Source organism: Colwellia sp. BRX8-5 (assembly GCF_014077325.1).
GTDB lineage: Bacteria > Pseudomonadota > Gammaproteobacteria > Enterobacterales > Alteromonadaceae > Colwellia_A.
Genome location: NZ_JACGVR010000036.1, coordinates 1 through 43,049, shown reverse-complemented (window position 1 = coordinate 43,049; position 43,049 = coordinate 1). Strand labels below are relative to the sequence as shown.

Annotated in this window: 35 protein-coding genes; 15 read left to right on the top strand and 20 right to left on the bottom strand. The window is 37.5% G+C overall.

From position 1 onward, the window contains the following. Nucleotides 1-266: 266 nt before the first annotated feature. Entirely contained in the window at nucleotides 267-1,838 is a 1,572-nt protein-coding gene (gene gshA, locus H4J62_RS17330) for a glutamate--cysteine ligase (protein ID WP_310733511.1), read from the bottom strand. 270 nt (nucleotides 1,839-2,108) lie between these two features. Here gshA and H4J62_RS17325 point away from each other — a divergent pair, with 270 nt between their 5' ends. Continuing rightward, a complete protein-coding gene (locus tag H4J62_RS17325; protein WP_182216726.1) occupies nucleotides 2,109-3,470 on the top strand; it encodes a Na+/H+ antiporter NhaC family protein in 1,362 nt (453 codons plus the stop codon). After that, nucleotides 3,471-4,178 carry a TIGR01621 family pseudouridine synthase gene (locus tag H4J62_RS17320; protein WP_182216724.1) on the top strand — a complete coding sequence of 236 codons (708 nt, stop codon included), beginning with the start codon at nucleotides 3,471-3,473 and terminating at the stop codon, nucleotides 4,176-4,178. A 204-nt stretch (nucleotides 4,179-4,382) separates the two neighbouring features. On the opposite strand, the gene H4J62_RS17315 is transcribed toward H4J62_RS17320, so the two are convergent. After that, complete coding sequence (locus H4J62_RS17315) at nucleotides 4,383-5,738, bottom strand: sodium-dependent transporter (protein WP_182216722.1); 1,356 nt, start codon at nucleotides 5,736-5,738, stop codon at nucleotides 4,383-4,385. Nucleotides 5,739-5,979: 241 nt separating this feature from the next. Then, nucleotides 5,980-6,462 (bottom strand): YajQ family cyclic di-GMP-binding protein, encoded by a 483-nt coding sequence (locus H4J62_RS17310; RefSeq protein ID WP_182216720.1) that lies wholly within the window; start codon nucleotides 6,460-6,462, stop codon nucleotides 5,980-5,982. A gap of 145 nt (nucleotides 6,463-6,607) precedes the next feature. Between H4J62_RS17310 and H4J62_RS17305 the strand changes: the two genes are divergently transcribed. Next, nucleotides 6,608-6,970 carry a VanZ family protein gene (locus H4J62_RS17305; protein ID WP_182216719.1) on the top strand — a complete coding sequence of 121 codons (363 nt, stop codon included), beginning with the start codon at nucleotides 6,608-6,610 and terminating at the stop codon, nucleotides 6,968-6,970. Between the two features lies 1 nt (nucleotide 6,971). Continuing rightward, complete coding sequence (locus H4J62_RS17300) at nucleotides 6,972-7,892, top strand: ketopantoate reductase family protein (RefSeq protein WP_182216717.1); 921 nt, start codon at nucleotides 6,972-6,974, stop codon at nucleotides 7,890-7,892. Nucleotides 7,893-7,911: 19 nt separating this feature from the next. Here H4J62_RS17300 and thiI read toward each other — a convergent pair whose 3' ends face one another. From thiI to pomA, 3 genes are all read right to left on the bottom strand, one after another. Beyond that, complete coding sequence (gene thiI, locus H4J62_RS17295) at nucleotides 7,912-9,366, bottom strand: tRNA uracil 4-sulfurtransferase ThiI (protein WP_182216716.1); 1,455 nt, start codon at nucleotides 9,364-9,366, stop codon at nucleotides 7,912-7,914. 194 nt (nucleotides 9,367-9,560) lie between these two features. Next, nucleotides 9,561-10,499 carry a flagellar motor protein MotB gene (locus H4J62_RS17290; protein WP_070375869.1) on the bottom strand — a complete coding sequence of 313 codons (939 nt, stop codon included), beginning with the start codon at nucleotides 10,497-10,499 and terminating at the stop codon, nucleotides 9,561-9,563. Nucleotides 10,500-10,511: 12 nt separating this feature from the next. Then, nucleotides 10,512-11,279: a flagellar motor protein PomA gene (gene pomA / locus H4J62_RS17285; RefSeq protein WP_182216714.1), complete on the bottom strand. Its 768-nt coding sequence runs from the start codon at nucleotides 11,277-11,279 to the stop codon at nucleotides 10,512-10,514. 513 nt (nucleotides 11,280-11,792) lie between these two features. On the opposite strand from pomA, the gene H4J62_RS17280 reads away from it, so the two are divergent. The 6 genes from H4J62_RS17280 to H4J62_RS17255 all read left to right on the top strand — a co-directional run bounded on the left by H4J62_RS17280 (nucleotide 11,793) and on the right by H4J62_RS17255 (nucleotide 22,108). Next, entirely contained in the window at nucleotides 11,793-12,056 is a 264-nt protein-coding gene (locus H4J62_RS17280) for an exodeoxyribonuclease VII small subunit (protein ID WP_070375867.1), read from the top strand. Continuing rightward, nucleotides 12,056-12,946 carry a (2E,6E)-farnesyl diphosphate synthase gene (gene ispA / locus H4J62_RS17275; RefSeq protein WP_182216712.1) on the top strand — a complete coding sequence of 297 codons (891 nt, stop codon included), beginning with the start codon at nucleotides 12,056-12,058 and terminating at the stop codon, nucleotides 12,944-12,946. The genes H4J62_RS17280 and ispA overlap by 1 nt, the downstream gene beginning before the upstream one ends. Nucleotides 12,947-12,983: 37 nt before the next feature. Next, complete coding sequence (gene dxs, locus H4J62_RS17270; protein WP_182216711.1) at nucleotides 12,984-14,867, top strand: 1-deoxy-D-xylulose-5-phosphate synthase; 1,884 nt, start codon at nucleotides 12,984-12,986, stop codon at nucleotides 14,865-14,867. Nucleotides 14,868-15,062: 195 nt separating this feature from the next. Continuing rightward, nucleotides 15,063-18,698, top strand: a complete 3,636-nt coding sequence (locus tag H4J62_RS17265; RefSeq protein ID WP_182216709.1) for a hypothetical protein — start codon at nucleotides 15,063-15,065, stop codon at nucleotides 18,696-18,698. 156 nt (nucleotides 18,699-18,854) lie between these two features. Next, complete coding sequence (locus H4J62_RS17260) at nucleotides 18,855-19,934, top strand: hypothetical protein (RefSeq protein WP_182216707.1); 1,080 nt, start codon at nucleotides 18,855-18,857, stop codon at nucleotides 19,932-19,934. A gap of 182 nt (nucleotides 19,935-20,116) precedes the next feature. After that, nucleotides 20,117-22,108, top strand: coding sequence for a TonB-dependent siderophore receptor (locus H4J62_RS17255; protein WP_182216705.1), 1,992 nt, complete (start codon nucleotides 20,117-20,119; stop codon nucleotides 22,106-22,108). Between the two features lie 70 nt (nucleotides 22,109-22,178). Here the strand turns inward: H4J62_RS17255 and ribBA are convergent, their stop codons facing one another. The 12 genes from ribBA to H4J62_RS17200 form a co-directional block, all read right to left on the bottom strand. Further along, nucleotides 22,179-23,288 (bottom strand): bifunctional 3,4-dihydroxy-2-butanone-4-phosphate synthase/GTP cyclohydrolase II, encoded by a 1,110-nt coding sequence (gene ribBA, locus H4J62_RS17250; protein WP_070375862.1) that lies wholly within the window; start codon nucleotides 23,286-23,288, stop codon nucleotides 22,179-22,181. An 82-nt stretch (nucleotides 23,289-23,370) separates the two neighbouring features. Then, on the bottom strand, nucleotides 23,371-24,036 hold the full coding sequence (locus H4J62_RS17245) for a riboflavin synthase (RefSeq protein ID WP_182216703.1): 666 nt from the start codon (nucleotides 24,034-24,036) through the stop codon (nucleotides 23,371-23,373). A 55-nt stretch (nucleotides 24,037-24,091) separates the two neighbouring features. Then, the gene (ribD, locus tag H4J62_RS17240; protein ID WP_182216701.1) at nucleotides 24,092-25,228 is read right to left on the bottom strand and encodes a bifunctional diaminohydroxyphosphoribosylaminopyrimidine deaminase/5-amino-6-(5-phosphoribosylamino)uracil reductase RibD; all 1,137 of its coding nucleotides are present in this window, start codon (nucleotides 25,226-25,228) and stop codon (nucleotides 24,092-24,094) included. Beyond that, nucleotides 25,229-25,684 carry a transcriptional regulator NrdR gene (gene nrdR, locus H4J62_RS17235; RefSeq protein WP_070375859.1) on the bottom strand — a complete coding sequence of 152 codons (456 nt, stop codon included), beginning with the start codon at nucleotides 25,682-25,684 and terminating at the stop codon, nucleotides 25,229-25,231. A 229-nt stretch (nucleotides 25,685-25,913) separates the two neighbouring features. Continuing rightward, entirely contained in the window at nucleotides 25,914-27,170 is a 1,257-nt protein-coding gene (gene glyA / locus H4J62_RS17230) for a serine hydroxymethyltransferase (RefSeq protein ID WP_070375858.1), read from the bottom strand. Between the two features lie 306 nt (nucleotides 27,171-27,476). Beyond that, the gene (locus H4J62_RS17225) at nucleotides 27,477-28,166 is read right to left on the bottom strand and encodes a hypothetical protein (protein WP_182216699.1); all 690 of its coding nucleotides are present in this window, start codon (nucleotides 28,164-28,166) and stop codon (nucleotides 27,477-27,479) included. After that, nucleotides 28,163-28,765 carry an RNA polymerase sigma factor gene (locus H4J62_RS17220; RefSeq protein WP_070375856.1) on the bottom strand — a complete coding sequence of 201 codons (603 nt, stop codon included), beginning with the start codon at nucleotides 28,763-28,765 and terminating at the stop codon, nucleotides 28,163-28,165. Before H4J62_RS17220 ends, H4J62_RS17225 begins: the two co-directional genes overlap by 4 nt. Nucleotides 28,766-28,797: 32 nt before the next feature. Then, a complete protein-coding gene (locus H4J62_RS17215) occupies nucleotides 28,798-29,961 on the bottom strand; it encodes an ABC transporter permease (RefSeq protein WP_070375855.1) in 1,164 nt (387 codons plus the stop codon). Further along, nucleotides 29,958-30,704, bottom strand: a complete 747-nt coding sequence (locus H4J62_RS17210; protein ID WP_182216697.1) for an ATP-binding cassette domain-containing protein — start codon at nucleotides 30,702-30,704, stop codon at nucleotides 29,958-29,960. Before H4J62_RS17210 ends, H4J62_RS17215 begins: the two co-directional genes overlap by 4 nt. A 13-nt stretch (nucleotides 30,705-30,717) precedes the next feature. Then, on the bottom strand, nucleotides 30,718-32,184 hold the full coding sequence (locus tag H4J62_RS17205) for an alpha/beta fold hydrolase (protein ID WP_182216696.1): 1,467 nt from the start codon (nucleotides 32,182-32,184) through the stop codon (nucleotides 30,718-30,720). 120 nt (nucleotides 32,185-32,304) lie between these two features. Continuing rightward, entirely contained in the window at nucleotides 32,305-32,439 is a 135-nt protein-coding gene (locus H4J62_RS20530; RefSeq protein WP_259364774.1) for a hypothetical protein, read from the bottom strand. 217 nt (nucleotides 32,440-32,656) lie between these two features. Then, nucleotides 32,657-34,240, bottom strand: coding sequence for an isocitrate lyase (locus H4J62_RS17200; RefSeq protein ID WP_182202968.1), 1,584 nt, complete (start codon nucleotides 34,238-34,240; stop codon nucleotides 32,657-32,659). A 342-nt stretch (nucleotides 34,241-34,582) separates the two neighbouring features. Between H4J62_RS17200 and H4J62_RS17195 the strand changes: the two genes are divergently transcribed. The 5 genes from H4J62_RS17195 (at nucleotide 34,583) to H4J62_RS17175 (ending at nucleotide 39,980) form a co-directional block, all read left to right on the top strand. After that, nucleotides 34,583-35,518 (top strand): LysR family transcriptional regulator, encoded by a 936-nt coding sequence (locus H4J62_RS17195; RefSeq protein WP_146795953.1) that lies wholly within the window; start codon nucleotides 34,583-34,585, stop codon nucleotides 35,516-35,518. 9 nt (nucleotides 35,519-35,527) lie between these two features. After that, nucleotides 35,528-35,905 (top strand): CidA/LrgA family protein, encoded by a 378-nt coding sequence (locus H4J62_RS17190; protein WP_182216694.1) that lies wholly within the window; start codon nucleotides 35,528-35,530, stop codon nucleotides 35,903-35,905. Beyond that, nucleotides 35,902-36,621 carry an LrgB family protein gene (locus H4J62_RS17185; protein ID WP_310733510.1) on the top strand — a complete coding sequence of 240 codons (720 nt, stop codon included), beginning with the start codon at nucleotides 35,902-35,904 and terminating at the stop codon, nucleotides 36,619-36,621. Before H4J62_RS17190 ends, H4J62_RS17185 begins: the two co-directional genes overlap by 4 nt. A gap of 472 nt (nucleotides 36,622-37,093) precedes the next feature. Next, entirely contained in the window at nucleotides 37,094-39,274 is a 2,181-nt protein-coding gene (locus H4J62_RS17180) for a malate synthase G (protein WP_182216692.1), read from the top strand. A 340-nt stretch (nucleotides 39,275-39,614) separates the two neighbouring features. Further along, complete coding sequence (locus H4J62_RS17175; RefSeq protein ID WP_182216691.1) at nucleotides 39,615-39,980, top strand: hypothetical protein; 366 nt, start codon at nucleotides 39,615-39,617, stop codon at nucleotides 39,978-39,980. Nucleotides 39,981-40,079: 99 nt separating this feature from the next. On the opposite strand, the gene H4J62_RS17170 is transcribed toward H4J62_RS17175, so the two are convergent. Together H4J62_RS17170 and H4J62_RS17165 are read right to left on the bottom strand one after the other, a co-directional pair. Next, nucleotides 40,080-41,651 carry an ATP-binding protein gene (locus tag H4J62_RS17170; protein ID WP_182216689.1) on the bottom strand — a complete coding sequence of 524 codons (1,572 nt, stop codon included), beginning with the start codon at nucleotides 41,649-41,651 and terminating at the stop codon, nucleotides 40,080-40,082. Between the two features lie 1,003 nt (nucleotides 41,652-42,654). Continuing rightward, nucleotides 42,655-43,049: hypothetical protein (locus H4J62_RS17165; protein ID WP_182231354.1), on the bottom strand; the 395-nt coding region annotated here is incomplete at its 5' end.

Here is a 43,049-nt window from a genome sequence, read left to right as displayed (position 1 = left end):
AACACTCTTACTTTATAAGTGTTTATGTTTCCCTTAGTAATTATGTTTTTATTGCGCATTCTTTTTTAAGTAATGCGTTTTTTTTTGCCTATTATTTAGCAAAATGTTTGCTTATTATTTAGCAAAATGAAATGAGTAAAGTCAACGCAACAAGGAAGTGAGGTCTTACGAGAACGGTTATACTTGAACAAGAGTTTTATTATCAGGAGTGAAAGATAGAATAGCACGTTAACTAACGCGCTATTCTGGCGAGTAATTATTAAAGACTATTTACCAAAATAGTCAGCTAAAAAAGTATCAAAATCTACTTGGTCAGCGTTTTCAATATCCTTTTGTCCTTGATGTGATTTTGTTGCCGCGTCAATAAAATACTGCTCATTAAACACCTGATAATCTGCCGCTAGTAACTGTTGACGATAGTCTTGTGCTTTTTGTAAAGCGATGCCCGTTAAGCTTTGATTTTGATTTACCACACAATCAAGTAATTGAGCGGAAGGTGTTAAATTAGGATCAAGCAATTTTTGTTGTTCATTGGCCACCGCTTGACTATATTTGTCACTGCCATAAGCACTATCTAATAAGATTGCGACTTTCTCCATTTGTTGGAAAATTTCACTGCCCCAGGCTTTCACTGATTTATCACAACCATTATCATTGAGTAGTAAAAGTGGATCTCTGCCTCGAACAACAACTTCGTCCATATTGGCATCGCAGCTTTCTTGTTGTTGATAAGTAAATAAAGGGCTATCTGCTAAGGCACAATAGGTAATGAAAACATCGAGAAAATAAACTTGCTCAATGCTTATCCCCGTATCAGAGAATGGATTAACATCAAGGGCGCGTACTTCAATGTATTCAACCCCTCTATTTCTTAATGCTTCTGAGGGTTTCTCTCCAGATTTAGCAACTTGCTTAGGCCGAATAGGCGCATAAAGTTCATTCTCAATCTGTAAAATATTACTGTTAAGTTGCTGATATTTTCCGTTAACCTTTACACCAAAGGCAGCAAACTTTTCTGAAGGTAAATTAATCGCATTTTGTACACCATCTAAGTAACCACTTAAATCGTTATAACAAATTTTCAACGATGCTTGCTCGCTGTTGGTGTAACCTAAATCACTCATTCTCAACGATGTAGCGTACTCAAGGTACATATAACCACTCGCTGACTTTTTGAAAGGAAGCGTGGTGGTTTTATTTTTCAAAAATGAACCACAAATAGTTGGCGAGCTACCGTAAAGGTAAGGTATCAACCAGCAATATCGTTTGTAGTTACGTAATAATGAAAAATATTTTTCTGATATAAAATCATTTATCGGTGCCTTATTTTCTGAAATTTTTTGCATACTTTGCCAAAAACCTTGAGAAAATGAGAAATTAAAATGAATACCAGAAATAACCTGCATCATACTACCATAGCGATTTTTTAGCCCTTGACGATAGGCTGTTTTCATTTGACCTACGTTTGATGAACCATAGTTTGCTAGCGGTATAGCATCATCATTATCAACAAAACATGGCATACTCATTGGCCACAGCAGTTCGCCATCAATTTTACTTAAGGTATATTTTTGAATATCTTGTAATTGCGCGATAGTTGTTTCGGGATCAAAACTCACCGGTGTAATAAACTCTAATAACGTTTCTGAGTAGTCCGTAGTGATATTAGGATGTGTTAACGCAGCGCCTAAGCTTTTATGGTGGGGGGCTAATGACAAACGTCCTTCAGGTAAAACGCGTAAGCCTTCTCGTTCTATGCCTCGCCCAATGCCTGTTAAGGAAGATAAATGTTCATCTTGGCTAAATGCCATTACATAGTCATCAAAAGAAAGTTTCAAAAATAATCCCTAATACATTAAGCGTAGCTGCTATTGACTATTTGAGGGTAATAATTAACTTTTCAATACTTTATCGTATTAAAAATCAATCTTAAGTGACATCCTCAAAATAAACATTCATTTTCTAAAAGCACTAGACCGTAATACGCTAGTTTTATTTTCAAAATAAAACTAATCAAATTTGTATGAATCTCTTACAAAGCAGTTTCTAAACATTAGCGCTTACGGTAAAGTGCCTTATAAGATAATAATAAGAAAATAGTTAAAATCATGCAAGACAGTCCTTTATCATTACTTCCTCCACTTGTTGCTATTGTGATTGCCATTTGGCGAAAAAACGCTCTACTAGCTTTATTCTGCGGTTTAATTTTAGCAAGTATAATGTCGACAAACTGGCAAATAATAACGGGCTTAACCGATGGTTTTTTGGCGATTGGTGGTGTATTCACTTCTACCAGTAACCTTTATATCGTTAGTTTTAGTTTATTAATTGGCGCGTTAGTAACCCTAATGAATAAATCAGGCGCGGTTAATGGTTTTATCGAAAAACTGTCCTCATTAAATTTAGTCAAAAACACTCGACAAGCGAGTATGCTGCCGACAATTATTGGTACCAGTATTTTTACCGATACTAATTTAAGTATGTTTACTGCTGGTATGGCTAGTCAGAAACTCTTTGATAAATATAAAATGAGCCGCGCAAAGCTAGCCTACCTAATTGACTCAACTTGCGCGCCAGTAAGCATTTTATTATTAGTAAACGGCTGGGGTGCTTATGTATTAGGGTTACTTGATGATTATCAACTTGCCGACTCAGTGGGTGTTCTAATCGGTACTGTTAGTTATAATTTTTACGCAATAATCGCTATTTCATTGGCTTTTTATACCGCCTACAGCGGAAAAATTTATGGTCCAATGAAAAGAGCAGAGTCTTTGGTAACCGACCAGCAACAAGATACTGTAAAACAAATAGCGCCAGCCTATATCATGTGGTTGCCTTTATTAACATTATTAGCACTGACCCTAATTTTATTATGGATAACAGGTGATGGCGACATACGCCGTGGCTCAGGCTCATTTGCTGTATTTTGGTCAATCATCAGCGCTTTTATTTTATTAGTGCTATTAATTACCTTGAATAAACTCCTTAGTGTTAAAGAAATAACCCTCAGCTCAGCTGCTGGCATTAAACATATGTTTCCTGCTGTTGCCATTTTAGTCTTGTCATTTGCTTTTGGTGACGCAATAAAAGGTTTGGGCACAGGTATTTATGTCAGTGAATTATTTAATGTTGAACTGCCGTTATTTTTAATGGCACCCGTTATTTTTATTGCCGCGGCGTTAATGGCTTTTGCAACAGGAACCTCTTGGGGGACTTTTGCTATATTGGTGCCTATTGCTGTACCTATCGCTCAACAGAGTGGGTTACCCATAGAATTTTTAGTCGCAGCAGTGTTAGGTGGTGGCGTATTTGGCGACCACGCCTCTCCTATTTCTGATACTACCGTGGTTGCATCCATCGCCAGTGGTTGTGATCATTTCGAACATGTTAAGACACAATTACCTTATGCATTATTTGGTGCTGTGCTCACAATTATTCTTTATATCTTGGTAGGATTAGGGCTTTCATAAGTGCAATCGATTAATATAATTTTTGAACACAATAATTTTATTATTGTAGAGAAACCGGCCGATGTTAACTTCCATGATGAAGGCGACCTTGAGCAAGGTTTTTTCAACCAAGTTAAAAAACAGGGAAAAGCGCAAGGTAAATTTGATGATTTATTCCCGGTGCATCGCCTTGATAAAATGACTTCAGGTTTAATGATTTTTGCAAAAAACTTAGCGACTACGCAACAGTTTCAAACGTTATTTGAACAACATAAGGTTGAAAAATATTACCTGGCGATCAGTGATAAAAAACCTAAGAAAAAACAAGGTTTGATTAAAGGCGATATGGAAAAAAGTCGCCGAGGCATGTGGAAATTACTACGAACACAAGTCAACCCCGCGATTACACAGTTCTTGTCGTATTCACTTAGCGATGGTCAGCGTTTGTATTTATTAAAACCGCGAAGTGGTAAAACCCACCAACTACGTGTTGCCTTATCCAGTATTGGCTCTCCAATACTCGGTGATCCACTTTACGCAACGCAAGACGCTTATCAAGAGCAACGTGGTTATTTACATGCATACGCGCTGAGCTTCACTTTAGATGGGGAAAAATATCAATTTGTACTTTGCCCATCTTCTGGAGAGAAATATTTAAGTGAATCTTGCCAACAACAATTAGAGGCCATTAAGACCCCTTGGTCACTTACTTGGCCAAATATAAGCTAGCAACGGCCCCTACTGAACGCGTCATCTAGGCCAAGACTTCGTCATCCTGATACTGAAATAAATTCAGCATGACGACAAAGGTGAAAGAAAAACACCATCCCACTTACTAACGCATAGTCATCCTAACCAATTCACTGAGACTGTGAACATAAAAAAAGCGAGCTAAGCTCGCTTTTTTTATGTTCATTTTTAAACTCTACTGTTTTAAAAAAGATTTAATGAATGAATAAACACGACACCTATCGCTGTTGGACAAACAAACTTGGTATACCAAGGCCAAATTTTCCAAAACACACTATGCTCTGCACTATCATGACCTTGCTTAAGCTCCATAAGCACATCATTTCTATGCCAAATCCAGCCAACAAAAACACAACATAGCATCGCTATAATAGGTTGCCCATATTGCGTAGCAGCAATGGCAACAAAATCGAGCATAGTTTCAATATTTAAAACGATAACCACGCTCAATAAGAAAATACCAATACCAATTAAGGTGGTCGCTTTTTCTCTTGGAAGGTCATGACGCTCAACCACGTAAGATACCGGTCCTTCAAGCATTGAAATAGAAGATGTTAAAGCGGCAATAGACATTAATAAGAAGAAAGCAAAAGCGACAAAACTGCCCACATTACCCATGCTTTCAAATAAACTGGGTAAGACAGTAAAGACCAGACTTGAACCATTGATTAAACTGCCATCTTCAGCAAATATCGCCACGCCTTGCGCTTGAGCAACATACATAGCAGGAATAATTAATAAGCCGGCTAGGAATGCGATAGACACATCAATAAGCGTGACTTGTGCACCTAGGGTAATTAAATTCTCTTTTTTAGAAATATATGAACCATAAATAATCATCACACTGGTGCCTAGTGACAAAGAGAAGAAGGCTTGCCCTAATGCGCTAATTAATAAATCAGCTTCAAATACACGGGAAAAATCAGGGTTCAAATAAGCATTTAATCCCTCAGCTGCACCATCTAAGGTAACAACATAAATAATTAACAGTATTAATAAACCGATCAACATTGGCATTAAACGTTTTGACCATTTTTCAATACCATCTTCAACGCCATGGCGAATAATAAAAACGGTCAAGACCATGAATAAGGCGGTAAAGCCTAAATTACGCCACAAAGATTGTGAAATAACCCATTGCGCTGCATCACTTAAACCAACAAAGGTTAAAACGGGTTCAACGGCATAAGACATCATCCAGCCAGCTAGAATCCCATAGAAACTAAGAATAAGTGCCGCACAAACTATGCCTCCAAAACCAACAAAGAAGGCGAATTTTTTCTGCCAAAGACTGCGTGACATTTTTTCTAACGAGCTAACTGCATTCGCTTGCCCGTATCGGCCTATCAATAATTCGGCCATAAATGCAGGGTAAGCTAAGCAAAAGGCTAAAACTAAATAAACTAAAACAAAAGCAGCACCACCATTACTTGCTGTTTGTGTTGGGAATCCCCAAATATTGCCTAAACCAACAGCGGAACCTGCCGCTGCCATGATAAAACCAATCCGAGAACTAAACCCACCTCTTGAAACACTCATTAAACGTAATCTTTATTATTATTAGAATGCGGTTAATCTACTTAATGTGTCATCAAAACAACAGCGTTAATTGTCTAAAGGTAAGCAATTTGTCACTAAAATCATCGTGTACTTGTAAAGATAAGATTACTTACCGGGTAAAACAAAAAGTAAACGTATAAAAAAACAGCACCGATAGTGCTGTTTTTTAGTATTAAGATATTCACCCTTCAAAGACTGAACGTATTAAGAAAGCGCTGTATTAGTCGCGAAAGTTATTAAACTGAAAAGATTGCTCTAGATCGCCTTCACGAATTAATTGCATGACCGCTTGTAAATCATCACGTTTTTTACCGGTCACTCGTACTTGATCGCCTTGAATGCCCGCTTGTACTTTTAACTTACTGTCTTTAATTAACTTAATGACTTTTTTAGCGATAGGCTGCTCAATACCTTCTTTAAATGAAAGATTTTGAGTGAAGGTTCTACCTGTATGCTCAGTATTAGAAAGGGTCAGGGCTTTAGCATCGATATTACGCTTTGCCAACTGCACGCGCACCATATCTACCAGTTGTTTTATTTGAAAGTCACCTTCAGCTTTTATTACCACATTGGGCTTTTTCCATTCAATGCTCGCTTCAACACCACGAAAATCAAAACGCGTTTCTAATTCTCTCTTGCAGTTTTCAGTTGCATTTCTTACTTCTTCCAAATTAATTTCGGAAACGATATCCATTGAGGGCATGATCTTGACCTTTCGATAATTCAATAATTTAAGTGTTGGCAATCTTAGCAAGATTACCACTAGCGGGTAAAGGTGATCGCAACCGCTATTTTCACATGTTATGATGAATAATTCTAAACTAATGACTTCATAAAATTACCCTTTAATGAAACGTTACATTCAACTACTAATTATATTAGTTTTTTTACTGGTATTAGCACTGATTTTTTTGATCCCTGACGATTTAAAAACCACCGTTATTAATAAAATACAAATAGATACTATTGGCCATGTTATTGGTTTTTTTGGTCTGACTTGGGTTTTAGTCGGTTTGATGAAACTACCTTTAATCAATACGGTTATTTGTTTATTTTTTTATAGTGCATTGACTGAATTAAGCCAGTATTACTTAGGCTTTCGCAGTGGGGAATTTTTTGACTTTGTCGCTGATGTTGTAGGCATATCTTTCTTTGCTGTTCTTCAGTGGATTTTTTTACTTTATCAACAGCCCAAAGGCATAAAAAGATAAGATGAATATTGTTATTGTTGGCCAAGGTGCAATAGGTTTACTTTGTTATCATCGGCTTTCTCAAGCGATAATTAACCAACAAGGTGATAACTTAGTGTCATTGTGGCCGTCAACGCCAACAACATTATCTGATTACCTTTTTAGTGAAATGAATGATATTGCAAAAAGCTTTCCATTTACAATGGCTGATAACCAATTAATAGCCAGTGCTGACGTTATAATTTTTTGTGTAAAATCTTATCAAGTCACCGATGCGTTGAAAGCTGTTGATCATTTAATCAGTGACGATGCAGTTATTATTCTTACCCACAATGGTTTAGGAACTCTCGAAGAAATTAGCCCACGACTTAAACCATCACAATGTTTATTGGCTTTGTTACTTACGCAAGGCGCTAAAAAAGTCGCCCCTTATCATGTTAAACATACCGGTATGGGCCATAGCGATCTGGGTATTATTTATGGGACGCTGGACTCAATAAAGCAAAAGCAATTGTTAGAACACCTTAATAAAAGCCTGAAACAGCTTAGCTGGCAAGAAAACATTCAACAAGCGCAATGGAAAAAGCTAGCCATTAACTGTGTGATCAACCCTATTTCAGCACTAAACGACATTGAAAATGGTGAAGTAAATCAAAAAGCTTACCAAAGAATGACCGAAGATATTATCAGTGAAGTCGTTGCTGTAGCGACGAAGGAAGGCGTAATATTAAGTGAAGTTTTATTACGACAGCTAATCCATAATGTTGCTAAAAGCACCAATAGAAACACCTCTTCGATGCGCGCTGATGTGCGTAATAAACGTCGTACAGAAATAGAGTATATCAACGGTTACATTCACCGTTTAGGGGAGAAACATAAACTAACCACAGCGATGAATACTCAACTATGGTTAGCTGTTAAAGCACTTGAGGATAAATATTGACCCGAGTTAACGAGTCATATTAAGGACGGTAAACTTTAACGTTCTTATAGCCTTCACCAATTAAGTAAAGTGCTTGTAGCTTACTCATTATACCTTGCTCACAATACAGTAAATATTCTTTGTCTTGCTCTAGCTCACTAAACTTATTAGATAGCTTATAAAAAGGAATATGAACAACGTTGACGTTTTCAAGTTCTAGAGGATTTTCGTCTTCTTCATCAGGGCTTCTAATGTCAATAACGATTGAATCGCTAGGAAGATCGTCTACTGTATCAACTGCATGAATTTCTTCTTCACTTTCTTTACCAATATCACGTATATCGTACATACGCGTTGCTTCAACAACCTTGTCTAAAACATCAAAATCAAAGTTTTCTTCTTCTGCTTCAATTTTAGATAATACCGCTTTAATGGTTGGGCGCTTTGATATTACACCACAATATTCCGGAATAGTTTTAGCAAAGTCTTCAGTACCAATTTTACGGGCGATATCAATAATATCTTGTTTATCATAAGCGACTAATGGACGGAGAATTAACGTATCAGTAACTCGGTCTATCACATTTAAATTAGTTAATGTTTGGCTAGATACTTGACCTAACGCTTCACCCGTAACTAAAGATTCTATATTCGCTCTTTTCGCTATTTTCGCAGCAGCACGCATCATCATACGTTTTAGAATAACGCCCATTTGACCGTTTTCAACATTTTCTAAAATTTCAGCAACAACCGGTTCAAAATCAACCGAAAAGAACTTTACTTTGTGTGATGCACCGAATTTATTCCATAAGTAGTAACTCACTTGTTTTACGCCAACTTCATGCGCAGCGCCACCCAAGTTAAAGAAACAGTAATGAGTACGAGCACCCTTTCTGATCATTTGAAAACTTGATACACCCGAATCAAAACCACCTGACATTAATGATAAAACATCTTCTTGGCTTGCTATTGGGAAACCACCTAGTCCTTGATGTCGTTCTGTGACAATAAATAAGTATTCATCTTTTATTTCTAATCGAATAGTTACATCAGGTTTTTTCAATTTAACTTTAGCGGATTCAACGTGCTCGTTTAAACCACCGCCAACATATTGTTCAACTTGTAAGGAATTGAAGTCGTGTGTTCCAATTCGTTTAGCTCTTACACAAAACGTTTTATTTTCAATTGTCTTTTCGTGTGCTGCTAATGTTTTTTCAAAAATGTTATGCACATCTGTATAGGTTGTTTGTTGAACTTCAAGAAAATGAGCGATGCCCGGCACACATTTTAAGGTATCAATAAGTGCCAAACGATTTTTAGGACAGTTATTTTTAGTATTAACCTCTATATTATCCCAGTTTGCCTGAGTGGTAATTTGCTCATCAACACGTCGTAAAACATTTTTAATGCTGGATTCTAAAATTTTAGTAAAGCGCTTACGAACCGGGCGACTCTTTACAGCAATTTCAGATTGGAGTTTTACGATGAATTTCATGAACAAACGACCCTAAATATAAAACTAGACTAAAGGCCATAATCGGCCGACAAAAATAATGGCGCGAATTATACACGAAATTGAAATAAAGAGTAAGTTGAAATGAAGAGTAAGTTGAAAAATGTACGCTAAGCAATAAACGGGGGTTTATCACTTAACGCCATCACGATAGTTGAATTTATCGGCTTAATTTATTATTTAATAATAGAAACAGGTTCGGTTTCCTTTGCTTTACCTTGGTTAATTGAAATCTCAACACGACGGTTTCTTCTGCGATTTAGCGCGTTAGTATTAGGCACTACCGGTCTTGTATCGGCATGACCAACAACCAGTAAACGTGACTGGTCAAACTCAGGGACTTTAATTAATTCATGAGCAATAGCGACAGCTCGTTTACTTGATAAATCCCAATTTGAAGAAAATAACTCTGAACTAATACCGCGATCATCTGTGTGTGCAGAAACCATAATTTCACCCGGAACCGTGTTGAGTAGCTCACCTATTTCTCTAATAATAGGGCGAAACTGTGGTTGTAAAAAAGCAGAACCCGAAGGAAAAGAACCATTTTCACGAATACGAATAATCACTTGTTGTCCGAGAGATTCAAGCTCTATGGCACCATCTTGAATTTGTTGTTCTAATTGATCAGCAATTTTTTTAACTAATTCATTTACTTGCTCTTGCGAAGCCTGCTCTAATTCGTCTTGAGCCTTTTGCATTGCCTGGGCTGACATTTCATCTGCAGTACTTTGTGATTGTCCACCACGTTCTGTACCTCGTTGTTCTTGTCGACCACCAGCAGACGTTTCATCACCTGCTTGAAACTCTAACATCTGTTGGGTCATTTCCATGGTTTGCTGTTGAATAACTTCTATAGGTGTTGGCTCAGGTTTACCTGGGCGAAATTCTTGCGCAATAATACTGGTGCCTTTAGGAATATCTTTTACTTCAATCTTATTTTGTACACCAAACGCAAACTTCATCGAACCTGCAATTTGTTTAAACTTTAAAACATCCATTTCAGAAAAAGATAACAGCAAAACGAAAAAGCACATCAATAGTGACATTAAGTCAGCAAAAGTACCCATCCAAGCGGGAAGCCCCGGAGGTGGACATTTACATTTTTCAGCCATAAATTACTCCCGTTACTCTTCTTCTGTGGTATTTACAGCACGTTTACCTTCAGCAAGATAGTTTTTAAGTAACCCTTCGATGACACGTGGATTTTGTCCGTCTTGAATACCCAGAATAGCGTCAAGAATAAGCTCCTGGTTCATTTTTTCTTCAGCAAGGCGAAGCCTGAGTTTTGACGCTATAGGAATGGCAATAACGTTAGCGAGGAATGCTCCATATAGGGTTGTTAGTAGTGCAACCGCCATAGCTGGACCAATAGATTTGGGGTCATCCATGTTTGATAACATCGCAACCAAACCAATTAAGGTGCCAATCATGCCCATCGCGGGTGCCACATCAGCAAGTGCCATCATCATACCTACGCCTGTTTCATGGCGTTCAGCAGTAAGCTCAATATCTTTTTTTAGTGTGCCACGTACTACATCTGCATCGTGGCCATCGACCAACATATCGACCCCTTTTTGCATAAAGCCGTTAGTTATCTCTGCTTCTTCTAAAGCCAAAAACCCCCCTTTACGAGCGGCATCAGCCATTTCAACTGATTTTTCAATAAGGTCGTCAGGCTGTTCAATTTTAAACATAAAAGCCTTACCTATAATTTTCCCAATTCCAAAAAACTGACCAAGATTATAGTTAGATAAAACAACAAATATTGAACCACCAAAAACAATAATAACTGACTGAACGTCAATAAACATGCCGATATCACCAGACAACATCATTGCCATAATGAGTAAACCTATTGCGCCTACTACACCTAATATTGTTGCTATATCCACAAAAAAGTCTCCACAAAAAAATGATACGGATAGTCGTATTATTTGATAATACATTAAGGTATTACGATACGCGAATACTTATATTCTTATCCACACTCGTGATTTAACCATAACCATCCAAAGCGCGCAGTTAAAACTGCATATGAATGGCTTACGGCTCTATAAGTTTATTATCGCCCATATTGTCAATAACTTAAGTAATTAGTCGCTATTTTTAAGGTTAACTTTGCTGAACAAAATAATTGTTCAATATCTTTAACAACGTATAGTCCAGAGACAGTTAATACTGCCAACTAAATTCGCCATATTTAAGCTTACCCAATTTATATTTATCTAGTTATCGTTAACCGCAGCGCTTTAACGATAAATATAAGCGCCAATATAGTCGTAGAATGACCGACAATAGAAAGTATATGATAGTCATTAAGGGGCAAAAGCATTTGAAGTTTATTGATTAATTAAGGCGTTTGGTATAAATTTGCGCCTAGATATTTAATCACTGAACTCTCGATGATGGCTAAGAAAAAAATAGAAAACTTAAGCTTTGAAGAATCACTCTTAGAACTTGAAACTATTGTTCAGAATTTAGAACAAGGAGCATTGAGTTTAGAAGATTCAATGACCCTTTTTGAGCGCGGCTTAAATCTCAGCCAAGCCAGTCAAGAAAAGTTAAAAAATGCTGAACAAAAAATTCAAATTTTACTGACTAAAAATGGTAAAGCCCAACTTGAAGATTTTGAAAACGAAGTTGACTCAGAAAGTTTGGGTAGTAATTAGTGACCCAATTATACCAACTCGACTTTTATCAAACGCGCATTAATGAATACCTTGCCGACAAATTAGCCGCTTATGAAATAAATGATCAAAAATTGCTATCAGCAATGCAATACGGCTTATTAATTGGTGGTAAGCGTATGCGTCCTTATTTAAGTTATATTACCGGTGATGCACTGGGACTTGAATTATCTGACGTTGACGGTATTGCGGCAGCATTAGAATGTATCCATGCTTTTTCATTAATTCATGATGACTTACCTTCGATGGATGATGATGATTTACGTCGTGGGCAACCAACTTGTCATAAAGCGTTTGATGAAGCGACCGCTATTTTAGCAGGTGATAGTTTACAGACACTTGCCTTTGATATTTTAGTTAATCATAACTTTAGCGCCGCGGTTGAATCAAAACGTATTAGCTTAATCCGTCAATTAGTCAATGCTTCAGGTTACCAAGGCATGTGCGGTGGACAAGCACTTGATATTTCTGCGACCGATAAAGTGATCACTTTAGCTGAACTAGAAAAACTACATTCACTAAAAACAGGTGCGTTGTTAAAAGCTTCTGTGACCATGGTTACAGAGTTAAGTAACGATATTTCTGCCGATGAAAAGCACCAACTCGCCATTTATGCTGATCATATTGGTTTAGCCTATCAAGTGCGCGATGATATAATTGATATTATTTCTAGTGAAGAAGAACTAGGAAAACCAGCAGGTTCAGACGTTTCCTCTAATAAAAGTACCTACCCTGCGCTATTAGGTTTACAGGGCGCTCAGCAAAAAGCTGACAACTTATATCAACAAGCACTTCAAGCTTTAGCAACTTTACCCTACAATACAGATAACTTAGCTCAATTTGCGACGTTTATTATCAAACGCGCTCATTGATCTTGCTCTTGCAATTTAAAGAATAAACAAAATAAATATGACTATAAATCTTGCCGACTACCCTTTATTGGCCAATATAAATTCTCCTGACGATCTGCGCATGTTAAATAAAAGTCAGCTAATTCAGGCCAGTACAGAACTGCGTAGTTACTTATTAAGTTCTGTAAGTAAAAGTAGTGGCCATTTTGCTTCTGGTTTAGGCACAATAGAATTAACGGTCGCATTACATTATGTTTATAAAACGCCTTTTGATCACCTTATATGGGATGTTGGCCATCAAGCTTATCCACATAAAATTTTAACGGGTCGGCGCGATCAACTGCATACTATTCGTCAAAAAGATGGTTTGCACCCTTTTCCGTGGCGTGAAGAAAGTGAATATGATGTATTAAGTGTTGGCCATTCAAGCACGTCTATCTCTGCGGCACTAGGTATGGCTGTTGCTGCAGAACAAGAAGCAAAAAATCGTAAAGTTGTTGCTGTTATTGGTGACGGCGCAATGACAGCAGGTATGGCTTTTGAAGCGTTAAATCATGCTGGTGATATTAAAAGCGATATGCTGGTTATTTTAAATGACAATGAAATGTCAATTTCAGAAAATGTTGGTGCATTGAATAATCACTTTGCTCGATTGTTATCTGGCAGTATATATACAGGAATACGCGAGGGTGGTAAGCGCATACTAAAGGGTATTCCACCTATTAAAGAATTAGCAAGTCGTGCAGAAGAACATTTAAAAGGCATGGTTGTACCCAGTACCTTTTTTGAAGAGTTAGGCTTTAATTACATTGGCCCTATCGACGGTCATGATGTCAATGGTTTGGTTGATACCATTACTAATATGCGTAACTTAAAAGGGCCTCAAATCCTTCATATTGCCACGAAAAAAGGCAAAGGTTATCACGCAGCAGAGCAAGACCCGATAAAATATCATGCTGTCCCTAAATTTGATCCCGCACAAACGAGTTTGCCAAAGAGTAAGCCATGTTTACCCACTTATTCAAAAATATTTGGCGATTGGCTCTGCAGAACAGCAGAAAATAATGATTCACTAATAGCCATTACACCTGCCATGGGTGAAGGCTCTGGCATGGTTGAATTTAGTCAGCGCTTTCCTAAGCAGTACTTTGATGTCGCGATTGCAGAACAACACGCGGTAACTTTTGCTGCGGGTCTCGCTATTGGCGGTAAAAAACCGGTAGTCGCTATTTATTCAAGCTTTTTACAGCGTGGTTACGATCAATTCATTCATGATGTGGCGATCCAAAACTTACCCGTTTTGTTCGCGATTGACCGAGCCGGCATTGTTGGCGCAGACGGGCCAACTCATCAAGGCTCATTTGATTTAAGCTTTATGCGTTGTGTTCCAAATATTGTTATTATGGCGCCATCGGATGAACGAGAATGTCAATTGATGCTTAGCACGGGTTTTAAGCATGATGGTCCTGCGGCTGTTCGTTATCCAAGAGGGTCAGGCAATGGTGCGCCTTTACCTGACATCAGCGAGACAATTGAAATAGGTAAAGCAAAAACTATCTTAGAAACAACCACTGAGAGTGCTGAGCCGAAGGTTGCCATTTTAAACTTTGGTAGTACTTTTGATGAAGCCAAAGTAGCGGCTCAACAATTAAATACTACGCTCATTGATATGCGTTTTATAAAACCGCTTGATGTAACACTTATCGACCACATTGTAAAAAGCCATAGTATTATTGTGACCGTTGAAGATAATGCAATTGCGGGTGGCGCAGGTTCAGCAGTCAATGAATATATACTAAGCCAAGGTGTTGCGATTAAAATATTAAATATTGGCTTACCTGATACCTTTATCAAGCATGGTACCCAACAAGAGATTCATCAAGAACTTGGTTTAGATAGTAAAGGTATTATTGATAAAATAACCCATTTTATTGAACGCTAAATATTGTTAAAACGTCCACCAAAAGTCACTAATAATAGTTAATTATTAGTGACTTAATCTTTATCCCCCCTTCTCTTTCCTTCTAATTATTCTTAGATTGTTACGACTAATTATTATTTTTTCTTTAAAAACTTGTCTTTATCTGCTTAAATAATATACGTGATATATTTCTCATATATGAATAAGGATTATTTAATGAAATTCACTCAAAATATTATTTCTCTTGCGCTAATTTCAGCCCTCACCGCTTGTGGTGGCTCCAGTAGCTCTAGTACTAAACCCCCTACAATAGCACCACCACCTGCTCCAGTCCTCATACAAACCGTTGTCAAAGGTAAAGCGATAAAAGGCACAATAGCAAACGCTGTGGTTACTGTTTATAAATACGTTGACGGAAAAGCGGTTAAACTTGAAGATGACGAGTTAGCTGCATCTTCAATTATTACTGAAGATGATGGTAGCTATACCATTACCCTTTTAGATTACGACGGCGCTATCAAAGTAGAATTATCTGTAGGTGAAAACACCACGATGATATGTGATGCTCCTGCAGGTTGTGGTGAATTAGCCCACGGCGCCCCAATAGCACTAGCCACTGTTGATCCAACCTTAGTCTTATCAGCGATTTCAACCGTAGGGAGTGATAATGCAGGGACCGCAAATGTAAATATTTCAGCTCTCACCCATTTAGCCGCAGCACTTATAGAAGCCGATGAAAGCGGAGTTAGTGAAACAACAATACAAGCGCACTCTTCTATTATTGCCAATGCTTTTAATATTATGGGCAGTTTAACGGCACTTGAGCCAACGGCTGTCGAAAATGCAGCCAGTGTTGCAGGTGAAGATAATGTTAATGAGTTACGCTACGGCTTGATCAATGCTGGCATTATGTCTGTTTTGTTTGCCGGCCAAGAAAATGCTACGGGTGTTCTATCAAATAGATTAGCCGATGTTATTGAAGATATAGTCGAACACAATGGCGCATTACTGGTACATCAAGATGATAACGATGAAGGTTTTGAACTGTCTTTAGTTGAAGTTCTTGATAGTGCTGGCGATGTCGCAGCTGCTGCAGCTCAAGCGATAGCTGCAGATCCAATATTATCAAGCCAAGATAACAGTGAAATACTGGGCGAGCTTGACCAACAAGAAATCACCTTAGAAAATCAATCAGAATATGAAGAGGCCAATGAAGATGAAGATGGCCGCAGTGAACCTGAAACGGAAGTACCAACAACAGGTGATGCTATTGCTAAAGCAAAAGCTATGGTTGCTGATGTGCGTCTCTTTAGTCATCTATTTGAAGTGGGTAAAGAAGCCAATACCGGTGTAACTACCGAAGGCGACAAGTACATCGAGCTCATTGATAGTGCTGGTTTAATGATTGAGGCTGAAGCAGCGAGCTTTTTATTACTAGCAGACGTTACCGACGCCTTATCAGAAATGGGCATAAGGTATGAAGCAGGCACCATTACGGAGGGAACCTTCCCAATAGGCCCATTTTTGAGTATTGATGGTGCGGTAGGCTCTATAACGCTTGATGAAGAAACGGCTAATGGCGGCATATTATTTAAAATCAGTGCCACTTCAGGTAGTGAAAAAATCAGCTTAAATGCTTCTGCTGTTTTTGCTGAAGACGGCTTGAGCATTGTTTTAAACCTTGATGGTTCAATTGAATCAGCGGGTGCCATGCTATCGTTAACTCAAGGTAGCTTCGCAAAAGTTAACCTTGATAGTGCGATCACTCGAACCTTACTTGAAGATGATACCTACGCAGGAGAAATAACCTCTGGTGAGTTATCGCTTGAAGTTATCTTAGAACAAAAAGCAAGTGATACAGTAATAGACCCCGTCGCTTTTACTGGCATGATTAAAACTAAGCTAAAGCCGGTTAAATCACATGTTTTAGATGCAGTTGAACAATATGCAAGAGATGAAAATTACATAATTATTAGGGATGAAAATGGTAACCCTGTGCGTGAAGTTGATCGATACTTAAAGAGTACCGAAACTAATATTCTTCCAGAAATGCTAACCTTAAGTGGTGGGTTTAGCTCGTTAGAAGGTAACTTAATTAGAGCAACTTTAACTGTTAACATTAAAAACTTAGAAAATTACGAAGCTCCTGAATTTAAATACATTGGCGCTCCGGTTGCCGATATGTATACAATTACCGTATCTGATGATAAAAACACTCTGAATGCAATATCTTCAGAGTTAATGTCTCAACCTGTCGATTATACTTTTGTTTTTACCTCTCATGACACACAAGGTGCTTGGAGTAGCGAAGAAACAATTTGGAATCCAGATCAATCTACTGAAACACCACATCGAGTCAACACTACAACACGAATTCCTCGAACATATGGCACAATGTCTGGCTTTGATACTGCAACCAATTTAGACGAATGGGCTTTCTTCGAAACAGTTACTCCAAATGATGATAATGGTGATGGCGTTGCTGATAGTTACACTTGGAAAGGCTATTCGGGTTCTATAATCAATGACGATTACGCTTTAGTTAATAATGAGGGTGAAGTTCATGATTTAGTAACACCTGAATGGGGCTCAAGTAGCTATGATACATTTGAAGAGTTGATGGAAGCACATAGAATGTATCCCGCTTCAATAGCGAATGCAGCAGATGCATTTATATTTGAGATTAAAGCATTTGAACGTAATGAACTTGAAACTAACTTAACGACAGGTGCTCGTGCATCAGTTTTCTTTAGCGATAATGATTATTCTGCAATCGCTGAAGGGGGGGTCACAGTAATTGCTGCAAATATTACTTCGAGTTTGCCAATTGAAGATGTATTTACAATAACGGTGAGTGATGACAGCAACACAGTTACTGTAAAAGACGATACTTATACTCGAGTCTATGGTGTTGATTATACGAACACGGCTAACTTTACCTTTACTCGCCATGTAACAAGTAATATCGGAGACGAGGTTACAGATATAAGAACTTTTTCAACAAATGATGTTGATTTAGATGTAGAAGAGCTCTTAATAAACCGACACGCTTCTTTTGGTATAGACGATGAGTTTTATCTATTAGTTCGAATCACTCCTATTGATGAAAATAATGATGGTTTAGCTGATTACTTTACTCAATCATACACATATAGCGATTACATCAATGAAGAAGGCGTATTAGTTGATGAAGATGGTATCGCTTTAATAGAGAATCCTTTTTATGCATTTGATACTTGGGAGAGTGCTGAACTTCATTGGCAGATACCTTTTAATCCTTTTTCAACAACAAATGCTTTAGAAGCTTATAAGCAGTTTATAGTGAATGGAAGAGGATCTTACTTAACAACATATATCGACGGTGTAGGTTCAGTGGAAGCAGAACTATCAACCGAAGATATTGCTTCAATAGTTATAGGTAGTACAACCTTTTCTGGTGTTAACACGCATCCAGATAGTGATGAATCATTAGAAAACGAAGATGTTTTCTTAGATTTAAGTGCTGCGCTCTCATTAGAAGCAACTTTAGGTGATTACCAAGTAAACTTAATGCTATCAGGTCAACGTACCGCTTTTGATGACGGTAAGTTCGATCTTGAAATGAGTTACAAATTGCCTGGCGATGAGAATATGCGTAAGTTTGTTGCCCATATGAAAACTGATGAAGAAGGCTCTTTTAGTGTAAATAACAGCGAAGGTGTATTACTCATAATGAATGATGTGGAAGATTCAACATCCGATGTTATTGGTAGTATTGTAGTAGGTTCTTCAGCAACTAAAGTTGCTGATATAGAAGATCGTGATGGTGTTATTTGGTTTGTATTTACCGATGAAACAACCGAAACATTATAACCTCCATCATTAGCTAAACAAAGAGTAGAGATAAAATACCAGTCATGTGTGTGACTGGTATTTTTTTACTTATAAGTTAAGTTGTTTTATTAAACTTAAACTGTGTTTAACTACAATAAATATCATGGAAAACACGGCTAGAACTTAAGGAAGTTAATGAACGTTAATTATTTATTTTTATTACTATTGATATTTTTATCCACTTTTTCTCAAGCTTCAACAAAAATTGAAGTATTTACCACAAGCCAATCATTTAGTAATATTTTACCCGTTAAGCAACTGATTACTGACAACTGGCGACAATCACCAAAAAAAAATGCCAGTGACGGTTTTACACAAAATGAAGTGGGTATGAGCAGTTATTGGCAGCACTTGTCATTGAGTGTTGCACAACGCTATGATTATTTTGTTTATTCAAATCCCGATACAGCAAAAGTATTCTATTTAGACAAAAACGATTTAGCACTCGACACACAAGAAGAATATCATATCGCATTAAAGTTATTCCATCAGCGTAGTAATGGTTTACGTATCGGCTATAAATATGAATTTGAAAACTTTAGTAGTGAAATACGTCTCGGTTATTGGGACTTAAATGTCACGAGGGAGTCTAACTTAACGGGTACCCTTGCTAGTGATCTTAATGGCAATATATCTGCCATTGCACAATTAGATGAGTTTTATACTGCCAATAATTTTTTAAAGCGCCGCAACAGTAATGATTGGGATGCCGATGGCACAGGTATAACGATTGATATTCATTTACGTTGGCAGCTAAGCCAATACTTATCTATTAACGCTGACTTAAAAGATATCTATAACCATTTTACCGTTGACGAATCTGGCTTTAGTGCGGGCAACATAGATACCGATGGTACTTTTATTAATAGTGTTGGCGGGGTCGCCTACTTACCTGTTTATCGTGGTAAAGAAACAACCAGCAAACATCAGTTTAAGTTACCTAAACAATTAAGCTTTATCGGTTTTTATCATCACAGCGAGCAAATAAGTTATCTAGCGCGTTATAAAAGACAGGGCGAGCAAAATTTTTATTATTTAGGATTCGATATCGCACACGAAAATTCATCAACACGGATTTCATTTGATATTGAAAATAACGCCCCAGAAATCCAATATAAAAATGACTGGCTTTCAGTTACCTTTGCGATTGATAGTCTTAAAATAGAACAGGCAATGTTACTAAATTTAGGCTTTAATCTCTACTATCGCTTCTAAAACTAGCCAGTGGCTAAAGCCATATAACTTTTAGCTTACTTTGAAAATACAGCTAAATTTAGCCTTTAATCTCGACTTTCACTTCTAAAGTTAGCCGGTGGCTGAAGTGATGTCGCTTTTCGCTTGCATTGCACGGGAGAACCAACTAATTTAATGACAAAACTATTAATTTTTTAATTTATATGAAAATTTTCGTTTGGATTATTAGCTGTCTTTTCATTGTTACCCTTAATAGTAGTTTTGCTGCTGTCGTTGAAAAAGACATCTTTGATCTCAGCATAAAAGAACTAATGCAAGTACGTATTAGTTTAGCGACAAAAACTGAAGAAACTGTTCTAACAGTACCTTCAACAATCACGGTCTTTGAACGCACTGATATTGAATCATTAGGGGTGAAAAATGCCTATGATGTGATGAATTTTGTTCCTGGCTTTCAAATGACTCGTGGTGATTGGGTGGGAGCAGTCCCGAAAGAACATGCACGTGGCGTTTATTTAGACAATGGTTATATTCTTGTTATGCTCAATGGCGAACGACTTAATGAAGTTTCCTTTGGTAAAGCTTCCGTTTATACCCCCCATATTCCCATTGATATTATTGAACGTATTGAAGTTATTCGAGGTCCTGGCTCAGCGCTTTATGGCAGCAATGCTTTTTTAGGTGTGTTAAATATAATTACTCAACAATCAGTTAAGCAGCTTAAAGTAAGTATAGGTGAAAAAGGTTATAAGCAACTTTCCTCTAGCTGGCAAAAGTCGCTCTCTAAAAACTTACGTTTACACAGTAATATTTCGATTGAGAAGTCTAATGGCCATCAATATACCTCACCATTGAATCGCCAAGTTAAAGACCCCTATAGTAATACCTATTTAGAACTCGGTGCACACTATAAAAATAATAAACTTAACATCCGCTACAGCGAAAATGAACTCGATGAATTTATTAATCTTGGTGGCTATTCTGTCGATAATATCCACACCAGTGAAAGCTTTTCAATATCGGGTAAAAGTAAGATATGGCACAATGACAAGCATCAGCTAGAGATTAAGGCGTCTTATAGCCTCTTTGAAATCAAGTCTGCTGGGATGGCCTTAGCAAAAGAGTCTGGCCTTATCGAAAATGATTTTTTGGTGGGGCCCTTTTGGCGCACTCAATCAAGCGATGTAAACCTAGATCACAGTTGGATAGTTAATCCACGTATTCATCTCAATTCTGGGGTTGAATATCGCCGCGCTAATCAATTTCAATCGGGTAACGCCGTCACTTACTATGATTATCAGCAAGAGCGGATTATCGTTAGTGATGAAAATTATCTCGACAAAATTGTCGCTATCGCTGTGATGCCTGAAACAAAAGCGTTAAACCAAGCCCAAGCAATGCATGGAATTTACAGTCAACTCAAGTGGCAAGTCGCCAATAATATTAGTTTATTTTTAGGGGCTAGGTATGACAATGTGATAGATATTGATCATAAACTGTCACCGCGTGCCGCAGCCGTTTGGCAAGCCAATAAAAACCATAGCTTAAAACTGCAATATGGTGAGTCATTTCGTACTCCGGTAAACAACGAACTTTATTCAAATGACAGTGTGACTAACGGCAACCCTAATTTATCCTCAGAGTTTGTCAAAACAACAGAGCTCGTTTGGATATATCAACATAATGATTTTTCCAGTGAACTGGTCTTTTTTCATAATGATTTACGAGACTTTATAAATAAGGTTCCTGACGATGGCGACGCACAATTTACTTTTGTTAACCATGTTGATATGGAAATTAGTGGTTTAGAAAGCAGTGCCAGTGTTGAATTAACGCCAAAATTACGTTTTTCAGTCAATTACACCCATCTCTTTGATGACCCCATTAACGAGAGTTTTAAACACTTTGGTAGCGCCAATTTAAGCTATAAGTCAGGACAATGGAAATTCAATGTTAATGGTATTTGGCGAGATGAAGTAACACTACCTCCAATTAATGATGTCCGTTTTATACAAAAACAGTATTTTTTAATTTCAGGTAAAGTCACTTATGAGCTTGATAAAAAACAGCAACTTTCATTCATTGCGCAAAATTTACTGGATAAAGATTATGTTGTCTTCGACCCAAGAGTATTTAACGGTGAAGTACCAGGAAAAGGCAGAGAAATATCAGTGAGTTATCGCTATCAATTTTAACGCAATCACAAGCTTAAATGTTCATCTATAAAAATATTTCTATAGATGAACAAACTCGGACTAACGTTAATTATTCCGCTATATATTCAACAACTTCAAGACCAAATCCTGATAACGAATGATACTTAGTTTGTGAACTTAACAAGCGCATCTTACTAACACCTAAGTTAGAAAGGATTTGTGAGCCTACGCCAACGTTACGAGAGCCAACATGACGCTTTATTTCATTAACAACTTCACCCGCATCAATTTTTGCATACTTTTCAACTTGAGAAATTAACTCCGCAGTAGATTCATGCTTACCTAAAAGTACTAAAACACCGCCTTCTTTGGCAATTTTTTCTAAAGCATTAGCCATTGGCCATTGAGCAACACTCTCACGTTGGCTAAATAATAAATCTCTAAAGGTATTTTCTAGATGAACACGAACTAGTGTTGGTTCGTCAGCTTTAATCTCACCTTTAGTTAGGGCAAAGTGCGCCTGTCCATCAATGGTGTCTTTAAATACTGTTAAATCGAATTCTCCAAAGGCTGTTGGTAACTTACATTGAGAGACACGTTCAATAGTGGTCTCATTAGCATTTCTATATTCAATTAAGTCGGCAATGGTGCCCATCTTTAAATCATGCTTTTCAGCAATAATTTCTAAGTCTGGGCGGCGCGCCATAGTACCGTCTTCATTGAGTATTTCAACAATAACGGCGGCAGGCTCTAAACCCGCTAAACGCGCTAAATCGGTTCCAGCTTCCGTATGGCCTGCGCGATTTAATACACCTCCATCTTTGGCTATTAATGGAAAAATATGCCCCGGCTGAACAATACTTAAATGATTAGCATCTTTGGCAACAGCAGCTAATACAGTCGTTGCACGATCGCCAGCAGAAATCCCGGTAGTTACTCCTTGAGCGGCCTCAATTGACACCGTAAAATTAGTGCTAAATTGAGCGTCATTTTTTTCAACCATCAAAGGTAACTTGAGCTGCTGGCATTTTTCAACCGTCATCGGCATACAAATTAAACCACGACCGTGAGTCGCCATAAAATTAATGGCTTCGGGGGTTACTTTTTCAGCAGCCATAATGAAGTCACCTTCATTTTCTCTGTCTTCATCGTCCATCAAAATGACCATTTTACCTTGAGCAATATCGTCAATAATTTCTTGTGGGGTATTTAAATTCATGATCATCTCTTTTATTTAATTTTTTTTCATAATTTTGAGGAATACAATAGTGCGCTTGATATACAGACGCCACCTTGTTTGTTTACTTCATAAAACCGTTACGTGCTAATAGTTCATGAGTCACACCAGAACTATGGTGCTCGGCCGTGCTAGCGGCTTTTTTTGTTAATAGCCTTTCGATATAACGGGCGATTAAGTCAACTTCTAAATTGACTTTAGTGCCCGCTTTATATTGAGCAATAATGGTTTGCGCGTTAGTGTGAGGAACGATCGTTAGACGAAATTTATCATCGGTGACACTGTTAACTGTTAAGCTCGTGCCGTCAATTGTGATAGAGCCTTTTTCGGCAATGTATGGCGCTAAATCACTTGGCATTTCAAGCCAGTATTCTAGGCTATTACCATTATGTTCAATCGAGGTTATTGCAACCACAGCGTCGACATGGCCAGACACCATATGTCCGCCAAAACGAGTGGTGGGTAACATGGCTTTTTCTAAATTAACAGCCTGCCCTGTTTGATAATCAACAAAGCCAGTACGCTGTAAGGTTTCATTAGAAACATCGGCACTATAAGTTGATGAGTCAAAAGCGACAACGGTTAAACAAATGCCATTGGTCGCTATTGAATCACCTAATTTAACATCACTCATATCTAATAAACCGGTGGAAATAACAATTCTTGCACCCTGTCCAGTAATGTTTATCGCTTGAATGCTACCAACTGCTTCAATTATTCCTGTGAACATAATCACTCTTTAAGTCATTTTTAGGTCAAGTAAAACTCAACACCATACTAAAATTTTACGGTAAAAGTTTAGCAATAATACGGATATCTTTGCCGATCATACGTAAATCAATTATATTTAGTTCTTTTGCTTGGCTCAAGCTTTCAATGCTTGTCATATTCACTAAGCTTTTACTGTCTGCACCCATCAATTTAGGGGCTTGATATAAAATCAATTCATCGACTAAATTTTTTTCAATAAAAGCACCCGCTAATCGAGCACCTGACTCAATGAGTACATCATTTAAATTTAGCTTAGCTAAATATTGAAGTAATGCATGTAAGTCAATCTGTTGTTCATTAGCTAATGTATTGACTACAGGTAAAACCACCTGCCTTACAAAATGAGGCCATTGATGAATGTTTTCAATGGTACGACGAATTAAAATTATTGGGCTGTGCTCATTAAATAAAGCTAAGTTAGGCGTTAAGCGATTTTTTGTATCTATAATCACTCTTATCGGTTGCCTAACGTCTTCCTTTTGATAACTAGCTTTTAATTCTCCTAGCTCAGACCAACGTACCGTCATTTTTGCATTATCGGTTAATATACTGTCAGCACCACTGATAATCGCACAACTTTGTGCACGTAAACGCTGGACATCTTGTCGAGCTTGAGGGGAAGTAATCCATTTACTTTCACCATTTTTCATCGCGGTTTTTCCATCTAAACTCGCCGCTAATTTACAACGGACGTAGGGCAAACCTGTGGTCATTTGTTTGATAAAACCAACATTTAAATCTTCAGCCGCTTGTCTTAACAAACCGTGTTGCGAAGATATTTCCGCTTGTGCTAACATTTTCAAACCATTACCAGCAACTTTAGGATTTGGATCAACCATCGCCGCTATGACATGTTTAATACCGGCAAGAATAAGTCCTTTAGCACAGGGCGGCGTTAACCCATAATGACTACAAGGCTCAAGTGTTACATAAGCGGTTGCACCTTGCGCATTTTTACCCGCCATTGCTAACGCGTTAACTTCAGCATGACCTTCACCCGCTTTTTGATGAAAACCTTCTCCGACAATTTCACCATCTTTTACCAAAACACAACCAACGCGCGGATTAGGCGAGGTGGTAAAATGTCCTTGTTTGGCAAGCATTATAGCCCGTTGCATAAAACGGTAATCTTCGGCTGAAAATTCTTTCATCTATTTTTCATTACCTAAGCGCGCAATTTCTTCACTAAATTCGCGAATATCTTCAAAAGAGCGATAAACCGAGGCAAAACGCACATAAGCGACTTTATCTAATTCTTTTAATTGTTCCATGATGATATTACCAAGCAACTCACTCGATACTTCTCGCTCACCAGTGGCACGTAGTTTTGATTTGACTTTATTAATCGATAGTTCGACTTGCTCGACACTCACCGGACGTTTTTCGAGTGCTCGCACTAAACCATTACGCATTTTATCTTCATTGAAAGGCTCACGTGAACCATCATTTTTAATAATACGTGGCATAACTAACTCAGCAGTTTCAAAGGTAGTGTAGCGCTCATGACAGGCTAGACATTCGCGGCGACGGCGAACTTGATGACCGTCAGAGACCAAGCGAGAGTCAATGACTTTGGTATCTAAGGCTCTACAAAAAGGACAATACATGGAAAGCTCCAAAAAAGGTTATACCAATCCCAATAAGTATATTTTTATCTTAATGGACTCGGTACTTTCGACACATAGCTCTGTTTAATTGACAGAAACAATAATGGCCGCTAATGCGGCCATTTTAGTCTAATTAAGCTATTGTTACATTAACTTATTTATAGCTTTTCCCATTAGACTTTAAGCGCCACAGCTATATCGCTTAAGACACTAAAGTCGTTAGCTTAATTTACGCGTATACAGGGAAGCGTGAACAAAGTTCTTTAACACTGGCTTTAACATCAGTAACCGTCTGTTCATTGTTGATATCGTCTAAAATATCACAAATCCAACCCGTTAATGCTTGAGTTTCAACAACACCAAAACCACGACGCGTAATAGCCGGAGTACCTAAACGTAAACCAGAAGTTACAAACGGAGAACGTGGGTCGTTAGGTACTGAGTTTTTATTTACCGTAATATGGGCACGGCCTAATGCAGCATCAGCATCTTTACCTGTAATATCTTTATCAATTAAGTCAAGTAACAACAAGTGGTTTTCAGTGCCGTTAGAAACAACTTTGTAACCGCGTTCCTGAAGAACAGCAACCATAGCTTTAGCATTGTCTAAAACATTCTGTTGATAAACTTTAAACTCAGGTTCTAATGCTTCTTTAAATGCAACCGCTTTAGCTGCAATAATGTGCATTAATGGGCCACCTTGGCCACCTGGGAAAACAGCAGAGTTTAATTTTTTATAGATAGCTTCATCATCACAACCCGAAATAATTAAACCGCCACGAGGACCGGCTAATGTTTTATGAGTAGTTGTAGTAACAACATGCGCATGTGGCACTGGGTTTGGATATAAACCGGCGGCAATTAAACCAGCAACATGAGCCATATCAACGAAAAAGTATGCGCCAACACCGTCTGCGATTTTACGCATACGTGCCCAATCAACAACACCAGAGAAAGCAGAAAAACCACCAATGATCATTTCTGGTTTATGTTCTTGTGCTAAACGTTCCATTTCTTCGTAATCTATGTCACCTGTTTCTGGGTGAAGACCGTATTGAAATGCTTCGTAAGACTTGCCAGAAAAACTAACATGAGAACCATGCGTTAAATGACCACCGTGAGCTAAACTCATTCCTAACACTTTACCACCTGGAGTAACAAGCGCTTGAAAAACTGCAGCATTAGCTTGAGAACCAGCATGAGGTTGCACGTTCGCGTAAGTTGCGCCAAATAATTCTTTTGCACGGTCTATGGCTAATTGCTCAGCGATATCTACGAATTCACAACCACCGTAGTAACGTTTGCCTGGGTAACCTTCAGCATATTTATTAGTTAATTGAGAACCTTGTGCTTCAAGAACACGCGGGCTACAGTAATTTTCTGAAGCAATAAGTTCGATGTGCTCTTCTTGGCGAACTTTCTCATTGCTCATCGCTTGATAAAGTTCCGGGTCAAAATCAGCAATATTCATATCACGTGTAAACATGGTTTTTCCTCAATTATTCAGCCTTAGCTGTTACAGACAATTGTCTAATGGATAGCAAAATTTATGCGGCGTATATTGCCTGAAATCAGCTCAGTTGTACACGGATAAAGGTACAAGCTTTAGCTCATTTAGTAATCTAATATGCCAAGAGTGTTGCTGTTATTATCGATAAAAACTTTTACAGCTTTGATCAACGTTAACAGTAAATAGAATATAACGAAGAAAAAAAGCAATAACAAGAAATTTAAAACAGAAATAAAGCAGAAAAACAAAATATAATCTATCTTATTAAGAAATAACCAATATTTATTTTATTAAAATATCATTTAGTTGTTTTAACTCTTCTTGCCTTTTTATATAAAAAGACTGACTGACAAGCCAAATACTCACCAGAAATATATTCAAAATAGCTAGACCAACAATGGGCGATTTTTCTAATTGCTCGGTGACAGCAAAAACATACCAATTGGCAAAGGGCCCAATAATGAGACAAGAGAACTTTATTAACTTGATGTAGCTAATAGACGACTGACAACCGAGAATGGCATGTTCAATTGCTTTATCAGGACTGCCACAATTTATTTTCCATGCCGATAAACGAGCTTTAATGGCAAATATTACAAAAATAATGGAAAGAATGCCACCACCACCTAAGTAAATAATGGTTGCTTGATCTTTCGAGCCACTGAGCCACATATAGCTAGCAACAAACAACATAGCCAACGTAGCCATAATATCTATGACTAATAAAGATTTAGCCCACACAGTTCTTTGCTTTGTTCGTTTAAGTAAACGGTTAATATCGGTTTTAATAATAGGTTGGCTTTGCCAGTCTTGGCTCATCTGCGCCCATTGTTCATCAATTACCGAACTATCGAGTGGTTTAGTCGCTTTATTCTTGGGTAAAGTTGCAACATCAAGTATCGCCTCAGCTTGACTTTGAGTAGATAAAATCACTTTACTTTTTTTATGTAACAGGGAATCTTCTTCGTTCATACCGCCTCCATTAACTTACTCAAAGCGATTTTTGCGCGTTGTAAACGCACACCAACAAGATTAACGGATATCACTAAAATATCGGCAATTTCTTGATAACTCATGCCTTCGAGCGCTAAGGTGATCACTTGCTGTTGTTCAAGTTTAAGTTGCCTAATAGATTGAGCTAAACGTTGTTGTCTACGTTGTTTTTCTAAGCTCTGATGGGGTGTAGGTTGAATTTTATCTTGCTCTGTCTCTTGGCAAATATCATCAATACTTTGCTCTACCTTGACACTTTTTACTGCTTTGGCAACATGCGTAGCTAAAACATTATGAGCAATACGAGCGACAAAAGTTTTTACCGTACAGTCATTTCTAAAGCTAGGTAGTGCCCGCCAAAGATTGAGGGCTATTTCTTGAAAAAGCTCATCTTGAATTGACGGTTTTGCTTCAAATCCGGTAATGATATGACGGAGTAATTTTTCATACTCTGTCATCCATTGGGTGAATGTTTGCTGATAATTTGCAGTACGTTTCAAAGAATAACTCAATATATGTTGATACGCCGTTTGAAAGCGGTCTTGTTGCTGTAATGTTAATTCTATCGAGTTATTCATCTTAATACCAACTCAGCGTATTGTCATAAAGATTAACTTAATGACATCACCACTTTTTCTGATTTTAATTTTTGTGCGAGTGCCAGCACTAATGCCACGGTCATCCCCACCGTAATTGCGGTGGTACTTGCAAGCACAGTCCAATCGACAGGTAAGCCCTTAAAAACATCTTCCATCAACATTGATTGTCCTGAAATAGGTAACCAATTCACCCATTCAGGCTTATCATCAATCATCATAATGGCAAACGGTACCATAGCAGGAAGCATAATTAGCATAGAGACGGTTGACTGTGCTTCTTTAAAACTTTTCGCTTGAAACGAAAAGAATAATTGTAAAGCCGTTGCAAAAAAACATAGTGGAATAAGTAGTAGTAATAAGGCCGCAATACTAAAGGCATTTAAACTAAAGGTTGCCCCTATTTTAGTGAGATCAATAAAGCCAACAGAAACGGTGGTCAATACCAACATGATAACAATAGACAATACTGAAATAGAACTGGCACAAGTCATTTTTGCCAACACTATTTTAAGGGTACTGACCGGCTGACATAGTAGCATCTCTAAAACATTACGTTCCCGCTCACCCGCACTCGAGTCAATGGCAATTGATAGCCCTGAAACAAAAGCGCCCATCAATAAATAGATACCTAAAAACATCGAGACCATCACTGCATTGCTGGTTGGAAGTGCTGTATCTTGTTCTTGCAGAACAATAGGTTGTAATAAATTAATATCAACTCCCCTGACCAGTAAACGCTTATAACCGATAGCAAGTGAGTATTCTCGTACCACTTCTTTGACTCTTCGGATCGGTGCACTAGAGGCTTTTTTACCAAAATCTGCACGTAAAACAACGTCTATAGCCTGACCCGCTAACATTTTTTCAGCAAAATCTTTTGGTATATCTACTTCAATATTACGTTCTTGCCATGCGTACTTTTCTTCTTCAGGTACATCGGCAAATTGTAAAATATTATTGACGGCAAACTTCTCAATCAATTTGGGTGCAAATTCAGCGCCGGTAAATTGCACATAAATAGGGGGGTTATCAACGATTTCTTTGATCATGGTTTTCGATATTACCATAATCATTATTGGTGCGAATAAGCCCATACTTAACGCGACCATCAAGGCACGTTTATCACGAAAGGCTTCTCTTAATTCTTTAATTAATAATGCTTTAAACTGGATCATGCGGCAACTCCTTCATCTGAGCCAATTAATTTAACAAAGGCATCTTCTAATAATTTTTCACCCGCTAAATCACATAACTCTTGTGGCGTGCCTTGTGCGGCTAATTTGCCATTAGAAACAATAATGACCCGATCACATAAGGCTGCAACTTCTTGCATGACATGTGATGAAAATAAAATACAATGACCTTTCTCTTTAAATTTGGCTAAGTGATTGCGCAAAACTCGTGTGCTCATTACATCGAGTCCGCGAGTCGGTTCATCAAGAACAAAGTTTTTCGGCTGATGCACTAAAGCCTGAGCTAAAGTGACTTTCATCCGTTGCCCTTGCGAGAAGCCAACCGTTTTACGATGCGCTAATTCTTCCATTTCTAAATCTTTAAATATTTGCGCTATTGCCGCTTTTTTCTTCGCTCCTTGCATACCATGAAGGCTGGCAAAATAGTCCACTTGTTCATAGGCAGTTAAACGCTCGTACAAACCAAATTTATCGGGGAAGATTCCTAATCGTTGCCTAACCGCTAAAGGGTCTTCTAAAACATTAATACCATCGACTAATACCGAACCTTCATCAGCTTTTAGCAAACCATAGAGAGTACGTAAACAAGTCGTTTTACCCGCACCATTTGGACCTAAAATACCAGTGATCTCACCATTTTTCGCGGTAAACGACAAACCATCTAGGGCTTTTACCGTATTTTTTTTATCGATAAAGCTTTTATGTAAATTGTTAACTTCAATCATAATAATTATATCCTTATAGGTTGCCGTTTAAATGCGTCATAAATGTTTCACTTTTTAACTCAGCTAAACACGATTCATCTAAATCATTCGGATCGAGTGTTGTTAGAAATTCATTAACAATTTCAATACCGCAAGGCGTTGAAGCAACAATATGTGCACTGTTTTTAGAAACAATGTGGTGATTATTAGGTAAGGTTTTGGCAGATTCATCACCGTTACTCGGCGGTGTTACTGGGTCTAAATTTCCTGATAAAATAAGTGTTGGGATATTAGCCGTTACACTTTGATAGAAATCATCGCTAACCGCATACTTAGGCCATAACGGACAGGCTTGTAGCCAAGCACTATGGCTGTCGTTGCCACCAAAAGTATTGTTGGCATCGCCAGCAAACATTTCAGTAGTAATTTTAGGAAAGTCTTCATTACAGACAATATTTAACGTTAAGCCCACATACATACCCATTCCCCCTTCTGACATGGCAATTAAACCAATCATAGGTTGATAGTTACCTAAAAAAGCCTGATGTATAACCAAGGGCACTAAAGTACGGGTTTGCATAGAGTATAATTGCATGCGTAAATTACTAATAAACTTGCTACGACTTAACACGAAGTCAGTCTTTGTACCTAAACGGGGATGCGCTATTTTAAGATTTACCGGCGCTTGTTCTAATCGAGCAATAACCGCTGTAAAGTCATCTTTTAATGAAGGGTAAGCGCTGTTACAACTTTCATCTTGCTGGCAGTTTTCGAGTAATAAATTAAATGAACGCGCGGAACTTTGACCAAAAGTACCAATAGGCACTTCAATGGGACCAACACTGTCTAGTACGACACTGTTAAGTGCATCAGGAAAAAGGCGCATATAAACCAAAGCCGCACGTGTGCCGTAAGAACCACCATAAATATTAATTTTTTCATGGCCGAGTGCAACGCGTACTGCATCAAAATCACGAATAGCATTTTCTGAATTATATTGACTTAAGTCGCCTTTGAATTGTGCGATACAGTCTTTGATTTCTTGTGGAGAAAAGTCTTCAGGAATAATTTCATAAGCGTTTCTTACTTCATTTTCATCACACGATAAAGGATGTGATTTCCCCGTACCCCGTTGATCCACTAAAATAATGTCATGCGACTTTTTAATTTCACCAAAAGTACTAAATATATGCGCAGCTAGTTCAACGGATGCTTGACCTGGCCCACCCGCTAAAAACATTAAAGGCGTTTTATTTTGACTACTATCAATAGCCGGCAACACCGCAAAATTAACGCTTATTTTTTCACCTTCAGGTAAACTATAATTTTCTGGTACTTGTAATGTGCCACACTGAACTTGCGACTTAATGCCCTTTAGGTGGCAGTTTTCCAAGCTTAAAACTTCTTTATTATTATTTTGTGTATTATTGTCTTCAGCTAAAAGTAGTGAGCTAAAACTCAGTAAACTTAATGCTAAAAGGCTTTGCCATTTTATTTTCATTATTTTATTCCTTTTAAAATATCGAACATATAGTCTCAGCCTTAGACTTTTTATTACAGTTTATTTTAATAAAGCTGCATTTATTTTTAAATGATTGTTTATAAGTGACATTTAGCAGTATTATTTTAAGCAAGGATCGGTAATTTCTCCCATGACGGTTTTAGGATATTTTACTACAACTTCAAGAACAGATACTGAAATAAATTCAGCATGACGATAAGTGCGCAAGACGAATGCTGACCATTCGTCGTTCATTGCCATCCATGGCACCACGACATACCGTACATCCTCGGCTCGGGCATCCATGCTTCGCTCTACCTCCTGCATCCATGCATCCATGCAGTCGTATACATTCGTCGTTCATTGCCATCCATGGCACCACGACATACCGTACATCCTGTACATAAAAAAACCGAATAACATTTAATGCTATTCGGTTTTTACTTCTAGAGAAAACTGTTTTTAATCGTGATTAGAACTGGTTAGAGGTGTTGTTCTCGCCACCTGCTTTAAGCGCGTTCTCACCAGCAAAGTATTCTTTGTGATCATCACCCATGTCAGAGCCTGACATGTTTTGATGTTTAACACAGGCAATACCTTGACGAATTTCTTTACGTTGTACACCTTCAACATAACCAAGCATCGCCGCGTCGCCAAAGTATTCTTTAGCTAGGTTATCTACAGACAATGCTGTTGTATGGTAAGTAGGAAGCGTGATTAAGTGATGGAAGATACCAGCTTTACGTGAAGTCTCAGCTTGGAAGCTACGGATTTTGTCATCTGCTGATGCAGCTAACTCAGTCGTATCGTAATCAACATTCATTAAATCAGCACGTACATAGTTAGATACATCTTCACCCGCAGCAACCATAGCGTCAAACGCTTGCTGGCGGAAGTTTAATGTCCAGTTGAACGATGGGCTGTTGTTGTAAACAAGTTTAGCATTTGGAATTTCTTTACGAACTTCATCCATCATGGCTGTGATATCGGCAACGTTAGGTGTCGCTGTTTCTATCCATAACAAATCAGCACCCGCTTTAATTGCTTCTATGCTGTCAAAAACACAACGCTCTTCACCAGTACCTTGACGGAATTGGTATAAACCAGAAGGTAAACGTTTAGGACGAACAAGTTTACCGTCACGGTTAAAGCATACATCGCCTTCAGCCATGTCAGCTACGTCAATCTCTTCAACATCTAAGAAAGAGTTATAGATATCACCTTGATCGCCTGGCGTTTTAACAACCGCGATTTCTTTAGTCAGGCCAGCACCTTCAGAGTCAGTGCGTGAAACGATGATACCGTTGTCGATACCTAGTTCAAGGAATGCATGACGTAAAGCACGAATTTTTGAATGAAAATCTGCATGAGGAACCGTTACTTTACCATCTTGATGGCCACATTGCTTTTCATCGGCAACCTGGTTTTCGATTTGAAGAGCACAAGCGCCTGCTTCAATCATTTGCTTAGCCATAAGGTAAGTTGCTTCTGCATTACCAAAACCAGCATCGATGTCAGCAATAATTGGTACAACGTGAGTAACATGGTTATCAATTTTATCTTGAATAGCGGCTTTATCAGCGGCACTTGCTGCGTCTAGGTCGCGAAAAAGACCACCGAGTTCACGTGCATCGGCTTGACGAAGAAAAGTATAAAGTTCTTTAACTAAAGCAGCGACAGATGTTTTCTCGTGCATTGATTGGTCAGGAAGAGGACCTAATTCTGAACGAAGTGCTGCAACCATCCAACCTGAAAGGTATAAGTAACGACGGTCTGTTTTGCCACCAAAATGTTTCTTAATAGAAATCATTTTTTGTTGGCCAACAAAACCGTGCCAGCAACCTAAAGACTGAGTATACTTAGAGCTATCAGCATCGTAAGCATCCATATCGCGACGCATGATGTCGGCAGTATACTGAGCGATATCTAAACCAGTTTTGAATTTATTCTGTGCTCTCATACGAGCTATTGACTCAGGATTAATAGTATCCCAAGAGGTACCTGCATTTGCTTTAATCGCTTTAACCGCTTCTATTGCATTTTGATAATTAGACATAGTACTCTCCAAGAGTCTGATAATATTTTTAAAAGGTCTTGTTCGCTTCAACACTTAAAATAAAAAGTAAAAATTAAAGCAAACACACCGAACAAGACAAAGTCTAGAACATCCTGAGAGTATTCTTAAAATATATAATATCAATCACTACCATTCACAAGATAAATACCAAACTCACAAATAATAATTGTACTTATTTTTCAATAGGTAATAAGCATAAACCTCAGTATTACCGCTTTAAAAGCTGATTAATATTTTTATTAGACAATGAAAACTTCTTGATTTATTTTTCTGCACATGACATATACATTAGTTATATTATTTCTGTTGGTCATAAAAACTATGAATATTGCTAAAATCGATTTAAATCTCCTTATTTACCTTGATGTTTTATTAAGAGAAAAAAATGTTACTCGTTCAGCAAGCCAGCTTAATATTACCCAACCGGCAATGAGTAACGGTTTAAAAAGACTAAGAAACTTATTTAATGATCCGATATTAGTAAGAACATCTGATGGCATGGTACCAACCGAACGCTCGCGCGCTTTAGCACCGGTGATCAGAAAAATCTTATTAGAACTTGAAGAAGCGTTGCAGGGTGAAGAAGAGTTTAATGAAAAGCACAGCCAACGTGTTTTCCGCATTATGGCAAGTGATTACGCGGCTTCAACGTTACTGCCAAGTTTATTAAGAAAAATAAATGAAATTGCGCCGAATGTGACCATTGATATTATGACGCCAAGTGACGTAACTTTTCACGATGTTGAAGCTGGCAAAATTGATATGGCGATTAACCGCTTTGATGAATTACCACAGTCATTTCATCAGAAAACCATCTGGCGTGATTCATTCTCATGTTTGTTAAGTGCTAATAGCCCTTATGTAGCTGAATTCAATTTAGATACTTATCTGTCATCAAAGCATGTTTGGGTGTCAAAAACTGGCTTTGGGGTTGGGGTGGGTATGGATCCCAAAGACGTACAAAAATTGGGTTGGGTAGATGAAGCGTTAGCACGTTTAGGCAAGCAAAGAGATATAAAGGTATTTACCCGTAATTATCATGTTGCCATGCAACTCGCTCATGAAGATGGCTTAATCGCCACTTTACCGACAAAAGCGGCTTTATTACACAAAGATGATAACAAATATACCATTGTTGATCCCCCTTTTGACATTCCTGATATAGAATTAAAAATGATTTGGAGCCCGTTATTACATCATGATGCTAGCCATATTTGGTTTAGACAACTGGTTATTGAAGCGGCAGCACAAGGGTAATATTACGCCATGTTTAGTCATATAATCTACAGTATATTCTCGGTAGGCATTTGTTTGTTAGCAGGAAAAGTGATTGAGACTTTCCTGCCGATCTTACCTGCGAGTTTATATGGCATGATGATGTTCACCATGCTACTGCATTTTAAGATACTTAATGCCAAGCGTATTCAACCTTGTATTGAGTGGGCGTTGGCTAATATGGCGGTTTGTTTTGTCCCTGCGGGTGTTGGCATCATTAATCACTTCGAATTAATTAAAGCGCATGGCTTAACCTTAATTGCCATCATCTTTTTTACGACCTTTTTATTACTCACCTTTGTTGGACTTGTTTATCAGCGACAACTTAATCGACAGCAATTAACCGCAACTAGCGAGCAAAACAAGTGATAAGCCACCCCCTTTTATCAATGATAAGCGCTGCCTTATTTTTTATACTGCTTACACTTGCGGTTTATCATGCTTATGCCAAGTTACAACAAAAATTAAAAAAAGCCTGGTTAAATCCAATGCTGTTGTCGATCCTAACGCTGATCCCATTTTTGCTAATATTTAACATTCCTTTTGAACAATATTACCAAGCCACCGCCTCATTAAATAAACTCTTAGAGCCTGCTGTTGTGGCTTTGGGTTTCCCGTTATACCAGCATCTTCAAACGATTAAAAAACAATGGCGACATATAATGGTACTGCTATTGGTTGGGGTATTTATCGCCATATCGATAAGTTTTATCATCACTTTATTGACCATTAATCAATACGATATTGCCGTTTCGCTTTCTTTGAAATCAGTAACAACACCGATTGGCATAGCATTAACGGAACAACTCAATGGCAGTAATTCCATCACTGCGTTTGCGATAATTTTAGCCGGATTGTTTGGCGCTTTATTAGGTCCTCCTTGGCTATCTTTAATTAAGGTCACCTCACCTAAAGCACAAGGCTTAGCTATTGGCGCGGCGAGCCATGCATTAGGAACCGCAACAATTAGCAAAGTGAGTTATGAGCATGCCGCCTACAGTTCTTTGGCTTTGATTATTTCAGCGGTTATCACTGCCATCTTTAGTCCAATGATTATTAATACTTTGGTACTTTTTTTACGCTAACGGCCCACAACGATTTTACTATATAGAGTGCTCACTATGAATACTCGGCAACAGCTTCACCATAATATTTTTGATGAAAAATGATTAACGCGCTTTATCAAAAGTTACATTCACAAAAAAAACAAATCAAACAACTTACATTCACAATATTTATGGTAGCTATTATTAATAACAATAATTAGTTATTGGACCGATTTTAATAAAATCAAAAACCAAATAGTCTATAATTATCATTTAGATATAATAAAAATCACTTATCAAAATACAAAAATAACAACTAATTTCTTTAGGAAACTTTTTTCAGCTCTTGCATGAAAAAATAATACCTCCTACATTGCACTTAGATACTGTTATTAATTATGTTTAATGCTCTTTTAGAAAGAGGGTTAAATACATTTATGATAAAAATATTTACGCCATAGTTAAATATTCAAATAGAAGTTGCGTAAATGATTGCACAAGAGGAAACATGATGACCCCGTACATAAAGATCCAAAATATCCAAGTAGCGCAATGTTTACATCAATTTATTGAACAGGATGTACTTCCTCATAGCCTAATTTCACCAACAGATTTTTGGCAAAACTTCTCAACAATCATTGAAAAATTAACACCTATTAATAAAGCCTTGTTAGCAACACGTGATGATTTACAAACAAAAATAGATGGCTGGCATCAGAATAACTTTGCCGATAACTTTGATTTTTCATCATACAAAAAATTTCTAAAAGATATCAATTACTTGGTACCTGAGGTTGATGACTTTGCCATAACAACCAAAAATGTAGATGCTGAATTAGCAACAATGGCGGGTCCGCAACTCGTGGTACCAATAATGAACGCTAGGTTTGCCATTAACGCCGTTAATGCTCGTTGGGGAAGCTTGTATGATGCCCTTTATGGTAGCGACGTTATTTCTTCAGAAAATGGGGCTGAAAACGCTGGTGGCTATAATGCCATTCGTGGTCAAAAGGTTATTGAATTTGCCCGACAATTTTTAGATCAAAGTATTCCATTAACTGCTGGTAGTCACGTCCAAGCGAAACACTACAACGTATCTGATGCTCTTTTAACGGTTACACTTGAAAGTGGCGAAACCGTTAAACTTGCAAATGGCGATGCTTTTAAAGGTTATCAAGGCACAGTAGATGCACCAACCGCGCTATTGTTTGAACATAATGGTTTACACTTTGAAATTAACTTTAATAAAAGTAGTGTTATCGCAAAAAGCGATAAAGCAGGTATTTCTGACATTACCCTTGAGTCGGCTTTAACCACCATTATGGATTGTGAAGACTCTGTCGCAGCCGTTGATGCTGATGATAAAGTGGTCGCTTATAAAAACTGGTTGGGATTAATGCAAGGTAACTTAACCACTGACTTAGTCAAAAATGGTAAAACTATTCAGCGCACTATGGCGGTTGACAGACAGTATCATCAAACTGATGGCGCGAACTTAACGCTAAAAGGCCGTAGTTTAATGTTTGTCCGTAATGTTGGGCATTTAATGACGAACAATGCCATCTTATTAGCTGATGGCTCTGAAGTGCCAGAAGGTATTATTGATGCCATGGTAACCTCACTAATCGCTAGCCTTAATTTACAACAAACTGCCGATGCCAAGTCATTTTGTAATAGTGCAGAAAAATCAATTTATATTGTTAAGCCAAAAATGCATGGTCCAGAAGAGGTCGCTTTTGCTAATACATTATTTGAACAAGTCGAAGATGCTTTAGCGTTAACAAGAAACACCATAAAAATGGGTATAATGGATGAAGAGCGTCGTACAAGTGTTAATTTAAAGGCTTGTATCGCTCAAGCTAAGTCTCGTGTGGTCTTTATTAACACTGGCTTCTTAGACCGCACCGGTGATGAAATTCATACATCAATGGCGGCTGGTATTATGGCTAAAAAAGCAGATATCAAGTTAACACCTTGGATAAGCGCTTATGAAGATAATAACGTTGATGTAGGCTTAGCCTGTGGCTTTAGTGGCAGAGCACAAATTGGTAAGGGCATGTGGCCCATTCCTGATCAAATGTTGAATATGTTAGCTACTAAAATTAATCACGTACAAGCAGGGGCAAATACAGCTTGGGTACCTTCTCCTACAGCAGCAACCCTGCACGCCTTGCATTATCATAGAGAGAATGTTTTCGCGCTTCAGAAAAAGTTAATGCTACGTACTCCGGCTAACTTAGATGATATCTTAACGATACCACTCGCAAAAGACACCAACTGGAGTGAGCAGGAGATCTCTGATGAACTCGATAATAACGCTCAGGGTATTTTAGGCTACGTTGTACGATGGATTGATCAAGGTGTCGGTTGTTCAAAAGTGCCTGATATTAATAATGTCGGTTTAATGGAAGACAGAGCAACTTTACGTATCTCCAGTCAACATATGGCCAATTGGATGAAGCATGAGGTTTGTAGTGAACAACAAGTGTTAGCCAGTTTGAAAAAGATGGCTAAAACTGTTGATAGCCAAAATAAAAATGATGTTAACTATCAACCAATGGCAAGTAACTTTGAAAAGAGTATCGCTTTTAAAGCGGCTTGTGATTTAGTATTTTTAGGCACAACACAAGTTAATGGTTATACCGAACCTTTATTACATAGTTACCGACTAAAAGTGAAGCAACTCAGTTAGTCTCATCTAATACGCCCTCTAAAAAAGAAATATTAATCTTAATATTTCTTTTTTTATTTAAGCTCAATGAAACTTTCCTCCACAATTGCCTGTCTATCTAACTAACTAATACACTTTTAATGATGATTTACCTGGGTTAAGTAAGACTAAAAAGCCATTAAACTCAAATTTTTAACCATTGAACTTATATCGTTGGCTATATATTTCTTAACAATTTATAGTTAGGGTGTAAACAATATAGTTACAATTTCAATTAGATAGAATAGTACAAGTAAGATTGTTTTCAATACAGAAATTTTGTAGTCAATGCTATGTGAATTTATAAGACGAGGATCGCAACATGAAATCACAAATTAGAACGGTAGCGTTAAGTGCCATATTCAGCATCATTGGATTGTGCTGTACCCTTTCGACTGCTTCAGCAGAATCAAATAACGCACAAATGAACAAAGAGCTAAAGACGATTACTTATATGTTTGCTTTTCCTAAAGTGGTAGATGAAGGTGGCGCTAAAGAAAAACCCTTGTTAAAGCCAGACAATAACTTAAAAGAACTTAACGCAGCTACAACAACCACTAAAAATGGATATTTTGAATTGGCCATTATTTTTAATGATAAATTGCAGCAGTTAATTTCCGCTTTATTTGTTGATGATATGGGTAACGCTCGTGACATCCCCTTAAAGCAGTTATCTAAAATAGACTAAACTCAAACAACGACTTTAATCATAATAGCCTAAAAATCATTTCAGGCTATTAATAAAAAAAAAGCCTCAAGGGCTTTTTTTTTAACAGAAAAATAAGGTTTATGCTTCAAGTTCACCTTGTTTATCTTTTATCGGTACCCTGACCTCAAAACTACAGCCTACTTTTGTATCTAAGCATTTTATAGTGCCTTTTAATTTTGCGTCCACTAAATTATAAACAATATTCATTCCTAGACCTGAACCACCTTGACCACGTTTGGTTGTAACAAAAGGGTCGAAGATACGATTAACAACACTGCTATCTAATCCTTTGCCATTATCACTATAGGTCAGTGTTAAAAAGCCATTATCCTCAACAAACTTTATTGAGATTTCACCACTTTCTCTTTCGTCAAAACCATGAATGTGCGAATTGGTTAAAAAATTTGTCAGAATTTGATTCCATGCACTTGGATAAGTGAGCAAATTAAGTTTTTCATCAACGTCGATATTAATGACATATTTTTTACGTTTAAAGAGAGTTTTTACCGTGTTAACAACATCATTAACGTGTCTGGATAAATTAATTTTCAACTCTGGGTCGGTATGTTGCTCAACAGCAACTGATTTAAAACCTCTGATTAATTCAACCGCTTTGTTTAAACTCCTTTCAATAATATTCTGATATTCAATCAACAGACTCAAGGTTTTAGTTAAATGTGATTTGGTCAGATTTTCAGTCTCTACCGAATGGCTTAACTCCAAGACTTTCTCTTTTAATGCCGTTATTGATGTAACACAGATACCCAATGGCGTATTAACTTCGTGTGCAACCCCTGCAACCAATTGCCCTAAAGAGGCCATTTTCTCTGATTGTACTAGTTGATCTTTTGCTAACGTTAAGTCATCTAAAGATTGTTGTAATTGGTTGTTGCTCGAGGCCAATTTAGCCGTTCGGTCATACACTTTTACTTCAAGTTCACCGTTAAGGTTAATTAACGCATTTTCTGCATCTTCTAACTTTAAGATATCGTTTTTTAAAGTGGTACGCATGTTATTAATCGTTTCGGCAAGCTCATCAAGTTCGTCTTTGGCTTTTGGACGAGAGCTTAATACCAAGGGCGTATCTATTTTATCAGCCGCAACTTGTTGCGAGTAATAAGTAATATGATATATATGACGAGTGATAAGCCAATGAACGATGAATATAATAAAAAACGCCACAATAAAAATCTTGATCACTTCGGCAGTTAAAATAAATCCTGCTTGCTGCCACAATCGTTGATAAATATCTTTATAGCTCGCGGTAACAATAAGCACACCAATATCATTTTCGCTATAAAATATTGGGTACTCAACGACTTTATCGGCTGAGATATTTTCGTCACCAAACTGATAAGTTTTGCCAAAACCTGTGACAATTTTCACATGACTAATATCAGGTAATTTTACAATACCTTGAATTTGTTGTTGTACTAACGGCTCATTAAAATCCCACAAGCTAGTGGATATAGATTGAAGATAACTTGTTTCAACATTGCTAAATCTTTGATCTAACGTCGTTAGACTTTCATTGTAGTTAACATACAATTGCAGAAAAGTTGAGCTGATAGACAATACCGAACTACATAGCAATATGTAAATAAGTACTCTACGGCTTAACTTACTATTAAAGGATCCAGATTTTTCCATTTATCACACCATCAATAAAAGCAGTAAAATAGATACGACTATCTGTATTACTTAAAAAAGTTTTTATAACATCATTTAAATATTGATCTTGTTTAATGTCAATAAAAATAACGACATAAACCTGTCAATCAGCATAAAAAAAACGCCTCTAACGAGCAAGGTTTGACTTAGATGTATTAACATATCTAGCGACAAATTTTGCTGCGGTTATATCTTCTAATGCCTGTACTAGCACCTTTTAAATAATAATATCTACTGCCTTATGTTCTACAAAATAAGGTTTATCAGACATCGAAAATAAATCAGTATTAATACGGTCAGCAAGTATAGCCTTCGCTTTTAACAGCATAGCTAAATAGCCAGTTTAATGTAAGGCACTTTCCATGTTGTCGACAAAAAATATGCGCACACTAAGCACAGATTATCCATTTATCTCATCTTGGGTCTATAGGCTCCAACCATATCTAAATGTTGATCTTTTTGTAATCATTAACCAAAAGATAATGCTTGTGTATTTAGCGTAGCACAAGAAATAATATCCGCCTTATTGATATAGTTTTTTAAATTTTCAATAGCTTCACAATGAATATAAAAAAGATACACCAGAGGTAGCAGCGGCTCTTTATGCAGTCGGTGATAACGCATAAATACTGATTTAACATTAATTATTTTAATACGAATAACAAATACAAATTTTGAATAGGTGACAGTTCATGCAAGTAATTATCAGAGATTAGTGAAATGAATTTACTACTGGCATCATTAATAGTTTTGTTTGTCGACTTGCCCGTATTTTTTTAATATCAAGATGTCAACGCAGCGGCGCAGTAATATTTTGGTCAATGCGCTTTGTAAGCGCATTAACAATAGAGACAGTAAAGCCTAGTTTACTGCCTCTGCAGAGCAAGCTCGATAATTTTTAAAGGATTAGTTAACCAATAAAATAAATAATCACATGAGCAGTCATTAATAAACATCAGCTACTAAGACTTAACTGAGGACTTTACGCTAACGTTTTATATTTAGGTATCCGTCTCTTTATTGCACTGGTTAAGATAACAATTAATGCTGGGAATGCGGCGTAGAGCATGGTTATTAATATTGACTGACTAAAGAGTATCGCTAAAATAATAAAACCTAAACTTGGTAACATTAGCCAAAATGTATGTTCACTTGCACAGACATTGAACAAGCTGCGCATAATAAAAATAATAGCGCCCGTTAATAAGAATGCGGTGAAAGCGGTTACAACTCCGGCATGATAATTAAGTATAAAATGGGGATAAGAATGAAATACTTCAGAGATAGGAGCAGAGACTCCAAAACTGACTAACCAAAAAAACGTGCCTGCAATTAGGCAGCCGAAGTTAAACGACCACAACTTTTTATTAATAGATA

Coding starts and splice junctions, on each gene's coding strand:
- H4J62_RS17325 (WP_182216726.1), top strand. CDS start 2,109: ATGCAAGACAGTCCTTTATCATTACTTCCTCCACTTGTTGCTATTGTG.
- H4J62_RS17315 (WP_182216722.1), bottom strand. CDS start 5,738: ATGAGTGTTTCAAGAGGTGGGTTTAGTTCTCGGATTGGTTTTATCATG.
- H4J62_RS17310 (WP_182216720.1), bottom strand. CDS start 6,462: ATGCCCTCAATGGATATCGTTTCCGAAATTAATTTGGAAGAAGTAAGA.
- H4J62_RS17305 (WP_182216719.1), top strand. CDS start 6,608: ATGAAACGTTACATTCAACTACTAATTATATTAGTTTTTTTACTGGTA.
- H4J62_RS17300 (WP_182216717.1), top strand. CDS start 6,972: ATGAATATTGTTATTGTTGGCCAAGGTGCAATAGGTTTACTTTGTTAT.
- thiI (WP_182216716.1), bottom strand. CDS start 9,366: ATGAAATTCATCGTAAAACTCCAATCTGAAATTGCTGTAAAGAGTCGC.
- H4J62_RS17290 (WP_070375869.1), bottom strand. CDS start 10,499: ATGGCTGAAAAATGTAAATGTCCACCTCCGGGGCTTCCCGCTTGGATG.
- H4J62_RS17280 (WP_070375867.1), top strand. CDS start 11,793: ATGGCTAAGAAAAAAATAGAAAACTTAAGCTTTGAAGAATCACTCTTA.
- dxs (WP_182216711.1), top strand. CDS start 12,984: ATGACTATAAATCTTGCCGACTACCCTTTATTGGCCAATATAAATTCT.
- H4J62_RS17265 (WP_182216709.1), top strand. CDS start 15,063: ATGAAATTCACTCAAAATATTATTTCTCTTGCGCTAATTTCAGCCCTC.
- H4J62_RS17260 (WP_182216707.1), top strand. CDS start 18,855: ATGAACGTTAATTATTTATTTTTATTACTATTGATATTTTTATCCACT.
- H4J62_RS17255 (WP_182216705.1), top strand. CDS start 20,117: ATGAAAATTTTCGTTTGGATTATTAGCTGTCTTTTCATTGTTACCCTT.
- ribBA (WP_070375862.1), bottom strand. CDS start 23,288: ATGAATTTAAATACCCCACAAGAAATTATTGACGATATTGCTCAAGGT.
- H4J62_RS17245 (WP_182216703.1), bottom strand. CDS start 24,036: ATGTTCACAGGAATAATTGAAGCAGTTGGTAGCATTCAAGCGATAAAC.
- ribD (WP_182216701.1), bottom strand. CDS start 25,228: ATGAAAGAATTTTCAGCCGAAGATTACCGTTTTATGCAACGGGCTATA.
- nrdR (WP_070375859.1), bottom strand. CDS start 25,684: ATGTATTGTCCTTTTTGTAGAGCCTTAGATACCAAAGTCATTGACTCT.
- glyA (WP_070375858.1), bottom strand. CDS start 27,170: ATGTTTACACGTGATATGAATATTGCTGATTTTGACCCGGAACTTTAT.
- H4J62_RS17225 (WP_182216699.1), bottom strand. CDS start 28,166: ATGAACGAAGAAGATTCCCTGTTACATAAAAAAAGTAAAGTGATTTTA.
- H4J62_RS17220 (WP_070375856.1), bottom strand. CDS start 28,765: ATGAATAACTCGATAGAATTAACATTACAGCAACAAGACCGCTTTCAA.
- H4J62_RS17215 (WP_070375855.1), bottom strand. CDS start 29,961: ATGATCCAGTTTAAAGCATTATTAATTAAAGAATTAAGAGAAGCCTTT.
- H4J62_RS17210 (WP_182216697.1), bottom strand. CDS start 30,704: ATGATTGAAGTTAACAATTTACATAAAAGCTTTATCGATAAAAAAAAT.
- H4J62_RS17205 (WP_182216696.1), bottom strand. CDS start 32,184: ATGAAAATAAAATGGCAAAGCCTTTTAGCATTAAGTTTACTGAGTTTT.
- H4J62_RS20530 (WP_259364774.1), bottom strand. CDS start 32,439: ATGAACGACGAATGGTCAGCATTCGTCTTGCGCACTTATCGTCATGCT.
- H4J62_RS17200 (WP_182202968.1), bottom strand. CDS start 34,240: ATGTCTAATTATCAAAATGCAATAGAAGCGGTTAAAGCGATTAAAGCA.
- H4J62_RS17195 (WP_146795953.1), top strand. CDS start 34,583: ATGAATATTGCTAAAATCGATTTAAATCTCCTTATTTACCTTGATGTT.
- H4J62_RS17190 (WP_182216694.1), top strand. CDS start 35,528: ATGTTTAGTCATATAATCTACAGTATATTCTCGGTAGGCATTTGTTTG.
- H4J62_RS17180 (WP_182216692.1), top strand. CDS start 37,094: ATGACCCCGTACATAAAGATCCAAAATATCCAAGTAGCGCAATGTTTA.
- H4J62_RS17175 (WP_182216691.1), top strand. CDS start 39,615: ATGAAATCACAAATTAGAACGGTAGCGTTAAGTGCCATATTCAGCATC.
- H4J62_RS17170 (WP_182216689.1), bottom strand. CDS start 41,651: ATGGAAAAATCTGGATCCTTTAATAGTAAGTTAAGCCGTAGAGTACTT.